Origin of the sequence: Corynebacterium sp. MSK039, from assembly GCF_030232315.1 — a bacterium.
Classification (GTDB): Bacteria; Actinomycetota; Actinomycetes; order Mycobacteriales; family Mycobacteriaceae; genus Corynebacterium.
In genome coordinates, this window is record NZ_JASPJL010000002.1 from 285,472 (window position 1) to 343,142 (window position 57,671).

General features: G+C 65.5%; 50 protein-coding genes, 1 tRNA gene and 1 pseudogene (2 of these 52 only partly in view). 44 read left to right on the plus strand and 8 right to left on the minus strand.

The genetic code is table 11. The features are described 5' to 3' along the window. Window positions 1-1,427 carry the 3' portion of an AAA family ATPase gene (locus QP997_RS02910; protein WP_284846155.1) on the plus strand. 1,468 nt of this gene lie to the left of the window's left edge, so 1,427 of the gene's 2,895 nt are visible here — the last part of the coding sequence; its start codon lies beyond the left edge, outside the window; the stop codon is at window positions 1,425-1,427. A 64-nt stretch (window positions 1,428-1,491) separates the two neighbouring features. Here QP997_RS02910 and QP997_RS02915 read toward each other — a convergent pair. Further along, window positions 1,492-1,564 (minus strand) — tRNA-Arg (locus QP997_RS02915). A 123-nt stretch (window positions 1,565-1,687) separates the two neighbouring features. Between QP997_RS02915 and argS the strand changes: the two genes are divergently transcribed. The 4 genes from argS (at window position 1,688) to thrB (ending at window position 7,202) form a co-directional block, all read left to right on the plus strand. Continuing rightward, the gene (gene argS, locus QP997_RS02920) at window positions 1,688-3,352 is read left to right on the plus strand and encodes an arginine--tRNA ligase (RefSeq protein ID WP_284846156.1); all 1,665 of its coding nucleotides are present in this window, start codon (window positions 1,688-1,690) and stop codon (window positions 3,350-3,352) included. A 12-nt stretch (window positions 3,353-3,364) separates the two neighbouring features. Then, on the plus strand, window positions 3,365-4,753 hold the full coding sequence (gene lysA, locus QP997_RS02925) for a diaminopimelate decarboxylase (protein WP_284846157.1): 1,389 nt from the start codon (window positions 3,365-3,367) through the stop codon (window positions 4,751-4,753). Window positions 4,754-4,935: 182 nt separating this feature from the next. Next, the gene (locus QP997_RS02930) at window positions 4,936-6,276 is read left to right on the plus strand and encodes a homoserine dehydrogenase (protein ID WP_070760904.1); all 1,341 of its coding nucleotides are present in this window, start codon (window positions 4,936-4,938) and stop codon (window positions 6,274-6,276) included. A gap of 5 nt (window positions 6,277-6,281) precedes the next feature. Beyond that, complete coding sequence (thrB, locus tag QP997_RS02935) at window positions 6,282-7,202, plus strand: homoserine kinase (protein ID WP_148812480.1); 921 nt, start codon at window positions 6,282-6,284, stop codon at window positions 7,200-7,202. Between the two features lie 15 nt (window positions 7,203-7,217). On the opposite strand, the gene QP997_RS02940 is transcribed toward thrB, so the two are convergent. Next, window positions 7,218-8,270, minus strand: a complete 1,053-nt coding sequence (locus QP997_RS02940) for a ThiF family adenylyltransferase (protein ID WP_284846158.1) — start codon at window positions 8,268-8,270, stop codon at window positions 7,218-7,220. Between the two features lie 173 nt (window positions 8,271-8,443). Here QP997_RS02940 and QP997_RS02945 point away from each other — a divergent pair, with 173 nt between their 5' ends. Continuing rightward, window positions 8,444-8,989, plus strand: coding sequence for a molybdopterin-binding protein (locus tag QP997_RS02945; protein WP_148812476.1), 546 nt, complete (start codon window positions 8,444-8,446; stop codon window positions 8,987-8,989). Between the two features lie 28 nt (window positions 8,990-9,017). Then, window positions 9,018-9,272 (plus strand): MoaD/ThiS family protein, encoded by a 255-nt coding sequence (locus QP997_RS02950; RefSeq protein ID WP_070760896.1) that lies wholly within the window; start codon window positions 9,018-9,020, stop codon window positions 9,270-9,272. Window positions 9,273-9,349: 77 nt separating this feature from the next. Here the strand turns inward: QP997_RS02950 and mobA are convergent, their stop codons facing one another. Genes mobA through QP997_RS02970 form a run of 4 tightly spaced genes read right to left on the minus strand, consistent with a single transcriptional unit; the run spans window position 9,350 to window position 14,203 of the window. After that, the gene (mobA, locus tag QP997_RS02955; RefSeq protein ID WP_284846159.1) at window positions 9,350-10,027 is read right to left on the minus strand and encodes a molybdenum cofactor guanylyltransferase; all 678 of its coding nucleotides are present in this window, start codon (window positions 10,025-10,027) and stop codon (window positions 9,350-9,352) included. A gap of 18 nt (window positions 10,028-10,045) precedes the next feature. Then, on the minus strand, window positions 10,046-11,344 hold the full coding sequence (locus tag QP997_RS02960; RefSeq protein WP_284846160.1) for a molybdopterin molybdotransferase MoeA: 1,299 nt from the start codon (window positions 11,342-11,344) through the stop codon (window positions 10,046-10,048). Between the two features lies 1 nt (window position 11,345). Further along, a complete protein-coding gene (moaA, locus tag QP997_RS02965; RefSeq protein ID WP_284846161.1) occupies window positions 11,346-12,389 on the minus strand; it encodes a GTP 3',8-cyclase MoaA in 1,044 nt (347 codons plus the stop codon). A gap of 44 nt (window positions 12,390-12,433) precedes the next feature. Next, window positions 12,434-14,203, minus strand: a complete 1,770-nt coding sequence (locus tag QP997_RS02970) for a long-chain fatty-acid--CoA ligase (protein ID WP_284758701.1) — start codon at window positions 14,201-14,203, stop codon at window positions 12,434-12,436. A 539-nt stretch (window positions 14,204-14,742) separates the two neighbouring features. Between QP997_RS02970 and rho the strand changes: the two genes are divergently transcribed. From rho to QP997_RS03110, 28 genes and pseudogenes are all read left to right on the plus strand, one after another. After that, window positions 14,743-16,467, plus strand: a complete 1,725-nt coding sequence (gene rho, locus QP997_RS02975) for a transcription termination factor Rho (protein WP_284758700.1) — start codon at window positions 14,743-14,745, stop codon at window positions 16,465-16,467. A 62-nt stretch (window positions 16,468-16,529) separates the two neighbouring features. Next, the gene (prfA, locus tag QP997_RS02980) at window positions 16,530-17,645 is read left to right on the plus strand and encodes a peptide chain release factor 1 (RefSeq protein WP_070760888.1); all 1,116 of its coding nucleotides are present in this window, start codon (window positions 16,530-16,532) and stop codon (window positions 17,643-17,645) included. Then, complete coding sequence (locus QP997_RS02985; protein WP_284846162.1) at window positions 17,646-18,656, plus strand: N5-glutamine methyltransferase family protein; 1,011 nt, start codon at window positions 17,646-17,648, stop codon at window positions 18,654-18,656. Window positions 18,657-18,745: 89 nt separating this feature from the next. Further along, window positions 18,746-19,405 carry an L-threonylcarbamoyladenylate synthase gene (locus tag QP997_RS02990; protein WP_148812465.1) on the plus strand — a complete coding sequence of 220 codons (660 nt, stop codon included), beginning with the start codon at window positions 18,746-18,748 and terminating at the stop codon, window positions 19,403-19,405. Between the two features lie 15 nt (window positions 19,406-19,420). Next, window positions 19,421-20,602: an MraY family glycosyltransferase gene (locus QP997_RS02995; RefSeq protein WP_284758698.1), complete on the plus strand. Its 1,182-nt coding sequence runs from the start codon at window positions 19,421-19,423 to the stop codon at window positions 20,600-20,602. Beyond that, window positions 20,595-21,107 carry a Cg1360 family ATP-synthase-associated protein gene (locus QP997_RS03000; protein WP_284846163.1) on the plus strand — a complete coding sequence of 171 codons (513 nt, stop codon included), beginning with the start codon at window positions 20,595-20,597 and terminating at the stop codon, window positions 21,105-21,107. Before QP997_RS02995 ends, QP997_RS03000 begins: the two co-directional genes overlap by 8 nt. A 347-nt stretch (window positions 21,108-21,454) precedes the next feature. Next, on the plus strand, window positions 21,455-22,255 hold the full coding sequence (gene atpB / locus QP997_RS03005) for a F0F1 ATP synthase subunit A (RefSeq protein WP_012359961.1): 801 nt from the start codon (window positions 21,455-21,457) through the stop codon (window positions 22,253-22,255). Window positions 22,256-22,355: 100 nt separating this feature from the next. Then, on the plus strand, window positions 22,356-22,598 hold the full coding sequence (locus tag QP997_RS03010; protein ID WP_012359962.1) for an ATP synthase F0 subunit C: 243 nt from the start codon (window positions 22,356-22,358) through the stop codon (window positions 22,596-22,598). A 148-nt stretch (window positions 22,599-22,746) separates the two neighbouring features. Beyond that, window positions 22,747-23,307 carry a F0F1 ATP synthase subunit B gene (locus QP997_RS03015; RefSeq protein ID WP_012359963.1) on the plus strand — a complete coding sequence of 187 codons (561 nt, stop codon included), beginning with the start codon at window positions 22,747-22,749 and terminating at the stop codon, window positions 23,305-23,307. Between the two features lie 5 nt (window positions 23,308-23,312). Next, a complete protein-coding gene (locus QP997_RS03020; RefSeq protein WP_284846164.1) occupies window positions 23,313-24,131 on the plus strand; it encodes a F0F1 ATP synthase subunit delta in 819 nt (272 codons plus the stop codon). Window positions 24,132-24,188: 57 nt separating this feature from the next. Then, window positions 24,189-25,826: a F0F1 ATP synthase subunit alpha gene (gene atpA, locus QP997_RS03025; protein ID WP_012359965.1), complete on the plus strand. Its 1,638-nt coding sequence runs from the start codon at window positions 24,189-24,191 to the stop codon at window positions 25,824-25,826. 64 nt (window positions 25,827-25,890) lie between these two features. After that, complete coding sequence (locus QP997_RS03030; protein ID WP_284846165.1) at window positions 25,891-26,868, plus strand: F0F1 ATP synthase subunit gamma; 978 nt, start codon at window positions 25,891-25,893, stop codon at window positions 26,866-26,868. 2 nt (window positions 26,869-26,870) lie between these two features. Next, a complete protein-coding gene (gene atpD, locus QP997_RS03035) occupies window positions 26,871-28,319 on the plus strand; it encodes a F0F1 ATP synthase subunit beta (protein WP_012359967.1) in 1,449 nt (482 codons plus the stop codon). 11 nt (window positions 28,320-28,330) lie between these two features. Then, entirely contained in the window at window positions 28,331-28,705 is a 375-nt protein-coding gene (locus QP997_RS03040) for a F0F1 ATP synthase subunit epsilon (RefSeq protein ID WP_070759292.1), read from the plus strand. Between the two features lie 252 nt (window positions 28,706-28,957). After that, window positions 28,958-29,389, plus strand: coding sequence for a DUF2550 domain-containing protein (locus tag QP997_RS03045; RefSeq protein WP_141759456.1), 432 nt, complete (start codon window positions 28,958-28,960; stop codon window positions 29,387-29,389). A 48-nt stretch (window positions 29,390-29,437) separates the two neighbouring features. Then, window positions 29,438-29,647 (plus strand): hypothetical protein, encoded by a 210-nt coding sequence (locus QP997_RS03050; RefSeq protein WP_284846166.1) that lies wholly within the window; start codon window positions 29,438-29,440, stop codon window positions 29,645-29,647. 35 nt (window positions 29,648-29,682) lie between these two features. Further along, a complete protein-coding gene (gene nucS, locus QP997_RS03055) occupies window positions 29,683-30,423 on the plus strand; it encodes an endonuclease NucS (RefSeq protein WP_284846167.1) in 741 nt (246 codons plus the stop codon). Window positions 30,424-30,512: 89 nt separating this feature from the next. After that, window positions 30,513-31,550, plus strand: a complete 1,038-nt coding sequence (locus QP997_RS03060; RefSeq protein ID WP_284846168.1) for a tetratricopeptide repeat protein — start codon at window positions 30,513-30,515, stop codon at window positions 31,548-31,550. Window positions 31,551-31,682: 132 nt separating this feature from the next. Beyond that, window positions 31,683-32,189: pseudogene (locus tag QP997_RS09930) on the plus strand (ABC transporter ATP-binding protein); the annotation flags it as partial. 338 nt (window positions 32,190-32,527) lie between these two features. After that, a complete protein-coding gene (locus QP997_RS03070; protein ID WP_070760874.1) occupies window positions 32,528-33,442 on the plus strand; it encodes an NUDIX hydrolase in 915 nt (304 codons plus the stop codon). Window positions 33,443-33,449: 7 nt separating this feature from the next. Continuing rightward, the gene (locus QP997_RS03075) at window positions 33,450-34,721 is read left to right on the plus strand and encodes a THUMP-like domain-containing protein (protein WP_284846169.1); all 1,272 of its coding nucleotides are present in this window, start codon (window positions 33,450-33,452) and stop codon (window positions 34,719-34,721) included. A gap of 190 nt (window positions 34,722-34,911) precedes the next feature. Then, entirely contained in the window at window positions 34,912-35,700 is a 789-nt protein-coding gene (locus QP997_RS03080) for an electron transfer flavoprotein subunit beta/FixA family protein (protein WP_070759303.1), read from the plus strand. A 62-nt stretch (window positions 35,701-35,762) separates the two neighbouring features. Further along, window positions 35,763-36,713, plus strand: a complete 951-nt coding sequence (locus tag QP997_RS03085) for an electron transfer flavoprotein subunit alpha/FixB family protein (protein ID WP_148792145.1) — start codon at window positions 35,763-35,765, stop codon at window positions 36,711-36,713. 159 nt (window positions 36,714-36,872) lie between these two features. Beyond that, entirely contained in the window at window positions 36,873-38,687 is a 1,815-nt protein-coding gene (locus QP997_RS03090; protein ID WP_284846170.1) for a vWA domain-containing protein, read from the plus strand. 134 nt (window positions 38,688-38,821) lie between these two features. Further along, window positions 38,822-40,201: an SLC13 family permease gene (locus QP997_RS03095; protein ID WP_284846171.1), complete on the plus strand. Its 1,380-nt coding sequence runs from the start codon at window positions 38,822-38,824 to the stop codon at window positions 40,199-40,201. Window positions 40,202-40,231: 30 nt separating this feature from the next. Next, window positions 40,232-41,419, plus strand: a complete 1,188-nt coding sequence (locus tag QP997_RS03100) for a cysteine desulfurase family protein (protein ID WP_284846172.1) — start codon at window positions 40,232-40,234, stop codon at window positions 41,417-41,419. Between the two features lie 29 nt (window positions 41,420-41,448). Continuing rightward, entirely contained in the window at window positions 41,449-42,669 is a 1,221-nt protein-coding gene (mnmA, locus tag QP997_RS03105; protein ID WP_070759309.1) for a tRNA 2-thiouridine(34) synthase MnmA, read from the plus strand. Then, window positions 42,666-43,724: a uroporphyrinogen decarboxylase/cobalamine-independent methonine synthase family protein gene (locus QP997_RS03110; RefSeq protein ID WP_284846173.1), complete on the plus strand. Its 1,059-nt coding sequence runs from the start codon at window positions 42,666-42,668 to the stop codon at window positions 43,722-43,724. The genes mnmA and QP997_RS03110 overlap by 4 nt, the downstream gene beginning before the upstream one ends. A gap of 72 nt (window positions 43,725-43,796) precedes the next feature. Here QP997_RS03110 and ligA read toward each other — a convergent pair whose 3' ends face one another. Next, entirely contained in the window at window positions 43,797-45,941 is a 2,145-nt protein-coding gene (ligA, locus tag QP997_RS03115) for an NAD-dependent DNA ligase LigA (RefSeq protein ID WP_284846174.1), read from the minus strand. A 62-nt stretch (window positions 45,942-46,003) separates the two neighbouring features. Between ligA and QP997_RS03120 the strand changes: the two genes are divergently transcribed. Both QP997_RS03120 and ilvA read left to right on the plus strand, forming a co-directional pair. Then, window positions 46,004-46,675: a 3'-5' exonuclease gene (locus tag QP997_RS03120; protein ID WP_246818125.1), complete on the plus strand. Its 672-nt coding sequence runs from the start codon at window positions 46,004-46,006 to the stop codon at window positions 46,673-46,675. A 24-nt stretch (window positions 46,676-46,699) separates the two neighbouring features. Next, window positions 46,700-48,235: a threonine ammonia-lyase, biosynthetic gene (gene ilvA, locus QP997_RS03125; protein ID WP_070759314.1), complete on the plus strand. Its 1,536-nt coding sequence runs from the start codon at window positions 46,700-46,702 to the stop codon at window positions 48,233-48,235. Between the two features lie 63 nt (window positions 48,236-48,298). Here the strand turns inward: ilvA and QP997_RS03130 are convergent, their stop codons facing one another. Further along, entirely contained in the window at window positions 48,299-48,982 is a 684-nt protein-coding gene (locus QP997_RS03130) for an ACT domain-containing protein (protein WP_070759316.1), read from the minus strand. A 97-nt stretch (window positions 48,983-49,079) separates the two neighbouring features. On the opposite strand from QP997_RS03130, the gene gatC reads away from it, so the two are divergent. The 7 genes from gatC to QP997_RS03165 form a co-directional block, all read left to right on the plus strand. Continuing rightward, window positions 49,080-49,385 carry an Asp-tRNA(Asn)/Glu-tRNA(Gln) amidotransferase subunit GatC gene (gene gatC, locus QP997_RS03135; protein WP_070759377.1) on the plus strand — a complete coding sequence of 102 codons (306 nt, stop codon included), beginning with the start codon at window positions 49,080-49,082 and terminating at the stop codon, window positions 49,383-49,385. A 99-nt stretch (window positions 49,386-49,484) separates the two neighbouring features. Further along, window positions 49,485-50,993, plus strand: coding sequence for an Asp-tRNA(Asn)/Glu-tRNA(Gln) amidotransferase subunit GatA (gene gatA, locus QP997_RS03140; RefSeq protein ID WP_284846175.1), 1,509 nt, complete (start codon window positions 49,485-49,487; stop codon window positions 50,991-50,993). 81 nt (window positions 50,994-51,074) lie between these two features. Further along, complete coding sequence (locus QP997_RS03145; protein ID WP_070759320.1) at window positions 51,075-51,752, plus strand: NUDIX domain-containing protein; 678 nt, start codon at window positions 51,075-51,077, stop codon at window positions 51,750-51,752. 124 nt (window positions 51,753-51,876) lie between these two features. After that, on the plus strand, window positions 51,877-53,322 hold the full coding sequence (locus QP997_RS03150; RefSeq protein ID WP_070759322.1) for an MFS transporter: 1,446 nt from the start codon (window positions 51,877-51,879) through the stop codon (window positions 53,320-53,322). 70 nt (window positions 53,323-53,392) lie between these two features. Next, complete coding sequence (locus QP997_RS03155; protein ID WP_148812430.1) at window positions 53,393-54,430, plus strand: 6-phosphofructokinase; 1,038 nt, start codon at window positions 53,393-53,395, stop codon at window positions 54,428-54,430. Window positions 54,431-54,484: 54 nt separating this feature from the next. Beyond that, window positions 54,485-55,999, plus strand: a complete 1,515-nt coding sequence (gatB, locus tag QP997_RS03160) for an Asp-tRNA(Asn)/Glu-tRNA(Gln) amidotransferase subunit GatB (protein WP_173362309.1) — start codon at window positions 54,485-54,487, stop codon at window positions 55,997-55,999. 135 nt (window positions 56,000-56,134) lie between these two features. Beyond that, on the plus strand, window positions 56,135-57,671 hold the 5' portion of the coding sequence (locus tag QP997_RS03165; protein ID WP_284846176.1) for an AMP-binding protein. 95 nt of this gene lie beyond the right edge of the window; 1,537 of the gene's 1,632 nt are visible here — the first part of the coding sequence; it begins with the start codon at window positions 56,135-56,137; the stop codon falls past the right edge of the window.

Sequence of the window (57,671 nt, forward strand, 5' to 3'; positions counted from 1 at the left end):
GCGAGACGGAGACCGCGGTGAGCCGTGCTCGGGAGCAGGTCGCCCAGGCATCGAAGGCCCTCGGCATCGAGGACGGGGACACGAAGGCCGCTCACCGGCTGGCCCAGCAACGGCGCGCCCTGGAAAACGATCGCGACGAGGCACAGCTGGAGCTGCGCGGGATCACCGGGGGCGTCAGCTCCCAGGACCTGCAGTTCAGTGTGGAGCAGTCCAGCCGGGAGCTGGTCGCCGCAGGTGAGAAGCTATCCGACCGGGCTCGCGCCGCGGCCAATATCTGGCGGGAGCTGGGCGGGAATGCAGAGCGGGCCGAGGAATTCGGCCTTGAACCCGAGCTGGAAGAACAGCTCGCGCGGTTAACGCGGGACTCGTCGCGAGAAGCGACGGAGGACACAGAGCCGCAGGTCGCTGAGGCCCGGACTGCGGGGGAGCAGGCCCCAGGGCACAACGGCGAGCTTGCGGGGCTCGTGGTCGATCTGGAAACAGCACAACTGTTCCTCGAGCGCAGCGAGGCGCGGTACACCGCAGCTCAGCAGGCCAAGGATGCGACGGAGCACTCGCAGATCCTCCAGGAGCACAAGCTGGCAGAACTCAATGCTACGCAGCAGGCGCAGCAGCTCGCGGCCGCAGAAGACGAGTTGGCGCAGCAGCGCGAAGAGGCCAGCGACGAGCAGCTGGCGGAGGCCGTCGCCGTGCAGAACAGCGCGTTGGTGGAGGCTGCCGCGATTCGGGATAAGGAGAAGGAGAAATACGAGTCCGCCGCCACCGCCGAGCAGCTTGAGGGCCTCCTTAACGGTGAGAAGGCGGGCCTCGGGGTGCTGCAGAAAAACGCCACGCAACGCGGCCAGGAGCTCGTCCGCCTGCGCACCGAGTTGGCTGGCCGCGAAGGCGCTGCGGAGGCCAAGCGTGAAGCGGCAGCCGAGGCGGAACGGGCCGCCCGCGCCCTAGCTGCCGTCACTGCCCGAGCGGAGGCCGCCCAGCTTCTGTGGGAGACGATGAATGAGGCTCGTGCCGAGCTACGGGGTCGCTACTCCCGCCCGCTGTCCGAGGCCTTCCACGTCCTTGCTCGCACCATCTACGGTCCGGGCGTCCAGTTCGAGTTCGACGAGGACCTGCAGGTCAGCCGCCGCATTGACGACGGCGTGGCCCTCGACGTGTCCTCCCTGTCTGGTGGCGCGAGGGAGCAGATCAATCTGCTTTCCCGTCTCGCGGTGGCATCGCTGGTGGCCCGGGGCGGGGGAGTGCCGATCATTATCGACGACAGCCTCGGTTACAGCGACCCGCAGCGCAGCAGGGACATGAACGTGGTGCTCTCCCAACTGGGCGAGCAGCACCAGATCATCGTGCTGACCTGCGATGCGCAGCGCTTCTCCCGCGTGGTGGGCGCCAAGCAGGTGGACATGGTTCAGCTGCGCCGCGGCGGGGAATAGCCCCTGCGGCATGAAAAGCCCAGGTGGGGCGCACTGTGTGCGCCGCCACCCGGGCAATAAAACGTGCCCCCGAGACGATTCGAACGTCCGACCGCTGGTACCGGAAACCAGTGCTCTATCCCCTGAGCTACGGAGGCATCAGATCGGTAGTCTAGCACCCTGGGTGCAAGGGGAGGCAAAAACACCCCACCGGCCAGCGCGCCCCGCGCAGACGGATGGGGGCGACGAACCCGCATTACGTGCTGATAAAGTCTTTAGTCGTGACTCCAGCAGAACTTTCCGAATTCATTGCACGCATCGCCCGCGAGGTCCTCACCGAGCGTGGCCTGGACGCCTCCGTCGTCCCCGATAACCCGACGGTCGAGCGCCCGCGCAACCCAGAGCATGGCGACTACGCCACCAACGTCGCCATGCAGACCGCCAAGAAGGCGGGAACCAACCCCCGCGAGCTGGGCACGTGGCTCGCTGAGAAGCTGGCCGCCAGCCCGGAGATCGACGAGGCCAGCGTCGCCGGCCCTGGATTCATCAACATTCGCCTGGCCGCTGCCGCGCAGGGCAAGATCGTGGAGAACATTCTCGCCGCTGGCCAGGACTTCGGCCGCGGAGATGCCTACAAGGGCACGAAGATCAACCTGGAATTCGTCTCTGCTAACCCCACCGGTCCGATTCACCTGGGTGGTACCCGATGGGCCGCCGTCGGCGACTCGCTCGGCCGCCTGCTGGCCGCCCAGGGTGGCGAGGTGACTCGCGAGTACTACTTCAATGACCACGGCGGCCAGATCGACCGCTTCGCGAAGTCCCTGCTCGCTGCCGCGCGCAACGAGCCCACCCCGGAGGACGGCTACGGTGGCCAGTACATCCAGGACATCGCCGCCCAGGTCGCCGAAGCGAACCCGACCTGGGGCGAGCTCTCCAACGCGGATGCCCAGGAGCTCTTCCGCGCCCAGGGCGTGGAGCTGATGTTCGACCACATCAAGACCACGCTGAAGCAGTTCGGCACCGAGTTCGACGTCTTCTTCCACGAGAACTCCCTCTTCGAATCCGGCGCGGTGGATAAGGCCATCGAGGAGCTGAAGTCCAACGGCAACCTCTACGAAGCCGACGGTGCCTGGTGGCTGCGCTCCAGCGACTTCGGCGACGACAAGGACCGCGTCGTCATCAAGTCCGACGGCAACGCCGCCTACATCGCCGGCGACATCGCCTACATCGCGGACAAGATCAATCGCGGCCACGACCTGTGCATCTACATGCTGGGCGCGGACCACCACGGCTACATCGCACGCCTGCAGGCCGCCGCAGCGGCACTGGGGTACGACCCGAAGCAGGTGGAGGTCATGATCGGCCAGATGGTCAACCTCGTCCGCGACGGCGAGGCCGTGCGCATGTCCAAGCGCGCCGGCACCATCATCACCCTCGACGACCTGGTCGAGGCCATCGGCGTGGACGCGGCACGCTACGCGCTGATCCGCTCCTCGGTGGACTCCTCCCTGGACATCGACATGGACCTGTGGGCCTCCCAGAGCAACGAGAACCCGGTGTTCTACGTCCAGTACGCCCACGCCCGCCTGTGCTCCCTGCAGCGCAAGGCAGACGAACAGGGCGTGGACTTTGGCGGCGCCGATCTCTCGCTGCTGACCCACGACCGCGAGGGCACGCTGATCCGTTCCCTGGGCGAGTTCCCGAAGGTGGTCCGCACGGCCGCTGAGCTGCGCGAACCGCACCGCATCGCCCACTACGCGGAGAAGCTGGCCGGGGATTTCCACCGCTTCTACGACGCCTGCCAGGTGCTGCCGAAGGCCGACGAGCCGACCGGTGCGGACGCAGCCCCGATCTTCCACGCCCGCCTGGCCCTGGCCGCCGCCACCCGCCAGGTACTGGAGAACGCACTGAGCCTGGTCGGCGTGTCCGCACCAGAAAGGATGTAAGGCTACACCCGCATGGATCCGGTCACAGCACAACAACCCACACCACTACGCCGGCGCACCGCCACCACCGAGGAATTCAACCTCATCCCGGCTCACGTCTTCCCACGCACCACGCGCCGGGCAGAGAACGGGGAGGTGGCGATCGGCGGCGTGAGCCTGCCCGAGCTCGCCGCCACACACGGCACCCCGAGCTTCGTCATGGACGAGGCCGACTTCCGCTCCCGCTGCCGGGAGATGGCTGAGGCCTTCGGCGGGGGAGAGCGGGTGCACTACGCCTCCAAGGCCTTCATCTCCACGGCCGTGTGCCGCTGGGTGGCCGAGGAAGGGCTGAGCCTGGACGTCGCGAGCCTCGGCGAGCTGCGTATCGCCCTGCATGCCGACTTCCCGGCCGAGCGCATCACGGTGCACGGCAATAACAAGAATGAAGAGTTCCTGCGCGCCGCCGTCGAGGCGGGCGTGGAGCTCATCGTCATCGACTCGCTCCAGGAGATCGCCGAGCTCTCCCGCGTGGCCCGCGAGCTGGGCACCACCCAGGACGTCCTGGTGCGCGTGACCCCGGGCGTGCACGTCGATACCCACGAGTTCATCGCGACCTCCCACGAGGACCAGAAGTTCGGCTTCTCCCTGGCCTCCGGGAAGGCCAAGCAGGCAGCGGAGGAGTGCCTCGCCGCCGATGGCCTGGTCCTGCGCGGCCTGCACTGCCACGTCGGTTCCCAGGTGTTCGATGCCGACGGCTTCGTGCTCGCCGCCGAGCGCCTGCTGGGCCTGTGGAAGCAGCTGCTATCCCACGAAGCCACGGGGGCGGATTTCAACGTCCTCGACCTGGGCGGCGGCTATGGCATCGCGTATACCCCGGACCAGGAGGCGCTTGACGTGGCCCCCGTGGCACGCAACCTGCTCGCGAAGGTCGCCGAGGTGGCCGAGGAGGTCGGTGTTCCGACCCCGATCGTCAACGTCGAGCCGGGGCGCGCGATCGCAGGCCCGGCCATGGTGACCATTTACCGGGTCGGCACCGTCAAGGACGTCGAGACCAGCGACCACACTGTGCGCCGGTACATCTCCGTCGACGGCGGGATGAGCGACAACATCCGTCCGGCCCTCTACCAGGCGGAGTACGACGTCCGGGTGGTCAATCGCGAGGTCGCTGGCACGCTGGTCCCGACCCGCATCGTCGGCTCCCACTGCGAGTCCGGCGACATTCTGATCAACGATGTCCCGGTTCCCGACGACGTCGCGCCGGGCGACCTGTTGGCCATCGCGGCGACGGGGGCGTACTGCTACTCGATGTCCTCCCGCTACAACATGTTCCTGCGCCCGCCGGTGATTACCGTGGCGGATGGCCAGGACCGGGTAATGATTCGCCGGGAGCGGCTGGAGGATATTTTGGCCCTCGAGGGCTAGGGAAGGTCTGCCCCGGCAACGCTGGGGCACACCCGCAAAACATAAAACTAGACAGCTTGGTCTAGGTGGGTTAACCTCTGACCTAAGCGATACACAACTTGGCATTCTGCTGCTCGCTAGAATGGCTAACCGACGCCACCAAAGGCGAGCACAAAACCAACAACAACATTGGGAGAAAACTCATGACTGACGCATCGGCGCCCACCATCCGCCCGGGTAAAGGACTCGACGCCACCATTGGTGTTGCACTGCTGGGCATGGGCACAGTCGGTGCTGAGGTTTACCGACTGCTCAACGAACGTGCCGACGAGTTCGCCGCCCGCATCGGCGGGCCGCTGGAGGTCCGCGGCGTCGCGGTCTCCGACCTGTCCCGCCCGCGCGAGGGAGTCGACCCCGAGCTGCTGACGGACGACGCGCTCTCCCTGGTGCAGCGCGACGACATCGACCTCGTGATCGAGGTCATCGGCGGCATCGACTACCCACGCCAGGTCGTCAACGCGGCCCTGAAGGCCGGCAAGTCCGTGGTCACCGCGAACAAGGCCCTCATCGCCGCCCACTCCGGCGAGCTCTCCGAGGCCGCCGAGTCCACCGGCGCTGACCTCTTCTTCGAGGCAGCCGTCGCCGCGGCCATCCCGGTCGTCGGCCCGCTGCTGCGCTCCCTGGCTGGCGACAAGATCGAATCCGTCATGGGCATCGTCAACGGCACCACCAACTTCATCCTCGACGCAATGTACGAGCGCGGCGCCAGCTACGACGAGATGCTCGCCGAGGCCACCGAGCTGGGCTACGCCGAGGCTGACCCGACCGCAGACGTCGATGGTCACGACGCCGCCTCCAAGGCCGCGATCCTGGCATCCCTGGCCTTCCACTCCCGCGTCTCCAGCGAGGATGTCCACACTGAGGGAATCCGCAACATCACCACCCAGGACATCGAGGCCGCCCGCGCCGCAGGCTGCACCATCAAACTGCTCGCCCTGTGCGACCGCGTCACCCAGGCCGACGGCACCCCAGGTGTCTCCGCCCGCGTCTACCCGGCTCTCGTCCCGCTGTCCCACCCGCTGGCCAGCGTCTCCGAGTCCTATAACGCCATCTTCGTCGAGGCCGAGTCTGCCGGTCGCCTGATGTTCTACGGCAACGGCGCCGGCGGTGGCCCGACCGCCTCCGCCGTCCTCGGTGACGTCGTCGCCGTGGCCCGCAACATCATTCATGGTGGCCGCGGTCCGCGCGAGTCCACCTACGCCGCCCTTCCGATCGCTGATTTTGGAGACGTCGTGACCCGGTACCACGTTGACATGCTGGTGGAGGATCGTGTGGGCGTGCTCGCCGAGATCTCCAACGCCTTCTCTAAGCACAACGTCTCCCTGAAGACGGTGCGCCAGGAGAACAAGGACGACCTGGGCGCCCGCCTCGTCGTCGTGACCCACAGCGCCACCGAGAAGGACCTGGAGGAGACGGTCGCCACGCTCAACGAGCTCGACGCCGTCCGCGAGGTCCACTCCGTCATCCGTATGGAAGGTAAGTAACAGCAATGGCGACTGAGATCCCCGTCGGCCGCAAGGTTCGGGTCAAGGTTCCGGGTTCTTCCGCGAACCTGGGCCCCGGATTCGACTCGCTGGGTCTGGCCTTGAGCATCTACGACCACGTCGAGGTCGAGGTCATCGACTCCGGCCTCGAGGTGGAGGTCACCGGCGAGGGGCAGGGCGAGGTGCCGCTGGACGAGCGACACCTGGTCGTCCGCGCCATCCGCGCCGGGCTGAAGAAGGCGGACGTCATTGCCCGTGGCCTGCGGGTGCGCTGCAATAACTCCATCCCGCAGTCCCGCGGCCTGGGTTCCTCTGCCGCCGCCGCGGTCTCGGGCGTGGTGGCGGCCAATGCGCTGGCCGGGGACGTCCTAGACACGGACACGATCATCCAGCTTGCCTCGACCTTCGAGGGCCACCCGGATAACGTCGCGGCCTCCGTCCTCGGCAGCGCCGTCGTGTCCTGGACGAACATCCCGGTCGACGGCACCGAGCCGACGTACCACGCCGCCCCGGTCACGGTGCACCCGGATATCCGCGCCACCGCGCTGATTCCGAATTCCCACGCCTCCACCGAGGCTGTGCGTCGCGTGTTGCCGAGCGATATTCCGCACCTGGACGCCCGCTTCAACGTGTCCCGCACCGGCGTGCTGCTTGTTGCTCTGTCCAAGGACCCGAGCCTGCTGTGGGAGGGTACCCGGGACCGGATGCACCAGCCATTCCGCGCCGAGGTGCTGCCGATCTCCTCCGAGTGGGTCAACCGCCTGCGCAACCAGGGCTACCCGGCGTTCCTCTCCGGGGCGGGTCCGACCGTGCTGGTGTTGTCCACCGAGCCGGTGGAGGAGGCACTCCTGCAGGAGGCCCGCGATCGTGGCATCCGCGTCGAAGAACTGACGGTGGCCGGGCCGGTGACCGTCGAGGACGCCTAAGCGGCTGACCGCGAACTAGCGGAAGCGGGTCAGCCCGCCGCGCAGGCTGGCTAGCCCCGTGACGCCGCGTCGCTCCAGCGCATCCACCGCGTGGGCGGAACGAGCCCCGCGCGCGCAGACCACGACCGCCCCGTTTTCCACCTCCGGCGGGGTGTAGCCGCCCAAGATCGCGGCCAGCGGCACATTGATCGCCTCGGGTAGGTGGAATTCCGCAAACTCCCTGGGCTCTCGCACATCGATGACCGTGCTCCCGGGCGGAATCTCGGTGACCTCCACCGGACCATGCGGGGGAGTGCCCGTGCGCACCTGCTCGGTGACCTCCGGGTTGGCTGCCACCGGGATCTCCTCCCAGCTAGCGGTCAGGCTGTCGTAGTAGGCGAGCCGGCCGACCAGCGGGCGGCCCACGCCCGTGATGAACTTGATGGCCTCCAGGGCCATCGCCGAGCCCACGATGCCCACCAGCGGCCCCAAGACACCCGCCTGCGAGCAGGAGGGCACCGCGCCCGGCGCGGGCGGGGTGGGGAAGAGGTCCTCGTAGATCGGCCCGTGGCCTGCCCAGAACACCGATAGCTGCGCCTGATAGCCCAGGATCGAGGCCCAGACGTGCGGGATCCCCAGCCGGGCGGCCGCGTGACTGGCCACGTGCCGGGTGTCGAAGTTATCCGTCCCGTCGAGGACGAGGTCCGCGCCCTCCAGGACCCTCAGCGCGTTCTCCCAGGTCAGCCGCTCGACAACTGGCTCGATGTGAACATCGGGGTTGAGCTCTGTCAGCCGCGCGCGGGCGGAGTGGGCCTTGGACTCGCCGTTAGCGGCAGCCGCAGAGCTGTGGATCACCTGGCGGTGCAGGTTGGATAGCTCCACGGTGTCGTCGTCGATGAGCGTGATGTGACCGATGCCCGCCGCGGCGAGGTACAGCAGCGCGGGGGAGCCCAGCCCACCGGCTCCGATCACCGCGACCCGCGAGGCAGCCAGCTTCTCCTGGGCCTCCGGGCCCATGAGGGTGACCTGGCGGCTATAGCGTTCGCTGGTGCTCGGCGAGCCCGCAGCGTCGACGGAGTGCGAGGACAATCTTCATGCTCCTTGGGGTTAACGTGCGGCCGAATGTCGCGAGGATTCGTACCCCGCAGGCGACCTCCCACTGTAGCCCTAAAATGGGATCCGGTAGCCCAGGGCAGCCCGGCAGAAAACGGTGTTTCTTGTGGTCTCTGCGGGCGGCGCCGAACAGCAGATGAGGAGCACAGATGAGCGGTACAACCCCACACGACAACACGGCTCCGCGCGAGAGCACGGCCCCGCGCGACAATCCGGCTCCGCGCCAGAGCGCGAAGATCGTCGTCGTCTCCGACCGCATCGCCGGCGGGGAGCGGGAGAACACCATTGGGCAGGACGCCGCGGCGATGCTGCAGGAAGCCGGGTTCACCGTCACCGACCTCATCGTCGTGCCCGAGGGGGCCGAGCCCATCCGGCGCGAGCTCGAGCAGGGAATCGCTGATGGGGTGGCGCTGTTGCTGACCTGCGGCGGAACGGGGCTGGGGCCGCGGAACCTCACCCCGGAGGAAACCCTCAAGGTCATCTCTACCCGGCTGGAGACTGTGGAAACCCAGGTGCTCGTGGAGGGGCTGAAGAACACGCCCAAGGCTTCGATGTCGCGTGGCGTGATCGGTCTGAGCTCTCGGGAGCCGGGCGGCACACTCGTGGTCAATGCCTCCTCGTCCTCGGGCGGCATGCGGGACTGCCTGAAGGTCATCCTGGCTGTCTGGCCCAGCATTTCGGGCTGGATCCGATAGCGCCCGGGGACGGGCTAGCATGGAGCGCATGCGTATCCACTATTTCGCCGCCGCCCGCGCCGCCACCGGAGTCAGCGAGGAACCCGCTGAGGCCTTCGACACCCTCGGCGAGCTGCTCGACGATGCGGCAGCGCGGCACACCGGACGCACGGACTCTGGCCTGAGCCTCGCCGACATCCTGGAACGCTGCACCTTCCTCGTGGACGGCCAGCGGGCCGAGCGCGCGACCGGGCTCGCCGGGGCGCAGCGCGTGGACGTCCTGCCACCTTTCGCCGGGGGATAGGGTCTTTTTCGGCGGCTCGCTTTCGGCCGCGCCCGGCCGCGTGGATGAGCCCAGCTCGGTCTCAGACCAGTAGGACGTCACCCAAGTCCGGTGTCGCCCAACTCAGCTTGGTCACCCAGTTCGACGTCACCTAGCTCCGCGAGTTGCGCCGGGGTATCGAAGTCCCGCTCCGCGCCTGTTCCCGGCACCCGCACCACCTGCCGAGCGGCCCGCAGCAGGGCACCGGCAGGTACGTCGCGTTCCCCGGTTTGCGCTATCGCGGTGAGCAGGCTGGCCCGGCGCCAGAGCGCACACAGCGGCTCGTCGAAGCCCGCGGCGTTGACCACCACAGCGCAGTCCGCCTCGCCGATGCCCTCGGCGAGCCGGGGCAGGAGCATGGCGGAGCCGGGGGCATCGACGGCTAACACCGCCACCCATTCGGTATCCAGCTCCCGCAGCCCCGCCGCGATACCCGCCACCGGTCCGCCGAAGGGAGGGCTTTCGCTGACCGTCGGCACCCCCAGGTTCTGAGGTGCCACAGCCACCCGCGGACAATTGGGTGGCAGAGACCCCCACAGCCGGTCGATGAGCCTGCGCCCGTCCACTTTGACCTGGGCCTTATCGGCGCCCATGCGGGTGGACTTCCCGCCCGCCAGCACCACGATGCCGAGGTTGGCGAAGACGCATTCCGGGGATGGTGCCGGCGCGCCGGGGGACGGTGCCGGTGCGCTGGGGCTCACGGTCGTGGGCTCGCTGTTGCTTCTAGGGCGCGACATGTTCGAACCTGCTCATACTCATTGCCCGGTTGTTCCGCGGCCGAGCAGGTGGACGAGCAGCGGATCCCCCTCGGCCGGGGCTGCAGCCCTCGCCGCGCCGCGTTCTGCCGCACCACCCGCGGTGGCCTCGCTTGAGGGCTCAATGATCGTGAAGCCATCGATGCCGGTCAGCGCGGTGACGTCGCTGGAATTATGCGAGCCCGTAGAAAACGGCACCGCGACCGGGGCGTCGTCGCCGTCGGATAGTCGGACAGGAACCACCAGCGAGCGGCCCTTGCGCGGGGCAGCGAAACCGGGGCCGGCCACCGCCTGGAGCGGCCGAAACGCCCGGGCCTCCCGGTTGCCCGTGCCCAGGATCGCCAGCAGCGGGGCCACGTAGAGCAGGAAGGACACGTAGGCTGCCACAGGATTCCCCGGCAGGCAGACCAGCGTGGCCTCACCCCAGGAAGCCACCCCTTGTGGGGTGCCGGGGCGCTGCGCGACCGGGCCGAACCACGATCCCTCGCGCGGGCCCACCACCTCCCGCACCACGTCGAAGGCTCCGGCGCTGATGCCGCCGGTGGTCACGATGACATCGCACGCACTCGCCTCGTCCAGCAGCTCCGCCAAACCTCTGCCGCGGTCCCCGCTGTGGAACCGCCGCACCTCGGCAGCACCGTGTTCCACGGCCAGGGCGGCGATCATCGGCAGGTTGGAATCCGGCAGCTGGGAGGCACCCGGGACATCCGGCCAGGGCACCAGCTCGTCCCCGGTGGAGATCACCGCCACGGTGGGCCGGGCGTACACGTCCACCGCCTGCACCCCCGCCGAGGTCAGCGCGGCGAGCGTGCCCGCATCCACCCGCGTGCCCGCTTTAGCCACGACCGCCCCGGCGGGGTGCTTGCCCCCAGCAGGGCGGATATGGCTGCGGTGCAGATCCACCGTGCGCACCGTGATCTGCTCGGGCAGCTCTAATGGCCCGGCGGGGACGTCCGTCTGTTCCACCGGGACGACGAGGATGTCGGCTCCCGGTGGCACCGGGGCGCCCGTCATGACCCGGACCACGTGACCGGGCGGGCACTCGATGCGCGGGGCGCCGGCGGGAATATCGCCGGCCACCGGCAACACCCAGGGGCCTGTGCCAGCCACGTCCGCCGCGTGCAGCGCGAAGCCATCCATCGCGGAGTTATCGAAGATCGGATTCGCCAGGATGGCGTGAACCTCGCCCGCCAGCACGTGCCCATAGGCCTGGTCGAGCGGTACACCGGAAAGCACGTTTGGTTGAGCCAGCGCGAGCACCCGCTCGCGGTGCTGCGCGATGGACACGAGATCCGCCACACTAGCCGCCGATCTTGCTCATGGTGCGCTCCGGCTGGAGGAAGCCGGGGTCGTCGATGCCATGGCCCGGCTTCTTGCGTGCCATCGCGCCCGCCCACGCATCGGCGAGCTCCTCGTCGCGTGCACCCTGCCGCATCATGTCCCGCAGGGAGACCTCGTCGGCTGCCTTGGAGAACAGGCAGGAGCGAATCGCCCCGTCGGTGGTCAGTCGGGTGCGGTCGCACGCCCCGCAGAAGGGGTGGGTCACACTCGCGATGATGCCCACCTGCCCGGAATACTCGCCGTCGGTGACATCCCACAGCTCGGCGGGTGCGGAGCCGCGGGGCTCGGTGGCGGGAGTGAGTGTGAATTCGGTTGCCAGCCGCTTGAGCAGTGCATCGGCCGTCACCATGCCCTCCCGGGTCCACTGGCCGCGCGGCCCCAGGGGCATCTGCTCGATGAAGCGCAGCTGCAGGCCCCTGCGCAGGCAGAAGCGCACCAAATCCGCGGCTGAGTCCTCGTTTTCGCCGGGCAGGACGACCGAGTTGATTTTCACGGGATTTAGCCCGGCCGCCAGTGCAGCGTCGATGCCGCGGAGGACATCCTCGTGCCGATCCCGCCGGCTGAGCGCCGCGAAGGTCTGCGGATCCGTGGTGTCCAGCGAGATATTGATGCGGTTCAGGCCGGCCGCCGCAAGCCCGGCTGCCCGCTTGTCCAGGCCGAGCGCATTCGTCGTGATGGCGATGCCCGGCACCTGGCCCTCGTCGGTGCGCAGCTGGGCGGTGGCCGCCACCAGTTCCTCCAGGGACTTGCGCAGCAGCGGCTCGCCGCCCGTGAAACGCACCGCCCGGATGCCCAGCGTCTCCACGCCGATGCGCACCAGCCGGATGACCTCCGCATCGCTTAAGGAGTGCTCCGTGGGCAGCCACTCCAGGCCATCAGCCGGCATGCAGTAGGTGCAGCGCAGGTTGCAGCGATCGGTGAGGCTGACCCGCAGATCCCGGGCCACGCGACCGAAGGAGTCGACCAGCTGGCGGGGGCGGGGAGCAGAGGAATTTTGAGTCATCGTGGGGCTCATTCTAGTGGGGCTGTCAACGCCCGTAGCAGCCACTAGTCCTCGCCGAACTCAGCTTCTTCGTTGGGATCCGGCAGGGTCATGATCTCCAGCTCGCCACGGCGCATCAGCCGGCGCAGCTCCTTCTTGTCGAACTTCTCCACGCTCGTGCGCTCGATGTTCTCCACGAAGCAGAAGTTCTCCGGGGCCATCCACGCGGGAACCTGCGGCAGCATGGAGTTGCGGATATCCGTCGCGGTTTCCTCAGTCGGCTCGTAGCCCGCGGCCAGGACGACGACGGCCAGGGGTCGCTGGCCCCACTTATCGTCCGGGATGCCGATGACCGCCGCCTCGTTTACCCCGGGGTGGGCCAGCAGGTAGTTCTCCAGGGAGGCGGAGTAGATCCACTCGCCACCCGAGCGGATCACGTCGTTCTTCCGGTCGTGGATGACGAGGAAACCGTCCTGGGTCACGGTGGCGATATCGCCGGTGCGCAGCCAGCCGTCGACCGTGAAGCGGCTGGAGCCATCGTCCACCGCCTCGCCCCGGAAGACGCTGGCCGCACCGTCACCGGTCTGGCTGGGGGACTCGTAGTAGCTGGCGGCGACAGTATTCCCGCGAACCTGCAGCTCACCGGCATTGCGGTCGTGGGATTCCAGGGCGCGACCCGCGTCGTTGACGATGCGGTATTCCAGTCCCACGGGGAAGCGCCCCTGGGAGTAGCGGTAGGCGGCACGCGCCTGGCCGGCAACACCGGCGGGCGGGTGCGCGACCGTGCCGATCGGCGAGGTTTCCGTCATTCCCCAGCAGTGGATCATGTCCACGCCGTAGCGGGCCTCCCAGGCGTCGATGAGAGCCGGGGGAACCTGGGAGCCGCCGGAGTAGATCGTCTGCAGGCTCATGCGCCTCGGCGGAGTCTTCTCGTAGTGGACGATCAAGCTCATCCACACCGCCGAGGCTCCGTGCGCCTGGCGGGGCATGGCGTCCTCGATGACGTGCGCGAGGTGCTCGGGATCCGTGGTGTGCCCGGTCATCACCATCGGCGCGCCGGACATGAACGCGGCCAGCGGAACGCCCCAGCTCAAGACGTGATAGATCGGCACTCCCAGGAGGAAGGGGGTGTCGTTCTGGATGCCGAAGCTATCGGCCGTGCGCAGCCCCAGGGAGTGCAGCCACAGGGAGCGGTGCGAGTACACCACGCCCTTCGGCGCCCCCGCCGTGCCGGTGGAGTAGCACAGCGCCGCCGGCGCGGTTTCCGGCAGATCCGGCCAGTCATAGATCGCAGGCCGTTCATCCAGCAGCGGCTCGTAGTCGGCCACGTGGATCCGGCGCTCGGGGTCAGCCTCGGCGAAGGTGAGGGTGATCCGGTCCTGGATTCGGGTGATATCCGCGGGGCTGGCCCCGACGAGGATCATGCCCTCCACGGTGGGGCAGTGGGGGAGCATCTCGACTAGGCGGTCGGCGTCCACCGCGTCACAGACGATGACGCGGTCCTCGGCGTGATTGATCGTGTGGATGACCTGGTCGTCGGCGAGCTGCCGGTTCAGCGGCTGGAAGACTGCACCCATCGACGGGGCCGCTAGCAGCACCTCGAGGTGCTCGGTGCGGTTGACCATCAGGGTTGCCACCCGGTCGCCGATGCGGATGCCGAAATCCTCGGCAAGCGCGTGCGCGAGTGCAGCCACGCGCGCCCCGATCTCCTTGAAGGTCGTGACCTCAGGCTCGGTTCCCAGGTACGTGGTCACCGTGCTGTTGCGGTGCGCGTTGGTGCCGTAGGTCAAGATTTGCGATACGGAAAAGGGGCGTTCCTGCATCGTAGATTCCATGCCGTCCACCTTAGCCCGCGGTTGCGGTTGCTTATTCTTTATGACGCCACCATCTCAACAAACCGGAGCCTCGGCCGATGATGATGCACCCTGGCCATCAGGGAACGAGACTCAAGGCCGGGGTTTAAAAGTGTGTGAGCTATCGCCGGGTGTTACACTTGCAGCTGCTTCGAGGGCGCCGTGCGAACAGCCGGGGCCCAGGAGGATTCCAGGGTGTGGGGCGTTCAATCGCCAGCGCCGCTTCATGGGCCGGGTTGTTATTGGCCCCGCGGCAGCCGCACCGCCACCGCGATTCCCCGGCCGGCCCCAGGCAGTGGGCGTCTGCCAGATGTGCGGGATCGTGGGAGGGCAATTTCTTTTAATACTCAAGAATAATTCCGGGTTGTTGCCTGCTTGGCGCATCTGTTGAGTGGCCGCCACCTGGGCCGGCGTGTGTCGTCGGCCAAAATCAATGAAAATTCTGCGCAGCGCGTGAGATGCACTGGCCAATAGTCCTGGCTGGTGTCGACCAAGGATGCTGCGCGACGGAAAGGACTTTCGTGAGCTTGTCCGACATCATCGAGCGGGGTCAGGCCAATGGGCTGGCCTCCCTCAAGCTGGCCGAGCTGCGGCAAGTTGCAGCGGCCCAGGGGCTCAAAGGAACGTCGAAACTGCGCAAAGGAGACCTCGTGGCAGCCATCGAGAACGCTGGCAAGGGTGGCGGCGCTGTAGCCAGCGACCGGCCCGAACAGAAGGCCGAGAAGAAGGCTGAGCAGCGCAGCGAGCGCAGCGAGCACAGAGAAGGCAAGCAGGCCGAGCGTCGCGAGGATCAGCAGGACGGGCGCCCATCCTCCAAGGAACCAGAGAACAACTCCGGCCAGCAGGAGGAACAGAACTCGGGCAGCAACGAGCGGGAGGATCGTCGCAACAACCGTCACAACGATGGCGGCGATAACCACCAGGGGCGCCGGCGTCGTCACCGCCGGAACCGCCGCAACCGCCGTGGGGGAGACCGGGGCCACGACCGCAACAACGGGCACCGGAACAACGGTGGCCACGGCGATGGCGGAAACCACGAGGATGGTGGCGAGAACCGCAAGGACCAACAGGACCACAAGCCGGAGCCACAGGAGGCCCCGGTCGCGGGCATCCTCGACTTCGCGGACGCCAACACCGCCTTCATCCGCACCACTGGCTACCACGCGGGGCCGACGGACGTGTACGTCCCGATCAACACGGTGCGCAAGTACGGCATGCGCCACGGCGACGCCATCGTCGGCACCATCCGTCCGAACGCAAAGCAGGGCGGTGGCCGCGGCCGCAACCGCCAGAAGTTCACCCCGCTGCACTCCGTAGAGACAGTCAACGGCCTGTCCCCAGAGCAGGCAGCGCAGCGCCCGGACTTCTCCAAGCTGACCCCGCTGTACCCGAATCAGCGCCTGCGCCTGGAGACCACCCCGAAGGTGCTGACCACCCGCGTGATCGACCTGATCATGCCGATCGGTAAGGGGCAGCGCGCGCTCATCGTCTCCCCGCCGAAGGCCGGTAAGACCACGATCCTGCAGGACATCGCCAACGCGATCTCCACCAATAACCCGGAGTGCTACCTCATGGTCGTCCTCGTCGACGAGCGGCCGGAGGAGGTCACGGACATGCAGCGCAGCGTTAACGGCGAGGTCATCGCTTCGACGTTCGACCGCCCGCCGAAGGAGCACACCGCCGTCGCGGAGCTCGCGGTGGAGCGCGCGAAGCGCCTGGTCGAGCAGGGTAAGGACGTCGTTCTCCTGCTCGACTCCATCACCCGACTGGGCCGTGCGTACAACAACTCCTCGCCGGCCTCCGGGCGCATCCTGTCCGGTGGTGTGGACTCCAACGCCCTGTACCCGCCGAAGCGCTTCCTGGGGGCTGCGCGCAACATCGAGCACGGCGGCAGCCTGACCATCATCGCCACCGCGATGGTGGAGACCGGCTCCGCTGGCGACACGGTGATCTTCGAGGAGTTCAAGGGCACAGGTAACGCCGAGCTGAAGCTGGACCGCAAGATCGCCGAGCGCCGCGTGTTCCCGGCCGTGGACGTCAACCCATCCGGCACCCGCAAGGACGAACTTCTGCTCGGCCCGGACGAGGCACGTGTCATGCACAAGCTGCGTCGCATCCTCTCCGCCCTGGATCCGCAGGCCGCGATCGACCTGCTCATCAAGCAGCTGCGGAAGAACAAGACGAACCGGGACTTCATGATCCAGATCGCCAGCTCCGCCCCGCTCGCGGATGAAGAGGATGACTAGTCCGCACGCCAACCGGCTAGCATTGACCAGTGGACCAGGACTATTAGGAAGAGACTAAAAGCATGTCCAAGGCAGGCAAAGACTCGAGCAAGGATTCGGCGCTCGACCACACCCCGTCGGTGATGGATGACATCCTCTCGGAGTACCAGGGGCTGGAGGCCCAGCTGGCGGACCCGGAGCTGCACAATGACCCGAAGGCGGCGCGCCGGGTTGGCAAGCGCTTCCAGGAGCTCCAGCCGGTGATCCAGACCTACGAGCGGCTGAACACTGCGCGGGAGGATCACGAGGCCGCGGCCGAGATGGCCAGCGAGGATGCGGAGTTCGCTGAGGAGGCCACCCGCCTGGAGGCGGAGATCGAGGAGCTGCAGGAAAAGCTCACCGATCTACTCGCCCCGCGGGACCCCAAGAACGGCGACGACATCATCATGGAGATCAAGTCCGGCGCCGGTGGCGAGGAGGCGGCCCTCTTCGCTGGAGAGCTGGCGCGCATGTACCAGCGCTACGCGGAGCGTCACGGCTTCGCCACGGAGATCCTGGGCCTCAACGAGACCGACCTGGGAGGGGTCAAGGACATGACCATGTCCATCCGCTCCAAGCAGCCCTCCCGCGACGGCGCATGGGCCGACTTCAAATTCGAGGGAGGCGTCCACCGCGTGCAGCGCGTGCCCGTCACCGAGTCCCAGGGCCGCATCCAGACCTCCGCCGCCGGTGTGCTGGTCTACCCGGAGCCGGACGAGGTCGAGGACGTCCAGATCGACGAGAAGGACATCCGCGTTGACGTCTACCGTTCCTCCGGTAAGGGCGGCCAGGGCGTGAACACCACCGACTCCGCGGTCCGCATCACCCACCTGCCGACCGGCGTGGTCGTGACCTGCCAGAAGGAACGCTCCCAGATCCAGAACCGCGCCCGCGCGATGCAGGTGCTGGCTGCTCGCCTGCAGCAGATGAAGGAAGAAGAGGCCGAGGCGGAGGCAGCGGAGGGCCGCGCGGCACAGATCCGCACCATGGATCGCTCCGAGCGCATCCGCACTTATAACTTCCCGGAGTCGCGCGTCTCCGATCACCGCATCGGTTACAAGGCCAATAACCTGGATTCCGTGCTGGACGGGGACCTGGAGTCCCTCTTCGCGGCTCTGAAGGAAGCCGAGCGCATCGAGCGCCTCGAGGCCGAGGCCTAAATGGCCACCGTCAGCGAGGCGGTGCGCACCGCTGCGCGGCAGTTTTCCGACGCCGGACTGGCGTCTCCGCTCAACGACGCTCGCTGGCTCATGGCTTACGCCCTGGCCGGGGAGGGTAACGCGGATTCGCCGCGCACCCCGGCCGGACTGACCGAAGTCTTCTCAGCCGGTGGCGACCCGGAGCCAGCGATTTTTGCCGAGTGGGTGGCCCGCAGGACGCGTCGCGAGCCCCTGCAGCACATCGTGGGGGCCGCGCCCTTCTTCGGCTACGACCTCTACAGCGATTCCCGCGGCTTCATCCCGCGGCCTGAAACCGAGCTGCTCACCGAGTACGCATTGGGGAAGATCCGTGGCTGGCTTGAGCGCGCCGCCGCCGAGCCAAACCTGCGTCCCGCAGACGGAGTCGTGCGCGTCGTGGACCTGTGCGCCGGTCCCGGCACAATCGGCCTGGCGCTGGCCGCGCAGCTCGCCGAGTTCCTCCGCGGGCAGGCTACGTCCAGCCCCGCCGATTACCGCTGGCTCCGCACAATTGAGGTGACCGGCATCGAGCTGGACCCGGCGGCCGTGGAGTTGGGGCAGGAGAATCTCACATACTTCCGCCGGGCGGGTCTGCTCGGCGAGCAGCTGGACGTCCGCCTCGTGGAAGGCGACGTCCGCGACCTCGAACTTCTCGAGGCCCTGGGTCTTGCCGGTCGCGCCCAGCTCGTCGTCGCGAACCCGCCCTACGTCCCCAGCGGCAGCCGAACGGACGTCGAGACCGGGGCCGACCCTGCGATTGCCGTCTTCTCCGGCGACGACGGCCTCGAACTCATGCCCCATGTTGCCGCCGCGATCGTGCGCGCCGCCGCCCCCGGGGCGCCAGTCGCCGTCGAACACGACGACGCCACCGGGGATCAGACCCGGGAGATCCTCATTGCCGCGGGACTGAGCGACGTCGAGAAGAAACAAGATTTTGCTGGCCGCGACCGCTTCGTCGTCGGGCGAGCGACTGTGCCACAGGCAAGCCAATAACAGCCACCGCGCGGGCGGCACCGGGCGGGGCACTACACTCAAGAAGAAGAAAACAGCGCACAATTCCCACGTAAGGGAGAAGGAAGCACATGGCCCAGCGAGTAGACGCGACAAACCCCGGAGACCGGGAAGGCGCCATAGTCACAGCGGAGAACGCAGTAAAGGGCGGTCGGTTGATCGTCATGCCGACAGACACGCTCTATGGCATCGGCTGCGATGCCTTCGATAACGCCGCCGTCGAGGCGCTGCTGCAGGCCAAGCACCGCGGCCCGGACATGCCGGTGCCCGTGCTGATCGGTTCTTGGGACACCGTCGAAGGGCTGGTCGCAGAGTTCAGCGCGCACCTGCGCCGGCTGGTCGAGGCATTTTGGCCCGGTGGGCTTTCCCTGGTCGTGCCACAGGCTCCGAGCCTGCCGTGGAACCTGGGGGACACCCGCGGCACCGTGATGCTGCGGATGCCGAACCACCCGATCGCCATCGACCTGCTGCAGCGCACGGGGCCGATGGCGGTCTCCAGCGCGAACGTCTCCGGCCAGCCGCCGGCGACCACCGTGGCCATGGCTGAGGAGCAGCTCGGGGACTCCGTGGCGGTGTACTTGGACGGTGGGGAGGCGACCATCGGGGAGCCCTCCACGATCGTTGACCTGGCTGGCCACCGCCCACGCATCCTGCGCGAGGGCGCGATCAGCGCCGAGCAGATCGGCGAGGTGCTTCAGATGCCAGCCAGCGAGCTGCGCTCGAAGTCCTAAAGGTGGGCTAACAGGATGCTTGTGGCTCAGGGACTCACGCCGGTGGCCGGTGCCGGCGTGCCGCTGCGTGAGCTGGCGCTCGTGCTGCTGGTCGGCTGTACCGTGACCTTCCTGACCACTGGCGGTGTGCGCTACCTCATGGTCCGCTACGGCACCATGGCCATGCCACGGGAGCGCGACGTGCACACGGTTCCCACACCTCGCTTGGGTGGGATAGGGATGTTTACCGGCGTGGTCTTCGCGATCGTCGCCGCAGCACAGCTTCCTGCCTTGAATCGTGGTTTCCCGCCGGTCACACCGGATATGACGGCGGTGCTGGCCTCGACCTTCGTGATCGTCATCGTCGGTATCCTCGACGACCTGCGCGACATCGCCTGGTGGGTCAAACTCGGCGGACAGGTCGTGGGGGCGACGCTGATGAGCCTGCTGGGACTGAGTTGGTATCTGATCTACTGGCCAGGCGGGGCGGGAACCACCCTCATTCTTGACCAAGTCCAGTCCACGATCTTGACCGTTCTTCTCACCGTCACGATCATCAACGCGATGAACTTCGTCGACGGTTTGGATGGGCTGGCCGCCGGGCTGGGGCTGATTGCGGCAGGCACCGTGCTGATTTACTCGCTGACGATCCTGCACGACCAGGGTGGGGCGGTGTCCGCGTACCCGCCGGCGATCATCTCTGCCGTGCTCGCTGGGGTGTGCATGGGCTTTCTGCCGCATAATTTCTCACCCGCGCGGATTTTCATGGGAGACTCCGGGTCCATGCTCATCGGCACGCTGCTCTCGGCCGCCTGCGTGTCGGCCTCCGGACGCATTAACCTTTCGCTCTACGGTGTGGCGGACATGTTCGCGCTGCTGTCTCCCGTGATCGTGGTGCTGGCTGCGCTGTTCATCCCGCTGTTGGATCTCGTGCTCGCTGTGGTGCGACGCGTGGCGGCTGGCAAGAGCCCGTTCGCGCCGGATAAGAAGCACCTGCATCACCGCCTGCTGCGGCTGGGGCACACCCAAAAGCAGGTTGTCCTGGTGCTTTATACCTGGGTCGGGGTGGCGGCGTTCAGCGCGGTGGGTTCCACGGTCTTGCCAACGAACTTGACCGCGATCCTGGTCGGGGTGCTGCTGCTCGTGGCCGTGGTGAGCACGGCGATCCCGTTGTGGAAATCTGGGGAAGCGGAAGATAGAGTAATCCGACGTGAGTGAAGATTTTGCAGGTCACAATGACCGCCAGCCAGACCAGCCCGGGGTGTCCGACGCTCAAGCTGCGCAGTCCCCGCTGCCTCCCGTTGAGGACGACCCGGACGTCGGTGATTCCCGCCGTCCGCTGATCCGTGCCGCCCGGGGAGGTCTCATCGCGTTGGCTGCGGTGACGGTGTTCTCGCTGGCCCTGTGGGGCGCGACCCGTGACCTTCCGGGGATCTATGGCGCACTCATCGGCGCGGCTATCGGTGGTGGCTTCCTGCTGATGACGATCGGCGTGGTGCTGGTGACTGCCAACTCCTCCCCGCAGGTCACCCTGGGGGCGGTGCTGGGGTCCTGGCTCCTCAAGGCGGCGCTGCTGCTGGTTGTGTTGATCGTGATTAAAGACAAAACCTTCTATGACAACACTGCACTCGGGGTGACGATCATTCTGGTGCTCGTGGCGATGCTCGGCTCGGAGATCATGGCAATTACACGCACGAAGCTGATGTATATCCCCGAGAAATAGGCCGCGAATCCAGCCGTCGGCACGCGGCGGAAGGGGGCTGTTCGGAACGGTAATCCGGCGCAGCGGGAATAAGCGAAACCCCACAGGTGAATGTGATCACAACCTGTGGGGTTTCGCTTATGGTTTCTTGGGGGTTTCCTGGTAGAGTCGTAGCGGGCCAACTGGGCTGCTGGGCGTTTTGCCACAAAGGCAGCGTAATTCGGCACCGACCCACCCTCATGGACGTGCGACGGAGTCCTGGGGGAGAGGTAATACCAAGAAATAGACCTCCATCGCACCGCCTAACTTTTCTAAAAGTTCACGCGGCCCAATCACGGGAGAGAACGCTGAGTGTAACAACCTTGGCAATGAAGGGTGAGTTTCATCCCCCTTCATTGGAGCACGAATTCTTCCCGGGGCAGGTGGATCCAAATCAGCTGTGGCTGACCGGTTTCGCGGGCGATATCTTCGCCCTCGACCGTCTCATGCTCGTGCGTATCCTGATGATCGCCATCGTGGTGATCTTCTTCCTGATCGCTATGCGCAAGCCGAAGCTGGTTCCCCGCGGTATCCAGAACGTTGGCGAAATCGCTCTGGACTTCGTGCGGATCCACATCGCGGAGGAAATTCTAGGCAAGAAGGAAGGTCGCCGGTTCCTGCCGGTGATTGCGGCAATCTTCTTCACTGTCGTGGCTGCGAACCTGCCGACCCTCATCCCGTTCCTGAACATCTCCCCAAGCGCCCGTGTCGGCCTCCCGCTGGTACTGGCGCTTGTGGCATATGTGGTGTTTATCTACGCGGGTGTGAAGCGTTACGGGTTCGGTAAGTACATGAAGTCCTCGCTGGTCATTCCTGGCCTGCCGACCTTCATCCACTTCATTGTTGTACCGATCGAATTCTTCTCGACCTTCATCCTCCGTCCGGTAACCCTGACCATTCGTCTTATGGCCAACATGCTGGCCGGTCACATCATCCTCGTCATGCTTTTCAGCGCCACGAACTTCTTCTTCTGGCAGCTGAACGGCTGGTCGTTGGTGGCTGGCGGCACGATGGTCTTCGCGATCGCATTCTCGCTCTTCGAGCTCATGATCGTCTTCCTGCAGGCGTACATCTTCGCCCTGCTGACGGCTGTGTACATCGAGCTGAGCTTGCACGCGGACGCACACTAACCCCGGTTAGTAACTCTGAAATCTGAACAACTGAACCGATCGCCACAAACCACCCGCAACAAGCGGGAAGATCGGTCACCAGAAAGGTAATGGAAACCAAATGAACGACATCCTCTTCCTGGCTCAGGACACTGTCACCAAGTTCGAGGGCTTCGGCACCATCGGCTACGGCCTCGCAGCAATCGGTTCTGCAATCGGTGTGGGTAACGTCGCAGGCAAGACCGCTGAGGCTATGGCACGTCAGCCGGAGATGGCTGGCCAGCTGCGCACCACCATGTTCCTGGGTATCGCGTTCGCTGAGGCCCTGGCCCTGATTGGTTTCGTCGCCGGCTTCCTGTTCTAAGACAGTCCGCTCAAGAAGCGGTCGGGGATTGCTCGGGTTCTCAAGGCTCCTCCCCGCGAGGAGCCAGCGAACCGGCACCGATCGTGAGAAAAAGTTTTAAAAACTTAGGACTTTCAAGAACAACGCACTAAAGCGAAAGCTGGAGACTATGACGAACACCTTTTTCTTGGCAGCTGAGACGCTGCCGTTGGAAGAGCCGATTAACCCGCTCATTCCACCGCTTTATGACATCGTCTGGTCCATTATCCCGTTTGCCGTCATCCTGTTTGTCTTCGCGAAGGTCGTCCTTCCGAAGTTCCAGGAAGTGCTGACTCAGCGTGAGGACAAAATCGAGGGTGGCATTCAGCGTGCCGAGGCCGCCAAGGCCGAGGCTCAGGAAGCCCTCGAGAAGTACAACAAGCAGCTCGCAGAGGCACGCACCGAAGCGGCTCAGATCCGTGATGATGCTCGCTCCCAGGGGCAGAAGATCATCGCTGACATGAAGACGCAGGCAACCGAGGAGTCCAACCGCATCGTTGAGGCTGGTAACAAGCAGCTGGAGGCCAACCGCGCTTCCGTCGTTGCTGACCTTCGCAAGGAGATGGGGGAGAACTCCATCAACCTGGCTGAGCGCCTGCTGGGCGAGCAGCTGAACGATGACGTCAAGCGTTCGGGCACCATCGACAACTTCCTCGCCGGGCTGGACAACGTCGGCACCGCTGGGAAGTGATCGGTATGCACGCAGCGAGCCGCGAGGCATTTGAGCGACTCATCAAGACCTTGGACCAGGGTCTGAAGGAGTCTGATAACGCAGTAGGCAACGGAGCAACGACCGGCACCGAGCTTTTCGATGTCGTCGACGTCCTGGATCAGGAGCGCAGCCTGCGCGTCGCAATGGTCGACGCCGCTGCAACCCCGGAACAGCGTGTCGAACTCGTCAAGACCCTGCTGTCCGGCAAGGTCACGGCCTCTACTGAAGAGATCGTGTCCGCTGCGGTATCCCAAAACTGGTCAAACTCGCAGGACTTCCGGACCGGCCTGGAGCGTCTCGGCCGCCGAGCACTGCTTCGTTCGGCTGAGGCCCAGGGCCAGCTCGAGCGCGTCGAGGAAGAGCTGTTCTCCCTCGCCCGCATCCTCGAGCGCGAGTCCGAGCTCGAGCTTCTGCTCTCCGATCGAGCAGCAGCTGTGGACGACCGCCGTGATCTTCTCGCGAAGGTCATCTACGGCAAGGTCTCCTCGGTGACTGAAGCTCTGTCCCTGCAGGCAGTCGGTCGCGCCCGCAAGGCGCCGGTCGAGCTGTTGGATGACCTGTGCCAGGAGGCAGCTTCCCTCAACGGCTACGAGGTCGCGCGCGTTACCAGCGCCGGCCCGCTGTCCGAGGAGCAGAAGGCAAGCCTCTCCGAGAAGTTGCACAAGATTTATGGTCGCAAGATTGCGGTTCACACTGAGGTTGACTCCAGCCTCCTCGGCGGTGCCGTAGTCCGGGTCGGCGACGAAGTGATCGACGGAAGCACAGCTGGCAAGCTGGAGCGCATGCGTCGTTCCCTCGCATAACGACCGACCAAGCGAGAACACGAATTGCTGGAACACGAAACCGAGAGCAGGAAAAACATGGCGGAGCTGACGATCTCCTCCGATGAGATCCGTAGCGCGATTGCGAACTACACCTCGAGCTACTCCCCGGAGGCCTCCCGCGAGGAGGTCGGCGTGGTCACGACGGCAGCCGACGGCATTGCCAACGTGAGCGGCATGCCATCGGTGATGGCTAACGAGCTGCTCGAGTTCCCAGGCGGCGTCATTGGCGTCGCACAGAACCTGGACACCGACTCTGTCGGCGTCGTGGTCCTGGGCAACTACGAGACCCTTAAAGAGGGCGACGAGGTAAAGCGGACCGGAGAAGTCCTTTCCATTCCGGTCGGGGAGAACTTCCTCGGCCGCGTTATCAACCCACTGGGTGAGCCGATCGACGGCCTTGGCGACATCACCGACACGGAGGAGCGCGCACTTGAGCTGCAGGCTCCATCCGTCCTGATGCGTCAGCCAGTGAACGAGCCGATGCAGACCGGCATCAAGGCTATCGACGCAATGACGCCGATTGGCCGCGGTCAGCGCCAGCTGATCATTGGTGACCGTAAGACGGGTAAGACCTCCGTCTGCATCGACACCATCCTCAACCAGCGTGACAACTGGGAGTCCGGCGACCCATCGAAGCAGGTGCGCTGCATCTACGTTGCGATTGGTCAGAAGGGTTCGACCATCGCGTCGATCCGCCAGACCCTGGAAGAGCACGGCGCGCTGGAGTACACCACCATCGTTGCCGCACCGGCATCCGACTCCGCAGGCTTCAAGTGGCTCGCACCGTTCGCAGGTGCAGCCCTCGGCCAGCACTGGATGTACCAGGGCAAGCACGTCCTCGTCATCTACGATGACCTGACCAAGCAGGCTGAGGCCTACCGCGCGATCTCCCTGCTGCTGCGCCGCCCGCCGGGCCGCGAGGCATACCCAGGTGACGTGTTCTACCTGCACTCCCGTCTTCTCGAGCGTGCTGCAAAGCTGAACGACGAGCTGGGTGGCGGTTCCCTGACCGCACTGCCGATCATCGAGACGAAGGCAAACGACGTGTCTGCCTTCATTCCGACCAACGTTATTTCCATTACCGACGGTCAGGTCTTCCTTGAGTCTGACCTGTTCAACCAGGGTGTCCGCCCGGCAATTAACGTTGGTGTGTCCGTCTCTCGTGTCGGTGGTGACGCACAGACCAAGGGCATGAAGAAGGTGTCCGGTAACCTGCGTCTGGACCTGGCCGCATACCGCGACCTGGAGGCATTCTCTGCCTTCGCATCCGACCTGGATGACGCTTCCAAGGCTCAGCTGGAGCGCGGTGAGCGCCTCGTCGAGCTGCTGAAGCAGACCGAGCACGCGCCGCAGTCCGTCGAGCACCAGATGATCTCCATCTGGCTGGCCGGCGAGGGCGAGTTCGACGACGTCCCAGTTGAGGATGTCCGTCGCTTCGAGGCTGAGCTGATCGAGCACCTGCGCTCCAACGCATCTGGCGTCTTCGACCAGATCGCTGGCGGCACCCCGTTCACCGAGGAGTCCCAGGCGCAGCTGAAGCAGTCCACCAGCGAGTTCAAGCGTGGTTTCCAGACCACCGACGGCACCCCGATCATCCGGGAACCGGAGGCTCGCGCCATGGAGCAGGACGAAGTTAAGCAGTCCGAGATCACCGTTACCCGCAAGACCGTTTAAGGCCGCGGAAAGGGATCGACAAAGCACCATGACTAACTACGGACAAGAAGGGAGGCGGTAGCGCATGGCTAATCTTCGCGAACTCAGGTCACGTATCAAGTCCGTGAACTCGACCAAGAAGATCACCAAGGCCCAGGAGCTTATCGCCACCTCGAGGATCACGAAGGCGCAGGCTCGCGTCGACGCTTCGCAGCCTTACGCTCACGAGATCACCAAGGTGATCGAGCGTCTGGCGTCCGCCAGCTCCCTGGATCACAAGATGATCCGGGAGCCGAAGGATGCGAAGCGCGCAGCCATCCTCGTGGTTTCGAGTGACCGTGGCATGTGCGGTGGCTACAACAACAACGTCTTCAAGACCACTGCGGAGCTCCGCAAGCTGCTTGAGGACGAGGGCAAGGAAGTTGTTCTCTACATCCTTGGAAACAAGGGCGTGACCTATTACAACTTCCGCAACGAAGACATCAGTGGAGCGTGGACCGGGCACTCTCAGGACCCGGTTTACGCCGAAACCGCGAACCTGCGTAACCACCTGATCGGCGGCTTCCTCGCCGGTTCGGAGGGCACTGTCGACGTCGTCGACGGCGTTAACGCCGAGGGCGACCAGGTGCCGGGCTTCGACGAGGTCCACATGGTTTACACCGAGTTCCACTCGATGCTTTCCCAGGTGCCAAAGGCACACCGCCTACTGCCAATCAAGACTGTCGTCGAAGAGGAGAAGATGGAGCTGGGTTCCGACATGGTGTCGGACTCCGCAGACCAGGTCTCCGCTGAGGTGGATTTCGAACCGGACGCAGACACGCTTCTCGCGAACCTGCTTCCGCAGTACGTATCCCGCGGCATCTTCGCCGCGCTGCTCGAAGCAGCAGCCTCCGAGTCGGCCGCGCGTCGTACCGCTATGAGTGCGGCGACGGACAACGCGAGCGAGCTGGTGGAGAACCTGTCTCGTATCGCAAACCAGGCTCGCCAGGCGCAGATTACCCAGGAAATCACAGAGATCGTCGGTGGCGCGTCTGCGCTCGGCGATAGCGGAGAGAGTGACTAATAATGACTACAGCAATTCAGGAGCAGCAGAACTCTGCTGCACCGACTGCTGCCGGCCGCGTCGTTCGAGTGATCGGCCCGGTTGTCGACGTGGAGTTCCCGCGTGGGCAGCAGCCAGCACTATTCAACGCACTGCACGTCGAGGTTGACCTCGAGGCAGTTGCGAAGACCATTACCCTGGAGGTCGCACAGCACCTGGGTGACAACCTGGTGCGCACCGTCTCCATGGCCCCGACCGACGGCCTGGTCCGCGGTGCAGAGGTCAAGGACACCGGTAAGCCGATCTCCGTGCCAGTCGGCGACGTCGTCAAGGGCCACGTCTTCAACGCCCTGGGCGACTGCCTGGACGAGCCAGGTCTCGGCCGCGACGGCGAGCAGTGGGGCATCCACCGCGAGCCACCGGCATTCGACGAGCTCGAGGGTAAGACCGAGATCCTGGAGACCGGCGTTAAGGTCATCGACCTGCTGACCCCTTACGTCAAGGGTGGCAAGATTGGCCTCTTCGGTGGTGCAGGTGTGGGTAAGACCGTCCTGATTCAGGAGATGATTACCCGTATCGCCCGCGAGTTCTCCGGTACCTCCGTGTTCGCCGGCGTCGGCGAGCGTACCCGTGAGGGTACGGACCTCTTCCTCGAGATGGAGGAGATGGGCGTGCTCCAGGACACCGCCCTGGTGTTCGGCCAGATGGATGAGCCGCCGGGAGTCCGTATGCGCGTGGCTCTGTCCGGTCTGACCATGGCGGAGTACTTCCGCGATGTTCAGGGCCAGGACGTGCTGCTGTTCATCGACAACATCTTCCGTTTCACCCAGGCAGGTTCTGAGGTCTCCACGCTGCTCGGCCGCATGCCGTCCGCAGTGGGTTACCAGCCGACCCTGGCTGACGAGATGGGTGTTCTGCAGGAGCGCATTACCTCCACTAAGGGTAAGTCCATTACCTCCCTGCAGGCTGTCTACGTGCCGGCCGATGACTACACCGACCCGGCACCGGCGACGACCTTCGCCCACCTCGATGCAACCACTGAGCTGGACCGTGCGATCGCTTCCAAGGGTATTTACCCGGCAGTGAACCCGCTGACCTCCACCTCTCGTATCCTCGAGCCGGGCATCGTCGGCGAGAAGCACTACGAGGTTGCACAGCGCGTGATCAACATCCTGCAGAAGAACAAGGAGCTCCAGGACATCATCGCCATCCTTGGTATGGACGAGCTGTCTGAGGAGGACAAGATCACCGTCCAGCGTGCTCGTCGTATCGAGCGCTTCCTGGGCCAGAACTTCTTCGTCGCAGAGAAGTTCACGGGCATCCCGGGCTCCTTCGTTCCACTGGAGGAGACCATCGACGCCTTCGAGCGCATCTGTGATGGTGAGTTCGACGCTTACCCAGAGCAGGCCTTCAACGGCCTGGGTGGTCTGGATGACGTCGAGGCCGCCTACAAGAAGCTCACGGACAAGTAAGAGGAGCACACATGGCTGAGATTGCCGCTGAATTGGTGGCTGTGGAGAAGGCGTTGTGGTCTGGCACCGCAACGGCCGTCATCGCGGAGACCACCGAGGGCGAGATCGGCGTGCTTCCAGGTCACGAGCCACTGCTCGGCCAGCTGGTCGAGAATGGCGTCGTGATCATCCGGACCACTGAGGGTGAGAAGCTGGTGGCCGCGGTACAGGGCGGGTTCCTGTCCGTGTCCACCCAGAAGATCACCGTTCTCGCTGATAGCGCTGTGTGGGCCGATGAGGTCGACCAGGCTGATGCTGAGGCTCGGGTGCGTGAGGCGTCCTCCGAGGAGGAGAAGTCTCGCGCAGAGTCCGAGTTGCGCGCTGTGAAGCGTTCCAAGGAGAAGTAGACCGAGGTTTTCGGACTACCGGCCAAAGGCCACGTCGCGTGGGGTGACCCGCGCGGGGTGGCCTTTGTGCTTTTCGCCCTAAGGATGCGGTTTTCTCCCGCTGAGTGCGGAAGGCAGCCCACCGGTGGGAGGGAATTGTTAATATCCAGGCATGGGGCTAAATTTTGTTTAAGGTATTGCAGCCTTGAAACACTCCTGGTTTTCCTGCCCGCCGGGTTGGCGGGATGATGCGACGGCGAAGAGGCGGAAACGTTGACCACGATTCTTGTGCTTTTGGGAATTGTTCTTCTTCTGCTGCTCGTTGGCGTCATCCTGTGGCGCTTCTTCTACCTGCGGAGCGAAGGCTACCCCGTGCTGCTGCGTGCGCTTCCCGCCGAGGAGGCAAGGCACTGGCGACACGGGGTTTTGGTTTATTCGAGGACCTCGGCTCGGCTGTACAAGTTGCGCAGCCTGCGGCCCGGGTCGGACCTGGTATTGACCCGGTTGGGAACCACCGTGGTGTCCCGCCGGGACATTGTGGATAAGGAGCGCCCCTTCATCGAGGGCTACTGCCACGTGATGAAGATTTCCCACCGTGGCGAGGAGTACGAGATCGCCATCGACGAGCAGGGGGATAACGCCTTCGTCTCCTGGCTGGAGTCCGCGCCTTCAGAGCGCTGGGTGCGCACGACGCGATTCTCTTGAGTCTTCTTATCGTTTTCTACCCCGACCGGGGCTACCCGGGCGGGGTTTTTGCGTTGGCCAAAGAAAACCAAGCTGACCAGCTGCCCACCGCGCCGTCTGGAGAGAAGGGGTAAGACGAATAGCGAGGAGGTCCAGGTGGGTATCGACGTCACCACCGATAAGACCATCCGCCAGACACTGCCCCTGGGCATCGACCGGCTCTGCGATCGCCGCCTGTACCTCCACCACGGAGTGCTGACCACGACGCCCTATGAATAGCCCGTTGCCGCCTGCCGTGGGGTAGCGTTGGAAAAATGCGTCTCATCATCGCCACGTGTGCCGTCGACTACGTCGGTCGACTGGAAGCTCATCTGCCGCGCGCCGATCGCCTGATCATGGTGAAGGCGGACGGTGCGGTCTCCATCCATGCTGATGACCGGGCCTATAAGCCCCTGAACTGGATGACCCCACCCTGCACGACGACGGAATACCGCCGCGCGGAGGTACTCGCCGAGGCCACAGACGGCAAGGACCCCTTCCTCACACTTCCTGAGCTGGAGGACGAAGACGTCGAGGCCCTGTGGGTCGTCGAGAATCCGAAGGGCGAGCAGCTGCGCATCCAGCTCTTCGCGGTGCACTCCGACCAGAACTTTGACCTCGGCGAAGACCCGGGGCTGCAGAAGGACGGCGTGGAGGCCCACCTCCAGGAGCTGCTGGCCGAGCAGATCGAGATCCTGGGGGAGGGCTACTCCCTGGTGCGCCGCGAATACCCGACCCCCATCGGGCCGGTGGACATCCTCACCAAGGATGCGACGGGGGCGACCGTCGCTGTGGAGATCAAGCGCCGCGGGAACATCGACGGAGTCGAGCAGCTGACCCGTTACGTCGAGCTGCTCAACCGTGACGAGCTGCTTGCCCCGGTGACTGGTGTCTTCGCCGCCCAGGAGATCAAGCCTCAGGCCCGCACCCTGGCCGAAGACCGGGGAATTCGCTGCGTGACCTTGGACTATGCGGCGATGCGTGGCACCGATGATTCGGAGTTTCGGCTGTTCTAGGCCCCGGTGCTCATGGGGTCGAAGCGTCCCAGTCGGCCGGGGGATTGGGCGCGGTCACCCCGCGGTCGGAAGCCGTTACTATGGAGGGCATGACTGTACCGCACGATCCTTCCTCCCAGCCGGCCTCTCGTCCGCAGAGCGGCGCCCCGCAGGCGCAGCCATCCTCCCCTCGGCAGCCGCAGGCGCCGCAGCGTTTTGTTTCGGGGGCGATTGACCTGGGGACGGTGAAGCAGCAGGCCGTGCAGCGCGAGAAGCACGCACAGCAAGCAGCGGAAGCTGGAGTGAGCGTGGACTACGTCGCCCGATCGGCGGACGTCACCCCGGAATCCTTCGAGCAGGACCTGGTGGTCCGCTCCACCCAGGTTCCGGTGATCCTCCTGGTGGGTAGTGCCCGCTCGGAGGCCAGCGCAGAGCTGAAGAACTTCTTCGCCCGCCTGGTGGAGATCCCGGATGTGCCGCAGGAGCAGCTGAAGTGGGTATTCCGCTACATCGACGCCGATGCGGTGCCGGAGATGGCCCAGGCGCTCGGGGTACGCGGCGTGCCCACGGTGCTCGCCCTGGTGGCTGGCCGCCCAGCGACGTCCTTCCAGGGAGCCCAGCCGCAGGAGCAGGTGGAGCAGTGGCTGGAGTCGGTGATCCAGGCCGTCGACGGTAAGCTGCCGGGCCTGCCTGCGGATTCGGGGGCCGCCGCTGAAGAACAGGACTCCCGCCTCGATGAGGCTGCGTCCCTCATTGAACAGGGGCAGATCCAGGAAGCGATCGCCGCCTACGACGCCATCCTCGCCGACCCGAACACCGACCCCGAGCTCGCGGCGACGGCACGGGCCGCACGTGCCAATGCCATCCTCGCGGAACGCGCCGGGGATCCGGCGGCGGGGGAGCAGGCGCTGGAGAAGGTCGCGGCAGAACCGGGCGACGTCGACGCCGCGATGGCCGCCGCCGAGCTGCTCGCCCTGCGCGGTGAGAAGGCCCAGGGCTTCGACGTTCTCGTCACCGCGATGCGCCACACCGCGGGCGAGGAGAAGGACCGCGCGAAGCAGCAGCTGCTGCAGCTCTTCGAGCTTTATGATGCCGCCGATCCGGAGGTCATCGCGGCCCGCACGAACATGGCCAGCGCCCTGTTCTAGAACCGCGGTTATCCGCCGGAGTAACCCGATCCGATCCCACGAGCCCCTGAGGTAACGAGAACCACCATGCAACGCAATGTCATTTCCACCCCGGAAACCCAGCCGGCGGCGCCGGAGGACCTGATCCTGGACATGCGCGGTGTATCGCTGCGCCGGGGCGGCAACGAGATCCTGCACGAGCTGGACTGGCAGGTCGAGCTTGACGAGCGCTGGGTCATCATGGGGCCCAACGGCGCCGGGAAGACCTCCCTGATGCGCTTGGCCAGCGCGCAGCTTTTCCCGACGACCGGCACTGTGGACATCATCGGCGAACGATTGGGCTCCTCCGACGTCCGCGACATCCGCACCGCCGTCGGAATGTCCAGCTCTGCCCTGGCTCACCGCATCCCGGACGACGAGGTGGTCTCGGACATCGTCATCTCCGCGGGCTACGACGTCATGGGACGGTGGCGGGAGGCCTACGACGAGATGGACTACGAGCAGGCCGTCAACACCCTCGAGGTCGTGGGGGCGTATCACCTGGCCGACCGCACGTGGGGCACGCTGTCTGAGGGAGAGCGCAAGCGCACCCTCATCGCGCGCGCCTTGATGACCGACCCGGAGCTGTTGCTGCTCGATGAGCCGGGTGCCGGGCTGGACCTCGGTGGCCGCGAAGATCTGATCGAGCTGCTCAGCCAGATCGCGATGGATCCGGATTCCCCGGCGACCGTGTTGGTCACCCACCACGTGGAGGAGATCCCGCCGGGATTCACCCACGGGATGCTGCTGGACGAAGGCCACATCGTGGCCCAGGGCCTGTTGACCGACATCATGACCAGCGAGAACCTCACCAAGGCCTACCACCAGCCCATCGAGGTTAAGCAGGAGGACGGCCGCTGGTTCGCCCGCCGTCTTCGTCGCGGTGGAGCCCACCGGGCGCGGGATTAGCTAGAGTCTTTTAAGTACCGATTTAGGTTGAAAGCGAGGTCCGGCTCGAGATGGGATTTGCAGAGCAGTTGGGTCCGGTAGAGCCACGGCATGCCTCCACGGTCATTCTGCTGCGTGACACGCTATCCGGCCCGGAGGTCTACGTGCAGGAGCGCGCGTCAACCATGGCGTTCTGCGCGGAGATGACTGTCTTCCCGGGTGGTGGGGTGGATGCTCGCGATATGCCCGGTGACGTCGACGGCGACGGGGTGGACTCGCCCGATGTGCGCTGGTCCGGCCCGGACGTTCGTTGGTGGGCCCACCGTCTGCGCAAGGATCCCGCGATTGCCCGCGCCCTCGTGTGTGCCGCGGTGCGCGAGACCTTCGAGGAGGCAGGCACGCTCCTGGCCTCCAATGAGGACGGAGATATTGTCGCGGACACCACGCGCTTCCAGCACGAGCGCCAGGAGCTGGAGAATCACCTACTCCCGTTTTCTACGTTCATGGACCGGCACAAGCTGATCCTGCGGGCCGATCTGCTGCGCCCCTGGGCGAATTGGGTGACCCCAGAGGGGCAGCCGATCCGCTACGACACGGCATTTTTCGTCGCCCGTCTGCCGGAGGGGCAGGACACGACCGGGGACACGCGGGAGGCCACGTCCACGGGCTGGTTCCGCCCGTCAACGCTGCTCGACGGGTGGCGTTCCCGGAAGATTAGCCTGATGCCCCCGACGTGGGCGCAGCTGAAGCTGCTGAGCACCTTCCGCACGGTCGACGAGGTCATGGACTTCTCGTCGGGACTTTCGGTGGACCCCGTGCTGGACGAGCCGATCGACGAGCCCTATATGGCCGAGTACTACCTCATGGAATCCAAGATGTACGGTCGCCCGAAGCGCGTCTTCGCCCCGGGGATGAAGTTTGCGGTGGACCCGGCGGAGCTGCCGGAGCACCCGTTCGAGCACCGTCCGGGCTCCTATCTGCAGTAGGTCGCGGTTGTCTTTTAGCTTTGAGGAGCTTCAGTGGCTCCAGTCCTCTCCCGACGCCGGCACCGCCATCGCGCAGGCCGGCGAGCTTGAGCTCAGCCAGCGCAGCGTGGTGTCCGATATGGCAGCGTTGCGCAAAGCCTGGGGTGAACATGCCCGCGCAGTGGCCGAGCTGGTCGAAGCCCGCCGGATTGTGGCGGTGAAGCTACCTGGGGAACTCGCGGCCGGGTGGTGGACCGATAAGGACGCCGCCCAGCAGTCCACCCCGCTGACCGTGGCTCGCTTCCGTGCTCGGCACCTCGCAGCACTGGGGGTGGAGGCGGCTCGTGACGTCACTTGTTCGGTGGGGACCGAGCTTGTGGCGCTTAAGGATGCCGGGCTCACGTGCAGCGGCTCCGACATTGACCCGGTTCGGGTGGCGATGGCCCGCACAAACTGCCCGGGCGTCGAGGTGCGGGTGGCCGATGCCCTCGAGCCCTGGGGAGGGACACCGGAGGAGAAGCCGGTGATCCTTGCGGACCCGGCTCGACGCAACTCCTCGGGGCGGATTCACCGGCTCGAAGACATGCAGCCCCCGGTTAGCAGCCTGGTCGCGACCTATCCCGGCCACGAGTTGATGGTGAAACTCGCCCCGGGAGTGGACTTCGCCGAGCTCGAGGACTGGGCCGGCCAGGTGGACGTCATCAGCGTGGACGGGCAAGCCAAGGAGGCCTGTGCCTTAACCGCCGGGCTGGTGTCCCCGGAAGCCCGGGATAGCGAGGGGTTGGCGCGCCGGGCTGTGGTGATCAGCACCAGCAGTCAGGGGGACAGCGTGGACGCCCTGGCCAGCTGGGAGCCGGAGCTGTCAGAAGACGACGTCGCAGCACGCGCGGGGCAGCCTGGCCGGTACATCATGGAACCGGATGCAGCGATCATTCGCGCTGGGCTGGTGCGCCACTTCGCGGCCCGGGAGGGGCTGTGGCTGGTGGACCCGAACCTGGCTTATGTCACGGGGGACCACATCCCGGCGGGCATGCGGGCCTTCGAGGTGTTGGATACCGTGCCTGTCAAGCAGTTGCGCAAGACTTTGCAGCAACGAGGAGTCGGCAAGCTGGAGATCCTCGTGCGCGGGGCGGATATCAATCCCGACCAGCTGCGCGCGAAGCTGAAGCTGAAGGGCAAGGGCGAGGCGACGGTCGTCATCGCGCGGCTGGGGGAGCGGAATTCGACGCAGCGCGGGGGCGGGGTGAGCAGCGGGGTGGTGGCCTATATCTGCCGCGCGGTAGCCCCCGACAAGCCTTAATTCTGCGAATTCGCTGCCGGTTGGCGCAAAGCGCGGGCGCGGGGTGTGCCGGTTGGGTAGAACGGACGGTGACACGCCCAGCCCGCATGGCGGGGTGGTTCTAGAAAAATATTAATGTGTTGTGGCGAAGCTCACGTTTTTCAAGCTAAGCTGAACTGGAAACCAACACGCAATCACGAAAGGCCAACGCATGTCGAACATCGTTGTTCTGGTTAAGCAGGTGCCGGATACGTACTCCGAGCGCAAGCTCCGTGAGGACGACTTCCGTCTGGACCGTGACAGCGCCGACGCTGTTCTCGATGAGATCAACGAGAACGCTGTCGAGGCTGCACTCCAGCTGAAGGAAGCAGACTCCTCCCGCAACGTCATCGTGCTCTCCGTGGGTCCGACCCGCGCGACCGAGGCGCTGCGCAAGGCACTGTCCCTGGGCTGCGACGAGGCAATCCTGGTCACCGATGAGGGCCTCGAGGGCTCCGACGTCCTGGGTACCGCCTGGACGCTGAGCAACGCGCTCAACCAGATCGAGGACATTGAGCTCATCATCGCTGGTAACGCCTCCACCGACGGTGTTGCTGGTGCCATTCCAGGCCTGCTGGCCGAGTACCGCCAGATCCCGGCTCTGACCCACATGGAGGAGCTGGCTGTCGAGGGCGGCACCGTCACCGGTAAGCGCGTCACCGAGGAGGGCATCTTCGGCCTCGAGGCGCCGACCCCGGCTATCGTCTCCGTCACGGAGAAGGCCAACACCCCGCGCTTCGCCGTCTTCAAGGGCATCATGGCCGCAAAGAAGAAGGAGATTAAGGAGCTCAGCCTCTCCGACATCGGCGTCGACCCGGCGAACGTCGGCGGCGGCAACGCAACCTCTTCGGTCGCTGGCGTCACGCCGAAGCCACCGAAGTCCGCCGGTGAGAAGATCACCGATGAGGGCGACGGCGGCAAGAAGCTCGTCGAGTTCCTCGCCAAGGAAAAGCTGATTTAGCTCACCGCTTTTCACGTTCCATAACCCGACATTCCCTGCCACATTAGGAAAGAGGAAAATCCATGACCAACGTATTGGTACTGGTTGATCACGTTGAAGGTGAGCTGCAGAACACCACTCGCGAGCTCATCACCGCTGGTCGCGTATTCGGCCAGGTCGGCGCCGTCGTTGTTGGCAAGCCGGGCACCGCTGAGGGCCTGAAGTCCGAGCTGGCTGCTGCTGGCGCGGAGACCATCTACGCTGCCGAGTCCGACGAGGCTGACTCCCTGCTCATCACCCCGTCCGTCGACGCCCTCTCCGGGCTCGCCGCTCACCTGCAGGTTCCGGTCCTGGTCTCTGCTTCCGCTACCGGCAACGAGGTTGCTGGCCGCGTGTCCGCACGCGTGGGCTCCGGTGCGGTCTACGGCATCACCGAGATCGATGCCGAGCGCAACGCTAAGAAGCCGGTCTTCGGTGGCGAGTACATCGTCGACTCCGGTGCCGCAGGCGTGGCCCCGGTCTTCACCTGGCAGGCCGGCTCCATCGATCCGGAGCCGCAGGACGCTGCCGGTGAGATCCAGGCAGTCGAGCTGCCGGGCGCTGGCCCGACGGCTGTGAAGATCACCAGCTTCGCTCCGGCTGAGGCCGGCGACCGTCCGGACCTGGCTGAGGCGAAGATCGTCGTCTCCGGTGGTCGTGGCGTGGGCGGCTCCGAGGGCTTCACCGACGTTGTCGAGCCACTGGCCGACGCGCTCGGCGGTGCCGTTGGTGCATCCCGTGCCGCAGTCGACGCGGACTACTACCCGGGCAAGTTCCAGGTCGGCCAGACCGGTGTCACCGTGTCCCCGAACCTGTACATCGCACTGGGCATTTCCGGTGCTATCCAGCACAAGGCTGGTATGCAGACCTCCAAGACCATCGTTGCGGTCAACAAGGATGACGAGGCATCGATCTTCGAGATCGCAGACTTCGGTATCGTTGGTGACCTCTTCGACGTTGCCCCGCAGGCAACCGAGGAGATCAAGAACCGTTAAGGTTCCCGAATCCAATCAGCTGCCCTGAGCGCAGCTAAAAAATAAAAAGCCGGTGTTTCCCGTTATGACGGAGCACCGGCTTTTTTATATCCGTCCATAGTGTGCCTAAGAGCTTTGGGAAGCAGTAAATACCACTTCGAGTTGAGGGGACTTTTTAAGATGTGGGCACGACGTTCAGTTGGGGCCATTCTGGCGTTTGTGGTGGGGGCGATCCTCGCTGTAGCGGTTCCCGTTGGGGTAGCCAACGCCGATATCGACAAGCCAAAGAAGCAGCGAGTACACCTGGTCATGGACTCATCCGGGTCGATGGCGGAGAAGATCGACGGCGGGAAAACCCGGATTGATGCAGCCAAGGACGCCCTGAACTCCCTGGTCGATTCAACACCGGAGGAGACCGAGCTGGGGTTGCGGGTGTACGGCGCGAATGACAAGAACAAAGGCAGCGAAGAATCCTGCCGTGATTCCGAGCTGGTGGTCCCGATTGCGACGGGGAATCGCGAGGACCTCTCGAAGGCCATCGAGGGGTACAGCCCAGCCGGGTGGACCCCGATCTCTTATGCCCTGAAGGAAGCCGGCAAGGACATCGGCAAGCCAGGGGAGGATGAAGAAAACACCATCGTCCTGGTCTCCGACGGCGAGGAAACCTGCGTCCCGGACCCCTGCGACGTCGTCGATGAACTTCAGAAGCAGGGCATCAACGTGACCATCAATGTGGTGGGCATGAACGTGGATGGCAAGGCGCGCAATCAGCTGCAGTGCATCGCGAAGAAGGGCAACGGAAAGTACTACTCGGCAGATAACGCCGATGAGATCAAGACAGCCATCGAGGAAGCTGCGATGCGCACGGGCCAGGCCTTCCAACTGGACGGGGACCCCATCACCGGCGGGGACTCCCGATCTGAGGCCCCCGACATGAGGCCGGGAACCTACCTGGACAAGTTCGGTTTCAACGAGACGCGCTGGTACCGCGTGCCGAAGCAGGCCAAGGATTCCGTGGTCTGGGCAGGTGCCGCGATGAGCCTGGCGGAAACTGACAAAGAACACGGCTCCATCACCGTCGAACTGGTCGATCCCACCAGCGAAGAAAAATGCGCCCGAGAATCCGGCTATGGGCACAGCAGCGGCCCCGAGGGTCTGCTGGCCACCAGCCTATCTAGCAGGGAGTGCGAAGACGCCGACAACCTGCTGCTGAAAGTCACCACGGAGGTCAAGGGCGAAGGCGAGCTCCCGGTGCGGATCCACTTGGAGGAGCGTGGCGCGGTCCAAAACCTCGACGAGCTGCCAGAAGCCGCCAAGGCACCCGAATGGGAGGAAATGGAGGCAGAAAAGGCGCCGGAAGGCACGTCCTACGGCGGTGACTCCTTCGGGAACGCCAAGGTCATCGAGCCTGGCGCCCACAACATCGCGGTGACGATGGGCGAAAGCCAGGTGTTCGCCGTGGATCTGGACTGGGGGCAGCACGTACAGGTGCAGACCGACCTGGAAACGGTGCAGAAGCGCTTCATGGCATGGAACACGAGGGTGCTTTCTCCCTTCGGAAGCGATGCCCTCGTTAACGACACTGATAGCTCGGACTTCGGCAGCGGCAAGAGCGTCAGCCTCAAGGCCCGGACTTACCCGATCCGTTACAAGAACAGCGGTGAGATCTACCCGAACGAGAACTCGCTGCCGGGCCGCTACTTCATCATCGTCTCGGGCGGCGAGCGGGAGGACACGGCCGATAAGCACGGGGAGGCCAAAGGCACGATGACCGTGGAGGTCCTGGACAAGGCTGGCGAGGGGGCGCCGGAGTTTGCCTCCTTCGACAAGGATCTGGGCGAAGAGCAGGATGACGGCGCTGCAGATGCCAAGAATGTGGCCGCAGAGCAGGAAGACGATGGGATGAGCTGGCCCATGATCGGAGCCGCCGGGGTAGGGATCATCGCCCTGCTGGCAGCCATCGTATTGGCGGTGACGGGCCGGAAGAAGTCCTAACCCAGCTTTTATATCGAGCGCAAAAATACTCGTGCGCTCGATGATTGTGCTCCAGTTTGGGGTGTCTGCCACAATGTGACGCACGACATAGGCGCGCTGAAGGCGCGCCACCCCTCACTGGAAAGGACGTGGGCATGCAGTCAGCCCTCGGGCTCACCATCGCTGGGCTCGCCATCATCTTCCTCACCGTCGCAATTCTGATTCGCGGCAAGGTGAGTCCGATCGTGCCCATGGCCCTCATCCCAGCGATCGGAGCCCTGATCCTGGGCTATAGCTTTGAGGAACTCTCCGACTTCTTCAGCGACGGGCTGAAATCCGTCATGAGTGTGGTCGTGATGTTCATCTTCGCGATCATCTTCTTCGGAATCATGCAGGACGTCGGGCTGTTCACGCCCGTGATTCGAGCGCTGATCAAGGGCACCAGGGGTAATCCTGTCTTCATCACGCTGGGAACCGCGGCCATTGGCGTGGTCGCCCACCTCGACGGCTCTGGCTCGACGACCTTCCTGCTGACGATTCCCGCGTTGCTGCCGCTATATAAGGCGATGCACATGAGCCGCTACACACTGCTGATGATCGTCGCGCTGGCGGCGTCGGTGATGAACATGGTCCCGTGGGCAGGCCCGGTGGGGCGCGCGGGCTCGGTCATCGCACAGGACCCGCACGATATTTGGATCCACCTGCTGCCAGCCCAGGGCATCGCGCTGCTCGGAGTGTTCGCAGTGGCCGGGGTCCTCGGCGTCCTCGAGCTGCGCCGCGCCCGCAAGCGCAGCGCGCAGACGGTTGCTGCCGGGGCAGATACCCCAAGCCCGGCCAACATCGACGTCGAGAAGATGGCCGCCAACTTCGCAGAGAACCAGCGCCAACAGCAGGCGGAGATCGGCCTGTCCTTCCGCACTGGCAGGGCGGTGACGGTGATCAACATCGTGCTGATCCTCGCGGTGCTGGTCGTGCTGCTGGCGGGCCTGCTGCCGCCGGCCCCGGCCTTCCTCATCGCCACCACCGTGGCCATGCTGGTGAACTGCCAGAACAAGGAGGCTCAGACCGGGGTGCTTAACCGGCACGCACCGAATGCGCTCTCCATGGCCGGTGTGATCATCGCGGCCGCCATGTTCCTGGGGGTGCTCAACGGCAGCGGCATGCTCGAGGAGATCGCCCTGCAGCTCATCGCGATTATGCCTGAGGGAGTGGGGCAGTACCTGCACATCATCGTCGCGTTCTTCGGCGTCCCACTGGACCTTCTCACGTCCACCGACGCCTACTACTTCTCGGTGCTGCCCATCGTTCAGGAGACTGCTGCGAACTTCGGTGTGAGCGGCATGGGGGCTGCCGCAGCGCTCATCGTGGGTAATGTCATCGGCACCTTCGTCTCCCCGTTCTCGCCGGCGCTGTGGCTGGCGCTCGGCCTGGCGGAGGGGCAGATGGGCCACTATCTCAAGCGCGCACTGCCGGTGGTCTGGGCATTCTCCATCGTGTTGGTTGCCATTTGCTGGGGCATGGGGATGTTCGCCTAGCCTGCCAGGGGCTATGTCACACTAGAAACCATGACAAGCCAGCCCCGCATCTACGCCGACCACGCCGCCTCGAGCCCGTTACGCCCGGAGGCAGCCGCGGCGATGCGGGAGGCAGAATCCGCGCTCAATCCAGCCGGCCAGTACCGCACCGGCCGGGACGCCCGGCGGTTGCTGGAGGAAGCTCGCGAGCAGATCGCCGAGCTCCTCGGCGCCGACCCTGTGGAGGTGATCTTCACCGCCTCGGGCACGGAGGCCGACAACATCGCCGTGCAGGGGCTGGCCTTCGGCTCCCGGAAGCTGCACCCGACTGCCGGGGACATCATCGCTCCTGGCATCGAGCACCCGGCGGTGGGGGAATCCATTGACTGGCTGTGCGCTGGACCGCTACCCCTGGGGTACCGCCGGGTCGAGCTGCCCGTGGACGAACACGGAGTCGTTGATCTTGAAGCGGCCGAGGAGATCGGCGTCCTAAAAAACATGGCTCCCGAGCAGACGGCGCTGATCACCTGCATGTGGGCGAATAACGAGACCGGGAACATCCAGCCGGTCGGCGAACTTGCCACGATCGCGTCGGACAAGGGAGTGCCCATGCACGTGGATGCCGTGCAGGCAGCGGGGAGGGTGCCGATCGACTTCCACGGCCTCGGGGTCGCCACCCTCGCAGCGAGCGCGCACAAGTTCGGCGGGCCGCGCTCGACCGGGGTGTTGCTCGCGCGCCGGGATGCGAAGATCCTCTCGCCGTTGAAGGGCGGGAACCAGGAACGCGGGCTGCGCTCTGGGACCGTCAACGTCCACGGGGCGGTGGGCACCGCAGCAGCACTGGCGGCGGCACATCGGGATATGGCTGCGGAGAACGAGCGGCTACGGAACATCCGCGAGCGGGTGCTGGAGGCCGTCCGTGGCATCGAGGGGATAAAAGTGTGGACCCACGAACCCTCGTTGCCCAGCCACCTGCACCTGAGCATCCCCGGTGCGGAGGGGGATAGCCTCATCATGCTGCTGGACGCTGCGGGGGTGGATGCCTCCACGGGTTCGGCGTGCGCGGCCGGGGTGAACCGCGCCAGCCACGTGCTCGCCGCCATGGGAGTGGACGTGGAGGTGGCCCGAGGTGCCCTGCGGCTGACCTTCGGCGCGGAGACCACGATGGCGGACGCTGAACGCATCGCCGAATTGTTGCCACGCGTGGCCGAGCAGGCTCGCGCCGCCGGAATGGCCTAAGCCCGCTAAACCCGAGTAGGGTGCCACCCATGCGAGTAGTAGCAGCAATGAGCGGTGGTGTGGATTCGGCGGTCGCGGCCGCCCGGGCACTCGAAGCAGGCCACGAGGTTATCGGCGTGCACCTGGCGCTGTCCCAATCCCCGGAGGCCGTGCGCGCCGGTTCCCGTGGCTGCTGCTCCCTGGAGGATTCCGCAGACGCCCGGCGGGTCGCCGACAAGCTCGGCATCCCCTTCTACGTCTGGGACTTCTCCGACCGCTTCAAGGCCGATGTGATCGATAACTTCGTGGACTCCTACGCCATCGGCGAGACCCCGAATCCGTGCCTGCGCTGCAACGAGAAGATCAAGTTCGAAGCCCTGCTGGACCGCTCCATCGCGCTGGGTTTCGACGCCGTGGTCACCGGCCACTACGCGCAGCTCCACGACGGCGTGCTGCGCCGGGGCGTGGACGCGGACAAGGACCAGTCTTATGTCCTCGGCGTGCTGACCGACGAACAGCTGGCACACTGCATGTTCCCGGTCGGGGACACCGTCAAGCCCGAGATCCGCGAAGAGGCCGCCGACGCCGGCTTCGGGGTCGCCAATAAGCCAGATAGCCACGACATCTGCTTCATCCCGGATGGTCGCACTCAGGCATTCCTGGGTTCGAAGATCGGCCTGCGTCCCGGCCTGGTACGGGATACCGGCGGGGAGACGGTGGCGGAGCACGACGGCGTATACGGCTTCACCGTTGGTCAGCGCAAGGGGCTCGGCCTGCCGCGCGAAACCCTCGACGGCCGCCCACGCTATGTCACGGATATCGACGCCCACACGGGTACCGTCACCGTTGGCACCCGGGAGGACCTGCGGGTCGGCGGGATCATCGCCGACCGCCTCAAGCGGCTCGATCCGGAGGTACACGGCCGCGAATTCGACTGCGAGGTGCAGGTGCGCGCCCACGGCGGGGTGGTTCCCGCCCGCGCCCGGCTCGTCGACGACCCAGCCCCGGTCACCCCGGCGGGTCGCGTGAAGGAGGCCGACGAGCTGCCGTGGCGCCTGGAGCTGGAGCTGCTGCAGCCACTGGAGGGCGTGGCGCGCGGCCAGGCCGCCGTGGTCTACCGCCCCGACGAGGCCGGCGACATCCTGCTGGGCTCCGGCACCATCCGCGCGACCACCGCCCTAGGGGCCCCGATTGAGGAACAGCCCGCACCCGGCACCGTCGGCGCGGTGGACGCCGACGCCATCGAACAGGGCGAGGACGCCCAGCGATGACACGTCTCGGCTGGTGGGAGTCCTTCGCCACGACCCACCCGGACCAGAACAGTGCCCTGGAGGCCGCGCTTCTCCGCGGCGTCGATGTGGATGAGGATACCGGCGCGCCGGGCGGGATCTCCCTGCCCCGCATCCAGCCTGCAGGCGAGCCCGGCGTCAAGGACGTCGCGCTGGACGTCACCGCCCTGACCGCCGGTTTCGCGCAGCTCAACCTCGCCGCGAACCCGCGGGGCTGGGAGATTAGCCACGGGGCCAGCCTGATCGGTCGCCAGACCCGGTCTTATCTCTCGGAGCTCCGAGACCTGGTGCCCGCGGTGCTCGCCGAACGTCGGGCCCCACGGATCATGCTGAACGCCGCCGGGCCCTGGAGCTTTGGCGCCACTGTGGAGCTGGCGGGCCACCCCATCGTTGCCGACCGGCCCGCATTCCGGGAGATCGCCCTCACGTTGGGGGCAGGGCTGGCAGAGACCGCCGATTGGATGGCCAGCGCGACCGGCTCGGAGGTGCTCATTGGTCTCCACGAGCCTGCCGTGCCGCAACTACTGGCCGGGCTGGCCGGGGCCACGCGCTGGGATCGGCTGGCCCCGGTGGACCCCGAGCACATCTTGGGCGTGTGGCAGCGGCTGCTCGGCCAGTTGCCCGAGGGCGTGGGAGCCGTGCTGCACGAGTGCCCGCCCGAGCTGTTCCGCGACATCCCCCAGGTGGGCTTTGACCGCGTCGGGGTGGCCGCCGGGCACCTGTTCGGCGAGCAGTCCACCTCGGAGCTCAAGGACGCCATTGGATACAGCGTCGGGGCGGGCCAGGGGATCGGCATCTGCCTGCCGCGCCCCACAGAGCCGCAGGGAGCCGCGGCGATCGAGGACAGTGCCGCCACGTACGCGGGTGCCGTCCAGCGCCTGTGGCAGCAGTGGAGCTTCCCCGCAGAGCGGCTAGTCCAGCAGGTTGACCTCTGCGCGATCACCCCGGGGCTGGACGAGGTCGCGGTGAGCCCTGCCGTTGCAGCCACCTGGTCGGCGACCGCGCGGATCGCCGCACGCAACCTCGCTGCAGGCTAAGCCTCACCCAGCAGGGCAGCCCAGGAACGACCAGGCTCGCAGCAGCGAAGTGTTGATCCCAGCGCTCCGGGACTAGTCCTCCTCGGCGTCGCCCTCGTCAGCGTGGCCTGGCCCCTCGCTCAGCAGCTTGTGGAAGCCGGCCTCGTCGAGCACCGGAATACCCAGCTCCTCGGCCTTCGTGAGCTTCGAGCCGACTTTGGCCCCGGCGACCAGATAATCCGTCTTCTTCGACACGCTGCCGGTCGCCTTCCCGCCGCGGGACTCGATGGCCTCCTTCGCGCTGGAACGGTCGAAATCCTCCAGCGTGCCCGTGACAACGATGCTCAACCCGGCCAGCAGGTCGGCCTGAATAGACCCGGCCGCGTCGGCGGAAGGCTGCTCGGTGACGTCCTGCTCCATCCGCACCCCAGCGGCCGCCCAGGCATCGACGATCTCCTTATGCCAGGAGACCGCAAACCAGTCGCGGACGGATTCGGCGATGATGGGCCCCACCCCGTCGACGGTGGACATCGTCTCCACATCGGCGGCGGCGACGTCCGGAATGGAACCGTAGTGATTGGCCAGGGCCTTCGCCGCGGTCGGTCCGACGTGTCGGATGGACAGGGCGACGATGACGCGCCACAGGTCGACCTCCTTGGCCGCCGCGAGCGTCGTCAGCAACGTCTCACCTTGCTTATTCAGCGCGCCGGACTTCGTCGTATACGCGTCCGTGCGGCGCAGATCCTCCTCCGTGAGCGAGAACAGGCCCGTCTCGTCCGGCAGCACGCCGGAATGGATGAGGTCATAGGCCGCCTTCTCGCCGAGGGCGTCGATGTCGAAGGCCCCGCGGCCGGCGATGTAGGTCAGGCGGGTGTGCAGCTGGCCGGGGCAGTAGCGGGTATTCGGGCAGCGCCAGTCCGCATCCTCTCCTCGGGCCGGGGCCAGGGGAGTGCCGCACTCCGGGCACAGACTGCTGAAGAGGAACTCCCGCTCCGCACCACTCCGGGCGTCCTCCACCGGGCCGAGCACCTCCGGGATGACCTCCCCGGCCTTGCGGATCATGATCTCATCACCCAGGCGCACGCCCTTGCGGTGGGCCTCGGAAGGGTTGTGCAGGGTCGCCATGGTCACGGTGGAGCCCGCGACGTATTTCGGCTCCATCACCGCATACGGGGTCGCCCGGCCGGTGCGCCCGATCCCTAGGCGGATGTCGTGCAGCCGGGTGCGGGCTTCCTCCGGTGGGTACTTATAGGCGATCGCCCAGCGCGGGGCGCGGCTGGTCGTGCCGAGCCGCTGCTGGGACTGTGTATCGTCCACCTTGATGACGAGCCCATCCATCTCGTGGTCCGCATCGTGGCGGTGGTCCGCCCAGTAGGTGACCTGCTCCAGCACTTCCTTGGCGCTGTGCACCTGCTTGGTGTACGGGCTCACCGGCAGGCCCCAGGCAGCCAGCGCTTCGTAGGCCGCGTGCTGGGAGTCCGGGGTGAAGCCCTCGCGGGCGCCGATGCCGTGACAGATCAGGCGCAGCGGGCGGCGCGCGGTCTCTGCCGGGTCCTTCTGGCGCATCGCTCCGGCCGCGGCGTTGCGCGGATTCGCAAACATTTTCAGCCCCTCCGCCTGGCGCTGGGCGTTCATCTTCGCGAAGTCCTCGACGCGGATGAACACCTCGCCGCGGATCTCCACGAGCTCCGGCACTGGGAAGTCCTCGGAGGGCTGCAGGCGCGCCGGGATATCGGAGAGGGTGCGGGCATTGTGGGTGATGTCCTCGCCGGTCGTGCCGTCGCCGCGGGTGAGAGCGAGCTCCAGGACGCCGTTACGGTAGAGCAGGTTGATCGACGCGCCGTCGATCTTCAGTTCGGTGAGGTAGGCCTTGGCCGGGGTGCGCTCCAGCCAGGAGGAAAGCTGCTCGGTGTCGAAGACGTTATCGAGCGAGAGCATCGGCTCCTGGTGGTCCACGTTGCGAAACGGGCTGGACTCAGGAGGGGCCGGGGCGACCTCGGTGGTGGGGCTGGGGCCGGTTACCGCCTCGGGGTGGGTGTTTTCGAACTCCTGAAGTTGGGTGAGCAGGGCGTCGAACTCGGCGTCGGAGATCTCCGGATTGCCGTAGTAGTACACCTCGCGGTGGTGCCTGACCTGGTCCGCGAGGGACTGCCACTGCTGGCTCAGCTCTGCAAGCGCAGGATCTGCGGCTCCGGGGTTGGCGGCGGGCGAGGAATCGGAATCGTATTGAGTGCTCACGGGTTCCAAGTCTATCGAGGATCCGCTCTGGCCTGTCTGGTGCTCCGGTTAGAGTAAGGATCATGACCGCAGCGCATTTCAATCCGGCTCACATGTTGAGCTTCGACCTAGAGACCACCGGCACCAATCCACTGTCCGCCCGCATCGTGACCAGCGCCATGGTGCGCATCCGCGGCAGTCAGGTGGATGACGTCGAATTGCTCGCTGACCCGGGGGTCGAGATCCCCGAGCAGGCCAGCGCGGTGCACGGCATCACGACCGAATACGCCCGAGAGCACGGTCAGCCGCACGACGAGGTCCTGGCGGAGACGATCCGGGCGATCCGGCAGGGTTGGGAGGACGGCGCGACCCTCGTGGTCTTCAATGCCCCCTATGACCTGACGGTGCTGCGCAGCCAAGACCCGAGCTTCACCGTGGACGGTCCAGTCATCGACCCGCTGCTGCTGGACCGCCACTTCGACCAGTATCGCAAGGGCAAGCGCACCCTGGGGGCGGTCTGCGAACACTACGAGGTGGCCCTCGACAATGCGCACGAGGCCACCGCTGATGCGATCGCCGCGGCCCGCGTGGCATGGAAGATCGCCCGTGAGCACCCGGAGCTGACCCAGATGAGCGCCGACGAACTCATGTTGAACCAGTCCACTTGGTACTACGAGCAGCAGTCCAGCTTGGCAGAGTACTTCCGCTCCAAGGGGCGCGACGCGAACGTGAACACCAGCTGGCCGCTGCAATAGGCCGGTTGCCTATAATTTCTAAACATGTCTTCCTCACCACAGCCCACCGCAGCCGATTACCTCAAGGAGATCGTCGCAGCACCCGTCTACCGGGCGGCGAAGCACACTCCCACCGACGCGATGCCCGTGCTGTCCAAGCGCTTGAATAACCGCGTGCTCGTCAAGCGCGAGGACCTGCAGCCGGTGCACAGTTTCAAGATTCGCGGCGCTTTCAACCGCATGGCTCAACTGAGCCCGGAGGAGCGCAATCGGGGCGTGGTCGCGGCATCCGCTGGAAACCACGCGCAGGGGGTGGCCCTGTCCGGCCGCGAGCTGGGTATCCAGACCACCATCGTAATGCCGGAGATCACCCCGCAGATCAAGGTCGCCGCAGTGCAGGGGCTGGGCGGCGGTGTGCTGCTGCACGGTGCCAACTTCGACGAGGCCAAGGCGAAGGCCATCGAGCTCTCCGAGACCGAGGGCATGGTCTTCGTCGCCCCCTTCGACGACGAGGCGGTGGTCGCCGGTCAGGGAACCATCGGCCTGGAGATTTTCCAGGACGTCCCCGAGATCGACCGTGTCTTCGTCCCCATCGGAGGCGGCGGCCTGGCTGCCGGTGTGGCGATCCTGCTCAAGCAGCTGAACCCCACAATCCAGGTCATTGGCGTGGAGCCGGAGGAGTCCGCCTGCTTCGTCGCCGCGAAGAAGGCGGGCGGGCCGGTGGACCTGGCCTACACCAGCCTGTTTGCCGAGGGCGTGGCGGTCAAGCGCATCGGGGATGAGAACTTCCGCATCCTGGACGAGTGGCTGGATGACGTCGTGACCGTCACCTCCGACGAGATCAGCGCGGCGATCAAGGACATCTTCGACGACACTCGCGCGATCGCCGAGCCTGCCGGTGCGGTGGCGCTGGCGGGCCTCAAGCGCTACTGCGCCGAACACGAGATCACCGACGAAACCCTCGTCCACGTACTCTCGGGCGCCAACGTCAACTTCCACTCGCTGCGCTATGTCTCCGAGCGCGCGGAGCTCGGCGAGGGCAGCGAGGCCCTGTTCGGCGTGACGATCCCCGAGGCCAAGGGCGCCTTCCTGGACTTCTGCACCGTGTTGGGTAGCCGCGCGGTCACCGAGTTCAGCTACCGCGTGGGGGAGACCGACGAACCAGCGAAGATCTTCGTCGGTGTGCAGCTCAAGGGTGGCCACCAGGAGCGGGAATCCATCCTCACCGACCTGGCTGCGGCTGACTATGGGGTGGTCGACCTCTCCGAGGACGAGGTGGCCAAGGAACACGTGCGGTACATGATTGGCGGCCAGCCACCACACGCCGTGACCGAGAGCGTGTTCGCTTTCGAGTTCCCGGAGCACCCGGGCGCTCTCATCCGCTTCCTCGAGGTGCTGGGAACGCGGTGGAATGTGTCGGCCTTCCACTACCGAAGCATCGGCATGGACTATGGTCGCGTGCTCGCCGCGTTCGAGAATGTGGAGGGGGACGCGGAGTTCGCCGAGCACCTGGAGAAGCTGGGTTATCACGCCACGGAGGTCAGCTCCAGCCCGGCTTATCAGTTCTTCCTGAAGGCCTAAAACACCTCAGCCCCCGACGGTCGCCCGCCCGGCCGCGGGGCGTTGTATTTCGCCGGCGAGGGATCAGTCGGCGAAGAACGCGCCCAGGATGCTGCCCAGCTGCCGCAGGTGCTCCACCTCGGAGAGCAGGAAGTCCGGGCCGCCCGGGCGACCCACGATGAGGATCAGCGAGGAACCCTCGATGGGGGTGGCGGCAAGCGAGGAGTCCATGACCGCCCAGGGCTCGGGGATCCAGTCCTCCTGCTCGGGGTTGAGAACCCGGGCCTCGAGTACGGGCGCGGAATCCAGCTCCTGGCCGTTGTCCTCAGGAGCAGCGCTCGAGGCCGCGATGCGATGGGTGCGGGGCGCGGTATCCAACACGATGGCCCAGCCCGCGGACATGGACCGCGGCAGATCCGCCATCAGCGTCTCCAGGGCCTCAGCGCGGCGGGAGCGCAGCGCCGCGATGGAGGCCAACATCTGCACCTGGCCGCGGCGGTCGATCGAGCCGGAGAACGGGCGGATGGAGTCGACGAACACGCCCTCGACTTCCTGGGCTGCGGTGATCAAGACGTCCGGCAACGTGCCGTGGGGCAGGTCCACGACGATGTCGTCAACGACGACGATCTCGTTGTTCAGGGAGTCGTCTTCGTCGTAGCCGACGATGTCGACGCCTTGGATGTTGCCGTCGACGTTGCCGAGCGCCTGGGCGATCTTGCCAAGGGCGCCGGGCGAATCGGGTACGCGCACGCGCATCAAATAAGACATGCCTAAAGTCTAGCGATCCGTGCGAAAAACTTAAGGAGCTCTTTTCCGGCCGGAGCATGCTAGGTGAACGTGCACGGCCTTGACTAGAGTTATGGGCATGTCTGAAATTTCCCGCGAAAATGTTGCCCACTTGGCCAAGCTGGCACGCCTCGAGATCCCGGAGGATGAGCTGCAGAGCTACGCCGACCAGATCGACGACATCATCGAGCACGTCGCCGCGATCTCCAAGGTCGATACCGAGGGGGTTGAGCCGCTGAGCCACCCGACTCAGAACGTCGACGGTGCCGTCTCCGTGATGCGCGAGGACGTCGTCATGCCCGTGCTGACCGCCGAGCAGGCCCTGGATCAGGCACCGGCAGTGCAGGATCAGCGCTTCCAGGTTCCGCAGATCCTCGCCGATTAACCTGCCTTAGCTTTGTGCCTGGCTGGCACGCCGGAATAACAACACCAACTCCACGCAGCGTACCCACGCTGCCGATGATTACAGCTCAAAGGATTATTGATGACTGAAGCTCAGCGCCTGACGGTCGGGGAGCGTACGGACTCCGACTTCACGACCTGGACCGCCGCCGAACTGGCAGAGAAGATTCACTCGCGGGACATCAGCTCTGTCGAGGTGACCCAGGCTCACCTGGACCGCATTAGCGACGTTGATGGGGAGATCAACGCTTTCATTCACGTCAGCGCCGACGAGGCACTGGCTGCCGCCCACAACGTCGACGCCGCCATCGCCGCTGGTGATACGCCGACCTCGAGCCTGGCCGGTGTGCCGCTCGCGCTGAAGGATGCCTTCGTCACCACCGACGCGCCCACCACCTCCGGTTCGAAGATGCTCGAGGGGTACATGAGCCCCTACGACGCGACGCTGACCCTGCGTCTGCGCAGCGCTGGCATCCCGATCCTGGGTAAGACCAACATGGACGAGTTCGCGATGGGGTCCTCCACCGAGAACTCCGCTTATGGCGCGACCCGCAACCCATGGGATCTGGAGCGTACCCCGGGTGGCTCCGGCGGTGGCTCCTCCGCCGCGCTGGCTGCGGGCATGGCGCCGCTGGCCATCGGCACCGACACGGGCGGCTCCATCCGCCAGCCGGCTGCACTGACCAACACCGTGGGTGTGAAGCCGACTTACGGCACCGTCTCCCGCTATGGCCTTATCGCCTGCGCCTCCTCCCTGGACCAGGGTGGCCCGGCGGCCCGTACGGTCGAGGACACCGCCCGCCTGCACCAGGTGATTGCGGGCTTCGACCAGAACGACGCCACGTCCTCCCGCCACGAGATCGCCGACGTGGTCGCAGCCGCCAAGCAGGGTGCGAACGGTGACCTCAAGGGCGTGAAGGTCGGTGTGATCAAACAGTTCCAGCAGGCAGAAGCCCTGCAGGCGGGCGTGCGCGAGCGCTACGAGGCCAACCTGGAGCAGCTGAAGTCCCAGGGCGCGGAGCTCGTGGAGGTCGACTGCCCGAACTTCGACCACGCGCTGAATGCCTACTACCTGATCCAGTTCTCCGAGATCTCCTCCAACCTCGCCCGCTTTGACGGGATGCGTTACGGCCTGCGCGCCGGTGACGACGGCACCCGCAGCGCCGATGAGGTCATGAGCCTGAGCCGTGCGGAGGGCTTTGGTCCGGAGGTGAAGCGCCGCATCATGTTGGGCACCTACGCGCTCTCCGTTGGTTACTACGACGCCTACTACCTGCAGGCACAGCGCGTGCGTAACCTCGTCGCGCAGGACTACGCCAAGGCCTTCGAGCAGGTGGACGTCATCGCCGCGCCGACGACCCCAACCACCGCGTTCAAGCTCGGCGAACTGGTCGACGATCCGCTGCAGATGTACCTCTTCGATCTGTTCACCCTCCCGCTGAACCTCGCCGGTGTCTGCGGCATGTCCGTTCCGGGCGGACTGAGCAGCGATACCCAGCTGCCAACCGGTCTGCAGCTGATGGGCCCGGCCCATGGTGAGGAGAGCATCTACCGCGTCGGCTCCGCCTTCGAGGCAGGCCGCGAGAACTAAGGCTCCTTGAACTAGGCACACCGAGCGGCCCCGCACCCAGATTCGATTTGGGGGCGGGGCCGCTGGCGTACAGTAGACCCTATGGTTACTACGGGTGATGGCTGGGCAATTGGCGTCGATGGCTCCCGCAGGTGGGGGACCCTGGGGGCAGCCGGGCTGTTCCTGTGCGCCCCGGCCGAGGACTCCGCCGAGCCGGTCGTCCTCATGCAGCACCGTGCCTGGTGGACCAACCGCGGGGATACCTGGGCGTTGCCGGGTGGGGCGATCGACCACGGTGAATCCCCCGAGCAGGGCGCGCTGCGCGAGACTCAGGAGGAGACTGGGATCGACCCCGCGGACGTCACCGTCCTGGACACGCTGGTCACCTCTCGCGTCGAGCTGAACCACGTGCTGCGCCGCGAAGCCGTCCTCCCGGAGGAGGAACACCTGTTGGATCCTGTGCGCGCCATGATCGAGCGCGACGGCGATGTCCGCCAGGCACTGCAGGAGCAGCCCATTTACCACCCAGAACACGGGGGACGGGCGGTCTTCGGGCTCGGCGCCAAGTTCTGGTGGGAGGTGCTCGATGAGACCGTGACTGAATGGCGGTATAGCACCGTCATTGCGCGCGCTGAGCACCCGCTGGAGTTCGTCCTCACCGAGGAATCCACGGACCTGCGATGGCAGCCGCTCTCGAAACTGGAGGAGCTCAACCTCATGCCCGAATTCCGGGCCACGCTGCCGGAGGTGCGGCAGCGGGTGGCGCAGCTCTGGGGCTAAAACAGCTCTTGGACTAAGACACAGAGCCCGCTCCACAACTATTCCCGGCGGAGGCTGGTAACTGACCCGGCCTTCCCGCCCGGCGTGGCCCGGGGAGGGGAGAGCGGACCGGGGAGGTGATTAGATGGTGCCTGTGACTGAGCACAAGTATCCGACCCTCCCGCTGAACAGCGTGGCGGCCTGGCGGGCGCTGACCGCCCTCTGCATCGGTTTCTTCATGATCCTGCTGGATCAATCGATCGTGGCCGTTGCCACCCCGGATCTGCAGGCACAGCTGGACGCCACCTATAACCAGGTCATCTGGGTGACCTCGGTGTACTTGCTCTTCTTCGCCGTCCCGCTGCTGGTCACCGGGCGGCTGGGGGACCGCTACGGGCCGAAGAACGTCTACATCGTGGGCATGGTGATCTTCACGCTGGCCTCACTGGCGTGCAGCTACTCCGCGACGATCGAGTGGCTGATGATCTCCCGGGCGGTGCAGGGGCTCGGCGCCGCACTGCTGACCCCGCAGACCATGTCGGTGATCAACCGGGTCTTTCCGCGAGAGAAGCGGGGTGCGGCCATGGGGGTGTGGGGTGCCGTGGCAGGCCTATCCACCATGATGGGGCCGATCCTGGGAGGGGTCATCACCTCCACGCTCTCGTGGCACTGGATCTTCTTGGTCAACGTTCCCATCGGCATCCTGTCCATCGGAATGGTCGCAGCCTGGGTGCCGCCCTTCGAGCCCACCGATAAGCCCATCGACGGGATCTCGATGGCCCAGTCCATGCTCGCGGTCAGCTGCCTCATTTTCGCGATTCAGCAGGGCGAGACCGTGGCCTGGGCTTGGTGGATCTGGGCCGTGATGGCTGCGGGCATCGCCATCGGCGTGCTCTTCTTCCGCCGCCAGGCCCGGCTCACGCACGGCGCGGAAGGCAAGGATCCCGTCTTGCCCACCACGCTGTTTTCCCGCCGCAGCTTCTCGATGGGAAACCTCGCGATCTTCACGATGGGCTTTGCCACCGCGAGCATGATGCTGCCGCTGATGATGTACTTGCAGCAGGTCCACGGACTCTCCGCGATGACGGCCGTGGCCTATGTGCTGCCCATGTCCGTCCTGGCGCTGCCGCTGTCGCCCTGGATCGGTTGGCTCATCGACCGGAAGGACGCCCGGCCCATCGCCGTGGCCGGTTTCGTGTTCATGATCGCCGGGATTCTCGGGCTGTTTTTCTGCCTTCGCCCGGGAGGATCGGCCGGGGCGATCATCGTGCCCATGCTGCTGATGGGGGCGGGCAACGCTGCCTTCTGGTCGCCCAACTCCGCGATGACGCTGCGGGATTTGCCGCCCCACCTGGCCGGTGCCGGATCGGGGGCATATAACACGATCCGCCAGGTCGGTGCGGTCACCGGCGTGGCCGTGGTGGGCGCCGTCCTCCAGGTGCGTTTGAGCCACTACGGCGACGGTGCGGGGGAGCAGCTTGCTTATGCCTTCGGCCAGTCCTTCCTCCCGATCGCCGCTGCGCTGCTGGTCGGGCTCGTAGCCACGGCCGTCTCGGGAAGTGCTAAGCCAGGACCTGCCCCGCGCAACTAGTGTTGCTGGCGTAAGGCTGCAACGGAAGCACACGTGCCGGTGGCACAGCTCGGGAGGAGAGCTTAAGGATATGCGTATCGCGATTTTGACCAGTGGTGGGGATTGCCCCGGCTTGAATGCAGTGATTCGTGGTGTCGTGCGCACCGCGGGTGCCGCCGGTGTCGAGGTTATTGGCTTCGAGGATGGTTACCAGGGGCTGGTGGAAAACCGCGTGGTCCCGCTCTACGACGACGCCTATATCGACCGCATCATTCGTTACGGCGGCACGATTCTCGGCACTGGCCGGCTGCACCCGGATAAGTTCAAGGCGCAGATCGACACAATCAAGGCCAACCTCGCGGAGCACGAGGTCGACGCACTGATCCCGATCGGCGGCGACGGCACCCTGCGGGGTGCACAGTTCTTGCACGACAACGGCATCCCGGTCGTCGGCATTCCGCAGACCATCGACAACGACGTCGACGGCATGGATTACACCTTCGGTTTCGACTCCGCCGTCGCCGTGGCCACGGAGGCCATCGACCGCCTGCACACCACGGCGGAGTCCCACAAGCGTGTCATGATCGTTGAGGTCATGGGGCGCCACACCGGTTGGATCGCGCTGCATGCGGGCATGGCCGGTGGTGCCCACGACGTGCTGCTGCCGGAGTTCCCCTTCGACATCGACGAGGTCTGCGCCCGCATGGAGAAGCGCTTCGAGCAGGGCGAGCGCTACGGGATCATCTGCGTGGCAGAAGGCGCGGAACCGAAGGGCGGCAGCCTGGACGGCCAGGGCGACGGGGAAGAGGAGCTCGACGAGTTCGGGCACGTCAAGCTCCAGGGCATGGGCTACCAGGTGGCCCGAGCTGTGGAGAAGCGCCTGGGAGTGGAGGTACGTTCCTCGGTGCTGGGGCACATGCAGCGCGGCGGGACCCCGACTGCATTCGACCGGGTGCTGGCCACCCGCTGTGGGGTCAACGCGACCAAGGCAGTGCTGGAAGGAAAGACCGGAAAAGTGGCCGCCCTGCACGGCGAGAAAATCGACCTCATCGACTTCGAGCAGGCCGTCGGGCGGGTGAAGTCCGTGCCGGACTACCGCTACCAAAACCTCCAGGGCCTGCTGGGCTAAAAGCACCCGAGCCGATTACAGATGCCCGGTGGCAAAGGTACTAAGATGGGCGCCATGACTGCGCAGTTGTATGACTATTCCGACGATGTGATGGATTTCGACGAAGTGCTGGAGCGCTTCGAACCCGTGATGGGAATGGAGGTCCACGTCGAGCTGTCCACGAACACCAAGATGTTCTCCACCTCGACCGCTGCCTTCGGCGGGGATCCGAATACCCACGTGGACCCGTGCAGCCTGGGTCTGCCGGGCGCATTGCCGGTCGTCAACAAGCAGGGCGTGGAGTGGGCCATCAAGATCGGGCTTGCACTGAACTGCAAGATCGCGCCGTACTCCCGCTTCGCGCGCAAGAATTACTTCTACCCAGACCAGCCGAAGAACTACCAGATCAGCCAGTACGACGAGCCGATCGCTTACGACGGCTACCTGGACGTCGTCCTCGATGACGGCACCGAGTGGCGCGTCGAGATCGAGCGCGCCCACATGGAGGAAGACACCGGAAAGCTGACCCACCTCGGTGGCGCTTCCGGCCGCATCCACGGTGCGACGGCCTCCCTGGTGGACTGCAACCGCGCCGGGGTGCCACTGATTGAGATCGTCACGAAGCCGATCGAGGGCGCTGGCGAGCGGGCCCCGGAGATCGCGCGCGCCTACGTCACCGCGCTGCGCGACCTGGTTAAGGCCCTCGGCGTGTCTAATGCCCGCATGGACCAGGGCTCCATGCGCGTGGACTCGAACCTCTCCCTGCGCGAGAAGGGCAGCACCGAGTTCGGCACCCGCACGGAGACCAAGAACATCAACTCCCTGCGCTCCGTGGAGCAGGCCGTGCGCTTCGAGATGCAGCGCCACGCCGCCTGCCTCGTCAACGGGGTGGAGATCCAGCAGGAGACCCGCCACTACCAGGAGGATGGCACCACCTCGAAGGGTCGTCCGAAGGAGTCCATGGCGGACTACCGTTACTTCAACGACCCGGACCTGCCCCCGGTGCTCGCGCCGGAGGAGTGGGTCGAGGAGATCCGCGCGACCCTGCCGGAGATGCCGTGGATCCGCCGCGCCCGCATTCAGAAGGAGTGGGGCCTGCCGGATGCGGAGATGCGCGACCTCGTCAACGCTGGTGCGCTCGACCTGATCGTGGAGACCACTGAGGCTGGCGCGGATCCGGCGGATGCCCGCAGCTGGTGGGTGGCCTACCTGGCGCAGAAGGCCAATGAGCAGGGCGTGGAGCTGGAGCAGCTCGACATCACCCCAGCACAGGTCGCCCGCATCATCGAGCTGGTCAAGGAAGGCAAGCTGACCACCAAGCTCGCCCGTCAGGCTGTCGACGGCGTGCTGGCAGGGGAGGGTGACGTCGACCAGGTGGTCAAGGACCGTGGCCTGGAGGTCGTCCGCGACGACGGCGCGATCGAGGCTGCCGTCGACGAGGCCCTGGCTGCAAACCCGGACATCGTGGAGAAGTACCGCGCGGGCAATAAGAAGGTCACCGGCGCGATCGTGGGCGCCGTCATGAAGGCGACCAAGGGTAAGGCTGACCCGGCGCAGGTCAATAAGCTGATCGCCGAGAAGCTGAACTAGCACCGCGCGTGGCCACCGCTTGCGCGCGTGACGCGCGATGATTCGCGTAGAAGCCTCCGGGCCCCGAGAGATCGGGCCCGGAGGTTTCTTATTTTCTCTCGCTTTAAGCGGGCGCGGGAATGTAGCGTGTTGGTTATGGAAACTAAGTATCGAGGTCTGAATGTTCCCCTGACTCCGCTGCGGTTCCTGGAGCGCAGCGCCAATATCTTCCCAGAAGCCACGGCCTGCATCGACGGAGTGCGGCGCATCAGCTTCAGGCAGTTCCGAGAGGATGCGGAAGCCTTCGCTCGTGCGTTGCGGGCCCACGGGTTGGGGCTGCACGACCGGGTAGGGGTGCTTGCCCCGAATAGCTACGAGGCTCTGCTGGCGCAGTTTGCCGTGCCTCTCGCTGGGGGAGTGACCGTGCCTATCAACACCCGGCTCGCGGCGGCCGAAGTGGCCTATATCCAAGGTCACGCGGGTTTTAATATCCTCATCGGTGCAGCTGACCTGCTAGCCGACGTGGTTGAGGAACTGCCAGAAGAACTGCGGTTGTTGGAGATTCCAGAGTTGGACGGCACCCAGCCCGGGAAGTTCCCCTCTTTCGCGGATTTCATCGCGCCCCACCGGGAGGGCGAGGATCTGAGTTACCGAGTGGCCGACGACAATCAGCCCATTGCGATCAACTACACCTCGGGCACGACCGGAAAGCCGAAGGGTGCCGTGTATACGCACCGCGGGGCCTACCTCAACGCTATCGGCGAGGTTAACGCGCAAAAATTCGCCAGCGACAGCGTCTATCTGTGGACGCTACCCATGTTTCACTGCTCAGGCTGGTGTACCGGCTGGGCGACGATGGCAGTTTCGGCAACCCAGGTAGCGCTCCGGGCGGTGCGAGGGCCAGAGATGTGGCGCTTGATCGCAGAAGAGGGGATCACTCACATGTGTGGCGCTCCCGCGGTGCTCACCACGCTGGTCGATGATGAGAACAAGCGGCGCGTGAAGAACCTCAGGATCGTGACCGCGGGAGCCCCGCCGAGCCCCACCATCATCACTCGGTGTGAGAATCTCGGCATCGAAGTCACACACGTTTATGGGCTGACGGAATCCTATGGGCCGTTTACCGTCTGCGAGCCGCAGCGCGAGTGGTTGGATATGACTGTCCGGCGTCGCGCGGTGCTCAAGGCCCGGCAGGGCGTTGCAATGATCACCAACGAAGAGGTACTGGTCATCGAGCAAACCGCTGAAGATGATGATTCGATTGTCGAGGTGCCTAGTGACGGTACGACGATGGGCGAAATCGTCATGACTGGCAATGGGGTGATGGCGGGATACTTCGAGGATGAGGAAGCCACCCGCATCGCCTTCCGAGGTGGGTATTTCCACACCGGCGATCTCGGTGTCAAGCATCCCGATGGCTATATCCAGCTGCTGGATCGGGCCAAGGATGTGGTGGTCAGTGGCGGCGAGAACATTTCCACCATCGAGGTGGAGCAGGGCATCGTCAGTTACCCGGACGTCTCCGATTGTGCGGTCATTGGAGTGCCGGACGAGAAATGGGGCGAGAGGCCGCGTGCGTACGTGGTGCTGCGGTCGGAGGCTCGAGGGGATGATCCGGAGGCGATTTCTGAGGCGATCATCGCCCACTGCCGGGTGAATATGGCGGGCTATAAGGTGCCCAAGGATATCGTCA

Coding starts and splice junctions, on each gene's coding strand:
- QP997_RS03100 (WP_284846172.1), top strand. CDS start 40,232: ATGACAAGCCAGCCCCGCATCTACGCCGACCACGCCGCCTCGAGCCCG.
- nucS (WP_284846167.1), top strand. CDS start 29,683: ATGCGTCTCATCATCGCCACGTGTGCCGTCGACTACGTCGGTCGACTG.
- QP997_RS02970 (WP_284758701.1), bottom strand. CDS start 14,203: ATGGAATCTACGATGCAGGAACGCCCCTTTTCCGTATCGCAAATCTTG.
- QP997_RS03010 (WP_012359962.1), top strand. CDS start 22,356: ATGAACGACATCCTCTTCCTGGCTCAGGACACTGTCACCAAGTTCGAG.
- mobA (WP_284846159.1), bottom strand. CDS start 10,027: ATGTCGCGCCCTAGAAGCAACAGCGAGCCCACGACCGTGAGCCCCAGC.
- QP997_RS02985 (WP_284846162.1), top strand. CDS start 17,646: ATGGCCACCGTCAGCGAGGCGGTGCGCACCGCTGCGCGGCAGTTTTCC.
- QP997_RS03040 (WP_070759292.1), top strand. CDS start 28,331: ATGGCTGAGATTGCCGCTGAATTGGTGGCTGTGGAGAAGGCGTTGTGG.
- QP997_RS03110 (WP_284846173.1), top strand. CDS start 42,666: ATGACACGTCTCGGCTGGTGGGAGTCCTTCGCCACGACCCACCCGGAC.
- QP997_RS03020 (WP_284846164.1), top strand. CDS start 23,313: ATGCACGCAGCGAGCCGCGAGGCATTTGAGCGACTCATCAAGACCTTG.
- QP997_RS02930 (WP_070760904.1), top strand. CDS start 4,936: ATGACTGACGCATCGGCGCCCACCATCCGCCCGGGTAAAGGACTCGAC.
- QP997_RS02950 (WP_070760896.1), top strand. CDS start 9,018: ATGCGTATCCACTATTTCGCCGCCGCCCGCGCCGCCACCGGAGTCAGC.
- atpA (WP_012359965.1), top strand. CDS start 24,189: ATGGCGGAGCTGACGATCTCCTCCGATGAGATCCGTAGCGCGATTGCG.
- QP997_RS03090 (WP_284846170.1), top strand. CDS start 36,873: ATGTGGGCACGACGTTCAGTTGGGGCCATTCTGGCGTTTGTGGTGGGG.
- prfA (WP_070760888.1), top strand. CDS start 16,530: ATGTCCAAGGCAGGCAAAGACTCGAGCAAGGATTCGGCGCTCGACCAC.
- gatA (WP_284846175.1), top strand. CDS start 49,485: ATGACTGAAGCTCAGCGCCTGACGGTCGGGGAGCGTACGGACTCCGAC.
- QP997_RS03030 (WP_284846165.1), top strand. CDS start 25,891: ATGGCTAATCTTCGCGAACTCAGGTCACGTATCAAGTCCGTGAACTCG.
- QP997_RS03130 (WP_070759316.1), bottom strand. CDS start 48,982: ATGTCTTATTTGATGCGCGTGCGCGTACCCGATTCGCCCGGCGCCCTT.
- QP997_RS03015 (WP_012359963.1), top strand. CDS start 22,747: ATGACGAACACCTTTTTCTTGGCAGCTGAGACGCTGCCGTTGGAAGAG.
- QP997_RS03095 (WP_284846171.1), top strand. CDS start 38,822: ATGCAGTCAGCCCTCGGGCTCACCATCGCTGGGCTCGCCATCATCTTC.
- atpD (WP_012359967.1), top strand. CDS start 26,871: ATGACTACAGCAATTCAGGAGCAGCAGAACTCTGCTGCACCGACTGCT.
- gatC (WP_070759377.1), top strand. CDS start 49,080: ATGTCTGAAATTTCCCGCGAAAATGTTGCCCACTTGGCCAAGCTGGCA.
- QP997_RS03145 (WP_070759320.1), top strand. CDS start 51,075: ATGGTTACTACGGGTGATGGCTGGGCAATTGGCGTCGATGGCTCCCGC.
- QP997_RS02990 (WP_148812465.1), top strand. CDS start 18,746: ATGGCCCAGCGAGTAGACGCGACAAACCCCGGAGACCGGGAAGGCGCC.
- QP997_RS03150 (WP_070759322.1), top strand. CDS start 51,877: ATGGTGCCTGTGACTGAGCACAAGTATCCGACCCTCCCGCTGAACAGC.
- QP997_RS03060 (WP_284846168.1), top strand. CDS start 30,513: ATGACTGTACCGCACGATCCTTCCTCCCAGCCGGCCTCTCGTCCGCAG.
- lysA (WP_284846157.1), top strand. CDS start 3,365: ATGGATCCGGTCACAGCACAACAACCCACACCACTACGCCGGCGCACC.
- QP997_RS03080 (WP_070759303.1), top strand. CDS start 34,912: ATGTCGAACATCGTTGTTCTGGTTAAGCAGGTGCCGGATACGTACTCC.
- ilvA (WP_070759314.1), top strand. CDS start 46,700: ATGTCTTCCTCACCACAGCCCACCGCAGCCGATTACCTCAAGGAGATC.
- QP997_RS03070 (WP_070760874.1), top strand. CDS start 32,528: ATGGGATTTGCAGAGCAGTTGGGTCCGGTAGAGCCACGGCATGCCTCC.
- thrB (WP_148812480.1), top strand. CDS start 6,282: ATGGCGACTGAGATCCCCGTCGGCCGCAAGGTTCGGGTCAAGGTTCCG.
- QP997_RS03120 (WP_246818125.1), top strand. CDS start 46,004: ATGACCGCAGCGCATTTCAATCCGGCTCACATGTTGAGCTTCGACCTA.
- gatB (WP_173362309.1), top strand. CDS start 54,485: ATGACTGCGCAGTTGTATGACTATTCCGACGATGTGATGGATTTCGAC.
- moaA (WP_284846161.1), bottom strand. CDS start 12,389: ATGACTCAAAATTCCTCTGCTCCCCGCCCCCGCCAGCTGGTCGACTCC.
- mnmA (WP_070759309.1), top strand. CDS start 41,449: ATGCGAGTAGTAGCAGCAATGAGCGGTGGTGTGGATTCGGCGGTCGCG.
- QP997_RS03155 (WP_148812430.1), top strand. CDS start 53,393: ATGCGTATCGCGATTTTGACCAGTGGTGGGGATTGCCCCGGCTTGAAT.
- atpB (WP_012359961.1), top strand. CDS start 21,455: ATGAAGGGTGAGTTTCATCCCCCTTCATTGGAGCACGAATTCTTCCCG.
- QP997_RS02995 (WP_284758698.1), top strand. CDS start 19,421: ATGCTTGTGGCTCAGGGACTCACGCCGGTGGCCGGTGCCGGCGTGCCG.
- QP997_RS03085 (WP_148792145.1), top strand. CDS start 35,763: ATGACCAACGTATTGGTACTGGTTGATCACGTTGAAGGTGAGCTGCAG.
- QP997_RS02945 (WP_148812476.1), top strand. CDS start 8,444: ATGAGCGGTACAACCCCACACGACAACACGGCTCCGCGCGAGAGCACG.